Here is a 53,992-nt window from a genome sequence, read left to right as displayed (position 1 = left end):
TGCCGTCGGCTGCTCCCGTGCGCGGCGCTAGCTGTAGCCGGAGCGGGGCACAGCCTGGCGTACGTTCAGCTGAAAGTGCCGCCGTACCACTGGTATTACGGCCCCGGAATCGTCGCGGCGACGCTGTTCGTCTGTGCGGTCGTGGCTCGCTCCGCCCACCGAATCGAGCGCGTAGCCGGGACAGCTGTCGTCGTGGCTTTGGTCGGTGCCAGTGTGGTCGGCTATGCCGGGGCCGGTCTGCCGCGGGATTTCGCCCCGTTCACGTCCAACTACACCACGAGCGCGCAGTACGCCGAGATCGGCCGCGAAGTGGGCAGGCTGGCGGCCGGGAGAACGGTCGGCACTGCCGACGAGATCGGCGTGCTGGCTTACACCTGCGACTGCGCGATCGTCGATGTGTTTTCCGACCGCGGCCGCATGCCCGGGGCGATCGCCGAACTGGAGGCGCGGGCCGGGCATCTGTCGCGTGGGCTGCTCCGGGTGAACTTCGCCTTCTTCGACTACACCGCACGGCCGCGAAAGCTGGACCTCGCGTTGGAGCGGGTTTGGGGTCCGCCACCGCCGGATTACCTTGCGCACTGGACGATTTCCGCACCGCTCTACGGGCGCGCGGAGTTGTACCTGGTCAAGGTGCAGTAACCACGGCCATGGCTCCCGCACCGGAAGCGCGAAGCCGGAGACACCTCCCGTTCACCTGCCCTGCTTAAGGTCGGCCGCATGTTGCGGGACGTGCGGGAGTACATCGATCGGCTCGGGATCGACGGGCATTCGGTCGCCGAGGACCACGACGACGATCCGGTGTTGATCGACGCGTTCGGCAAGGCCGTCGACACCTGGCGGGAGAACTATCCGTACGACGAGCGGATGCCGCGCGAGGAGTACGACGAGACCAAGTATCTGCTCCAGGTCGAACTGCTCAAGCTGCAGAATTCGATCAGCGAGACCGGCAGCCGGCACGTCATTCTCTTCGAAGGGCGCGACGCCGCGGGCAAGGGCGGCACCATCAAGCGGTTCATGGAGCACCTCAACCCGCGGCACGCTCGTACGGTCGCGCTCGCCAAGCCCAGTGACCGGGAAGCGCACCAGTGGTATTTCCAGCGCTACGTCCAGCATTTGCCGACCGCCGGCGAGATGGTGTTGTTCGACCGGTCCTGGTACAACCGGGCCGGGGTCGAGCAGGTGATGGGGTTTTGCTCGCCCGACCAGTACGAGCAGTTCATGCACCAGGTGCCGCTGTTCGAGGAAATGCTCGTGGAGAGCGGGATCACGGTCACGAAGTTCTGGTTTTCGGTGACTCAGGCCGAACAGCGCACCCGGTTCATCATCCGGCAGGTCGACCCGGTGCGGCAGTGGAAACTGTCCCCGATGGACCTGCAGTCGCTCGACAAATGGGACGACTACACCGCGGCCAAGGAGGCGATGTTCCTCCGCGCGGACAACGATCACGCGCCGTGGATCACGATCAAGAGCAACGACAAGAAACGCGCCCGGATCAACGCGATGCGGTACTTCCTATCCCGGTTCGACTACGAGGGCAAGGACGAAAAGATCGTCGGGGAACCGGATCCGCTGATCGTGAAGCGCGGGCGGGACGCGGTGGGCGACTGAATCTCGTCAGTCCAGCACGTCGGGTTCTTCCTCCACGATCAGGTCCTCCAGCAGGCGGAAGTTGTTGCGCGCCATGTTCGCGCTGCCGAATTGCCGGGCGGCGAGCGTGGCTTCTTCGGCGGTCATCACGCGAGGCGTACCGGCGGCTTCGGCGAGGAGTTGCATCTGGCAGGCGCGTTCCATCGTGATGAACCACCACGCCGCCTCGCCGACGCTGCGGCCGACGGTCAGCAATCCGTGGTGGCGAAGGATTGCCGCGCGTTTCGAGCCGAGCCGGGCGGCGATGCGCACGCCCTCGTCGCGTTCCAGGACCAAGCCTTTGTACTCGTCGAAAAGCACGTGGTTTTCGTAGAAGGCACAGGATTCCTGGATAATCGGGTCCAGCAAACGATTCAACGCTGACCACGCGCGGCCGTGGATCGTGTGCGCGTGTGCGACGGCGACGACGTCCTCGCGGGCTTCGTGGATGGTCGAGTGGATGGCGAAGGCGGCCTTGTTCGTGCGCCGCGTTCCCTCGACCACTTTTCCGTTCTCGTCAAGGAGAAGCAGGTCGCTGACCTTGATCCGGGAGAAGTGCACCGCGTACGGGTTGACCCAGAACCGGTTCGGGAACTCGGGGTCGCGCGCGGTGAGGTGCCCGGCGATGCCCTCGTCGAAGCCGTACCGGGCGAACATCCGGAAGGCGACGGCGAGCTGGCGTTTGCGGTGCGCGCGTTCGGCGGCAACGGAATCCAGGCGTTCGGGCAGGGTGTCGAGGTCGAGTTCGGCTACCGGGGCGTCGGTCATCAGCATCTCCCAACGTTGCCTGTCTGGCAACTAGCGTGCCTCGGAGGCACAACGGGAGTCAAGCGATCACGACGAGGACTTCCGCGTCCGGCGCGCCGCGCAGGGTGTGGTCGGTGCTGCCGGGGAACTGCGCGGAGTCGCCCGCGGCCAGGAGGTGGGTTTCGCCGGCCAGGGTCAGTTCGAGCTGACCGCTGACGACGTGCAGCCACTCTTCGCCGCGGTGCTGGGTCGGACGAGGTGGGACGGACTTGCCCCGCAGCGTCACGAGCGTCGCCTCAAGCGCGGACGACGGCGGGGACAGGTGGGTCATGGAAGCGCCGCGAGTGCCGTACGTGACGGCGTCCTCGCGCTTGACGATCGGCGAGCGGCGTTCCTCGGCAGCGACGAGATCGGCGACGCTGACGTCCAGCGCCCGCGCGAGAACCACCAGCGTGCCGAGGCTCGGCACCCGCTGGCCGCTCTCGACCCTGGACAGGTAGCCCGGCGTGAGGTCCGCGGCGGCGGCGACCTTGTCCAAGGTCAGGCCGCGTTCGAGGCGAAGCTCGCGCAATCGTCGCGTGATCCGCTGCTCGGCTTCTTCCGCCTCCTGGCTCATCCCCCCACTGTAAGCGGCTCAGCCCTCGAGGAACTCCAGCCGGTTGCCGACCGCATCGAAGGTGTGGAACCGCCGCCTGCCGGGGATTTCCGCGGGGTCGGCCCACGTCACGGACCGACCGGAGGCTTCGATCGCGGCGGCGACCGCATCCACGTCGACCACGAACGCCGGGTGCGCCTTGAGCGCCGGACGGAAATCCGCCTCGACGCCGACGTGCAGTTCGCCGTCCGGCCCGCCGACGCCGGGCACCTGGAACCAGCAGCCGCCGCGTGCCGCCAGCAGCGGCGGTTTCGGCAGTTCCGGCCAGCCGAGCACACCGGTGTAGAACGCGCGTTCGTCGTCCTCCGCGCCCGCTGGGCAGGCGACCTGCACGTGATGGATCATGCCTCGAAACCTACGCCAGCTCAGCGGGTTTCGGCTCCGGGAAAGCGTAGAACCGCACGGCCAGATCACGCGCCTCGTCGGACGGACCGGGTTTGCGCGCGGCGTAGCGGTGCACCAGTTCCAGGTACTCCGCCTCGAACTCCTTCAAGTCCTTGTGGCTCAGCCGGATGCCGGCGCGGCTCCCGGCGGTCCAGCCGTCGAAGGTGTCGCGGCGTTCGGCGGCCCAGGCCATCAGGCGCACCTCGCGGTCGTACTTCGCGTCCAGGTAGGCGGCCAGCTTCGGCCGGTCCTCCTCGGGGAAGTCCTCCGGCCTGGCTTCGTTCGTGCTCTGCGGGACAGAGTGCCAGCGGCCGTCGCGGGCGCGGCGTGTGTATCCGGCGTGGGTGAGGGTCAGCAGCGCGGCCGGAACGTCGATCGACGGGATCTGCGTGCGCAGTTCGGCCGACGTGGCGGGCAGCAACCGGAGCAACCGCTGGTAGTTCGGGTTCGTGTGCACAGCGATGTCGCGCATGGTCAACGGCCGCGGTCGCGCGTTCCCGGCGAGCAGAGCACGCGCACGCAGCATCAGGAACACCGCGATCGGCACCTCCGCGAGCAACGCGGTGCCGAGGCTGGCCCACTGGTCGGGGCCGCCCCAGTCGAGGACGACGTCGAACCACGCGTCGCAGCACAGCAGCGCGGCGGTCGCGGCCAGCATCGGCACCGAGGCGCGGCTGCGGCGCATCCCGAGCAGCACGGAGGCGGCGAAACACAACAGCAGAACGATGTCGAAGCCGACCCAGGCGACCCGCCACTGGCTCGTGTCGAAGTGCTCGGGCAGGGTCAGCCCGAGGTAGACGGTCCACGGCACCAGGAACACCGCGATACCGGCGAGGATGGCGAGAAGCACGCGTCGGAACACTCGATCGACGCTAGCCGCGCCGGCGCCGGGGAACATCGGGGAAGTTCCCGGAGATCGACCCCGAGAAAGCGTCTACTGTGGACGGTCGGCGGCGAGGGCCTGCCAGTGGTCGGCCTCGGCGGTCGCGCCGCGGGCGCGCAGCATCCGGGTCAGGCTCAGCATGCCCTGGACGTCGCCGGTTTCCGCGGCGACCCGGAAGCAGCGTTCGGCCTGCGCCAGGTCGCTGCGGGCCTCGGCGAGATGCCCCAGATTGGTGAGCGCGGGGATGCTGCCGTGCTCGGCGGCCTTGCGGTACCAGGCCGCGGCCTCGCCGTCGTCGCGCCGATTGCGGGCGAGGACGCCGAGGTTGGTCATCGCCGCCGCGTCGCCCGCCTCGGCGGCTTCGAGGTACCAGGTCTCCGCTTCTTCGAGGTCGCCCCGGCGGTGCAGCAGCAGCCCCAGCCGCACCTTCGCCTCGACGTGTCCGCCCTTCGCGCCGCGACGGAACCATCGCTCGGCGTCGCCCTCCCGGTTGGCCCGTTCCGCTTCCCGGCCCAGCAAGCAGGTCGCGGAGAGTTCGCCCGCGTCCGCCGCGGCTCGCCACCAGTGCGCCATTTCCTCGGGTGCGCCGAGTTCTCGCAGGACAGCGCCGAGGTCCAGCATCGCGGTCGCGTCGCCGTCCTCGGCGGCCGCGCGGCACCAGCCCTCGGCGTCGGAGTACCGGCCGTCTTGGACCAGCAGGTGGCCCAGCAGCCCGGCCGCCTCGGTCGCGCCGGCCTGGAACGCGGCGGCGTACCAGTGTTCGGCGTCGCCGAGACGACCCTGGTTTTCGCAGGTACGGGCGTATCCGACCATCCCGTGCGGTTCGCCGGCCTGCGCGGCTTCGTGGTACCAGCGGGCGGCTTCTTCGTCGGCGCCGCGTTCGGCGAGCAGATGGGCCAGCGCGGTCATGGCGATCCGGTCGCCGCCGTTCGCGGCCCGCCGGTACCACTCCTCGGCCTCCGCCGCATCGCCGCGTTCGCGCAGGTCAGCAGCGACCCGCGTCATCGCCACGACGTTGCCGCCCTCCGCCGCCTTCCGGCGCAGGTAGTCATCGACTCGGGTGTTCCACTTCCGCAGCCGCCCGGGCATCTCGCACCCGCTCCTTTCCGGCTCCCCACTCAAGTCAATCGTTTCGCGACGCGCCCGCGTGACACCTTCGCGAGCGTTATCCACCCCCGCTGATCTGGGCTTTTTCGTTGACCGGCAACAACTGGCCCGACGTGGTCCTTGCCACGGCTCGAGCGCTGCCGAGAGTGTCTGCGCGATTACCGGCCCGGCGACAGGCATACTCCGGCTCCCCGAAGTCCCCGCCCGAGAGGATCCCGCGCACCATGGCCCGGCCGTTCCCCACCAAGCGCACCGTGCTGCTCGCGGTCGTGCTGCTCATCGCTGTCGTCGGGTTTTGGTACGGCCAGCGAGAAGTCGGCAACACCCAGTCCGAGGCGGCGCCCGCGTCCGCCGCGGACGCGACGAAGCAGCTGTCCGAGCTGAAGATCGGCGCGCGCGGCACCATGACCGGCTATTCGCGCGACAAGTTCAAGCACTGGGACAGCCAGGGCGACAACTGCGACACCCGCGAGGCCGTCCTCAAGCGCGCGGGCAAGGACGTCAAGGCGGGCAGCGACTGCAAGCCGACGTCGGGCACCTGGCTCAGCGTGTACGACGGGCAGACCTGGACCAAGGCGACCCAGCTCGACATCGACCACATGGTCCCGCTCGGCCAGGCCTGGGTGAGCGGCGCGCGCGACTGGACGCAGGAGAAGCGCGAGCAGTTCGCGAACGACCTCACCCGGCCGCAGCTGTTCGCGGTGACGGCGAGCGTGAACCGGCAGAAGAGCGACAAGGCTCCGGACGAGTGGAAGCCGCCGCTGGTGTCGTTCTGGTGCACCTACGCGACCGACTGGGTCACGGTGAAGCACTACTACGGGCTGACGATCACCGACATGGAGAAGAACGCGCTGCAGGACATGCTGAAGCGCTGCCCAGCGTGACAAGCTGGGCCTCATGGCGACCTTCGCACTGATCCACGGGGGCGGCGGCAGCGGCTGGGACTGGCACCTGGTCGCCGCGCGGCTCGAGGCGTCCGGCCACGAGGTCGTGGCACCGGACCTGCCCATCGAGAACCCGCGGGCGACGCTGACCGAGTTCACCGACACCGTCGTCTCGGCGATCGGCGACGCGCAGGACGTCGTCGTGGTCGGCCATTCCTACGGCGGGTTCACCGCGCCGCTCGTGGCGGAACGAGTCGGCGCGCGGCTTCTCGTGTTCGTCGCCGGGATGGTGCCCGCGCCGGGCGAAGCTCCGGGGGAGTGGTGGGGCAACGTCGGCTTCGAGTCGGCCGAGGGGTTGAGCGTCAGCGAGCAGTTCATGGCGGACGTCCCGGCCGAGCTGGCGGAGGAAAACGAGCGGCGCGGACGGGATCAGAACAGCGCCGAGTACAGCGTTCCGTGGCCGGGCGAGCGGCTGCCGGACGTGCCGACGAAGGTCTTGCTCTTCCGCGACGACCGGTTCTTCGCCGCGGATCTGCTGCGCCGGGTCGCGCGCGAGCGGCTGGGAGTGGACGCGGACGAGATGGCCGGCTCCCATCTCGCGCTGCTGAGCCGTCCGGACGAACTGGCGGACCGCCTAATGGCGTATTACGCGACGGTGGCTGGCTAACCAGGCGCTGTCCCAGTTGCGACATGTCGCAACGGCGACACCGCGAGCTAGTGACGTGAACCCCGGCTCGCCCCGAATCTTGTGCGATGACGTGGAGATCACGAGCCATCACTCTCGGCTGCACGGGCGCACTGGTCGCGGCACTCGGCCACGCGGCGCCCGCGGCGGCCGAGCCCGCGAGCGGTTCACCGGCGCCTGGTCCCGGTGAACGGCACACTGTCACCTTGCTCACCGGTGACGTCGTGCAAGTCGAAAGCGTCCAAGGCGGCAGGCAGATCGCGACGGTCCGGCCGGGCAAGGGGCGGGAGAACATCCGCTTCACGCAGTCCGAAGTGGACGGAAAACTGCAGGTCATCCCGGCCGACGCGGTGTCGCTCGTCGCGGACAAGCGCCTCGACAAAGCCCTGTTCAACGTCACCGACCTGATCGCGCAGGGGTACGCCGACGAGTCGAGCCCGACGGTGCCGATGATCGCGCACTACGCCAAGGGCGTCTCGATCGCTGCCGCGCCGGCGCTCGCCGCCACCACGCAGGGCGCCGAACTGCCCAGCGTGAACGGCCGTGCGGTGCGGGAAGACAAGAAGCGCGCCGGGGAGTTCTGGAAGTCCTTCACCGGTCCGCACGCGGCTTCCGTTGCGGTGGAACGGATTACGCTGGACCGCAAGGTGCACGCGTCGCTCGACCGCAGTGTCCCGCAGATCGGGGCGCCGGAGGCGTGGGCGGCCGGATTCGACGGATCCGGCGTCGCGGTCGCCGTGCTCGACACCGGCTACGACCCCAACCACCCGGACCTCGCGGGCAAGGTCGCGAAGTCGGCCAACTTCTCGACCAGCCCGGACGTCGTCGACCGGTTCGGCCACGGCACGCACGTCGCGGCGACCATCGCGGGCACCGGCGCGGCCGCGGGCGGCACGCGCAAGGGCGCGGCACCCGGCGCGAAGCTGTACGTCGGCAAGGTGCTCGGCGACGACGGCACGGCCTCGTCTTCCGAAGTCCTGCAAGGGATGGAGTGGGCCGCGAACTCCGGCGCCAAGGTGATCAACATGAGCCTCGGCGGCGGCGCGACCGACGGCACGGACGACCTCAGCGTCGGCCTCAACGAACTCACCGCCCGCACTGGCGCGCTGTTCGTGGTCGCCGCGGGCAACGACGGCCAGGAAGGCGCGTCGACCATCGGCACGCCGGGCACCGCGGATTCCGCGCTGACCGTCGGCGCGGTGGACCGCAAGGACGAGCTGGCCCCGTTCTCCAGCATGGGCCCGCGGCAGGGCGACCAAGCCGTGAAGCCGGACATCACCGCGCCCGGCGTGGGAATTGTCGCGGCGCGCGCGGCCGGCACTTCGCTCGGCGAGGTGGTGGATCAGTACTACACCGCTGCGTCCGGCACGTCGATGGCGACTCCGCATGTCGCTGGCGCGGCGGCGATTCTGGCGCAGCGGTATCCACAATGGACCGCTCAGCAGCTCAAGGACGGCTTGGCCAGCACGTCGAAGCCTTCTGCGGGACTGAACGCGTTCCAGCAGGGCGGCGGGCGAGTGGACGTCGCGGCCGCGGCGGTGCGTCCCGGAGTCTTCGCGACCGGCACGCTGAACCTCGGCCCGGTAACCAACGACAGCGGTCCGGTGCGCAAGGAAATCACTTACACCAACACGACTTCCGCGCCGGTCACTCTCACGCCGAAGCTCGACCTGCGCCGCGGTGACGGTGCCACTCCTGGCGACGCGGTGAAGCTCGACAAGTCCACTGTGGAGGTTCCGGCCAACGGGACCGCGACAGTCGCGATCACTGTCGACTCGGCCGCGCTGGTGCCTGGCAACTACACCGGCAGCGTTCTCGTCGGCGCCGTGCACACGACGGTCGGCCTGGTGAAGGAACCGCCGAAGCACAAGGTGAGCATCACCGGCATCGGGCGCGACGGCAAGGCGTACCCGATGGATCTGCAGCTCTTCGGCGACGACATGCGGTACGACATCGTCCGGACCATCCAAAGCGACCATCCGTTCGTCACCGAACTCCCGGAGGGCACCTACTACGCCCGCGGGATGTTCCACACCGGACTGGCTCCGGACGAGGAACTCGCGATCGTGCTCAAGCCCGAGTTCACCATCACCAAGGACCTGAACCTGGTGCTGGACGCGCGGAACGCGGTGCCGGTCGAGATCAAGACGCCGCGGCCGTCGACGCTGGAAAACATCATCAGCAGCTACGCGCACCGCGAATTCGGCTCCCGCAAGATCTCGAACTACGTCATGGAATTCCCCGGCGTCCGGCACATCTACGTGACGCCGACGCAGAAGGTGAAGAACGGAACGTTCGAATTCGGCTCCCGGTGGCAGCTCACCGCGCCGATGCTGACCGCGACCACGTTGCCGTGGCTCGGCATCAAGACCGAACTGTTCTACTACGCCTCGTCCCCGACTATTTCCGGGATGAAATGGCTCGACGTCGTCCCGGTCGACGCGAACAAACCGGAGCAATACGCCAAGGCGCGCGGGAAAATCGCGGTGGTGACTCCCGCGAAGGACGGCACCAACCCGGAAGAGGCGGCGAAGCTGGCCGCCGCCGCGGGCGCCGCGATGGTGATGGTCGTCAGCCTGCCCGACGAGCACACGTACGCGCACTGGCAGCCGCGCGGCAAGCGGTTGCCGATTCCCGCCGTGCGGGTCACGAACGAACAGGGCATGAAGCTGGCTGACCGGGCGAAATTCGGTTTCACGAGCATGCTCCTGCACGGCACGCCGGTGAGCCCGTACCTGTACGACATCATGCAGGTGACGCACGACCAGATTCCGGACAAGATCGTCTACCAGGTCAGCGAGCGCAACACCGCGACGGTCACCGCGAATTACCACGCGACCGGCAAGGACGAGTGGCTTTCCGAGCAGCGGTTCGGCTGGCGGCCGTGGGAAAAGACCGCGATCAACCAGTATCAGCGGTACGCGCACACCGGAACCGCCCGCGAGGAAATCGTTTCGACCGACGAGACGATCTGGCAGCACCGGGTGAACAACAAGCTCAGCTGGGACACTTTCCAGCCGCTAGGGGTCGGCATGCTCGAACAGCCGCATACGCTCAACCCCAGACAGCGAGCGACGGAAAACTGGTACGCGCCGGTGGTCCGCCCGGCGATCCCGCGCGGAGCCGGACTGGAAACCTCGCGCACCGGCGACACTTTCGCCTTCCGCATCCCGGAGTTCGCCGATCCGGAAACCTCGCACTACGCGTTCTCCGAAGCGGAATTGGGCGATGAGCAACCGGACCAGGTGAGCGCGAAGCTTTACCAGGACGGAAAACTCGTCAAGGAAGGCCCGGCGGCGTGGGGCAAGTTCCCCGCTTCGGCGGACCCGGCGAAGTACCGGCTCGACCTGGCGCTGACCAAGTCCACTCCGGACTGGGCCTACGGCACGCACACCGAAACGTCGTGGACCTTCGGGTCGAAGCGGCCCGCCGAAGGCAAAACGGACCTGCTTCCGTTGCTGCAGGTGGATTACGGCGTGCAGACCGATCTGGCGCAGCAGACCCGCGCCGGGCGTTCGCTGCCGGTCGAGTTCACCGTCCGCAACCAGGACGGCATGGCCGCGCCGAAGAATCCGCGGCTGACCGTCGAAGTGTCCTATGACGACGGTCGCACGTGGACGAACGTCAAGCGGATGGACAGCCTCGGCGGCGGCCGCTTCCGCGCCGTGGTCGACCATCCGCGGCTGGACCGCACCAACGGATTCGTCGCGCTGCGCGTTCACGGATCCGACGGAGACGGGAACGCGGTGCAGCAGACGGTGATCCGGGCCTACGGGCTCTCCTGAGAAAGAGGCAGCCGGATAACCCCCACGCGGTTATCCGGCTGCCGCAGGCTCGTCGAGCCAGCCCTGCCTGCTGACCTCCCACGCCAGCTGCATCCGGGTCTGCACGTTCATCCGGGTCATCAGGTCGTGGATCCGCCGCTGCACGGTCCGCTGGCTCACCGCGAGCCGCGTCGCGATCGCCTTGTCGGTCACCCCGGCGACCAGCAGCGACAGCAGGTGCAGTTCGTCGCGGTCCGGACCGGCGCCGCCGGGAGCGTCCTGCGGAGTCCCGTCCGCGCGCAGCGGCCACGCGCGTTCCCAATAGCTTTCGAACAACGCGATCAGCGCGGCCAGCAGACTGCTCTCGCGGATCAACGCGGCGGTCGGTTCGCCGGAGCCGTCGAGATTCTGCACCAGCGGGCACAACGCGATGGTGCCGTCGGCGATCGCCAGCCGCACCGGAACCACGGTGGACGACCGCGCCTCCTCGCCGTGCCGGATCCCGTGCGCGACGTTCTCGATCATGCCGGGCTCTTCCAGCATCGCCCGCTCGTAAACGACCCGGTACCGCACGCCGCGAGCCAGCGCGTCGTATTCGTCGGCGTTCTCGCCCGACGCCATCGCGATGTGCCCGGCCCGGCAGAACCACAGCAACTCGTGCCGGGCGCCGACCTGGATGTTCGTCAGCTGCTGCCGGATCGCCGCGCTGCCGGTGATCACCTCGACCAGCTGGGTCGCGTCCCGCCGTCGCGCACCGCCGCGGTACTCCTCGGCCATCCGGCTCACCGCGGTGCGCGCCCACTCCAGGGATTCCTGCCCGCGCATCAGCAACGGCCCGAACGCGACGTCCGGCGGCGACGGCGCGTACCGTGGCTCGTCCCCGGCGACGAGGCTGACCAGCCCCTTGGCGTGCAGCGAACGCAGGATCGCCGACACCTGCGCCGCGCTCAGCCCCAACTGCTCGGCCACCTGCCGCGGTCCGGCGTCGAACATCCCCACGAGGAGCCGGTAGACCCGCTCTTCCTCCCCAGTCACCCCGATTGCGTCCAGCATCCGGCGAGCGTAAGGCACCGGCAACGGGAGCGAACGAGACAAAACCGGACAGCGCCCGCCGGGGACCAGTCCCGGCGAACCGGACTACAACCGAGCCTGCCGTCCCCGACCAGGAGGCTCGACGATGACCGACGACCCCCGCCCCGCGACGTCCCCCAGCCCGGGTGACCAGGCCTTCCCGGGAAGATCGCGCAAGCCGCTCGCCCGGCGGCCGGCGCTGTGGATCGGACTCGCGTCCGCGGCGTGCTTCATCACCGGGATCGTGTTCTTCCTGCTGCCGGTGACTGCCCTTTATTACCTCGACGACGCCGGGAACCCGGCCGACGTCCGGGCGATCTACGGCACGCGAAGCGACCAGATGCTGGGGCTTCCGGCGAATATGTTCGGCCAGGGCGATCCGCCGACGGACACCACGAGCGTCCGGATCGGCTGCGGCACGGCGCTCAGCTCGCCGGAGAGCTGGCTGATCGCCGAGGCGCACGGCGCGGAAGGCTGTGCGGCCGCCGAACGGCCGCGCATGATCGTGGGCTGGCTGGGAGTCGGGTTGGGGGTGCTCGGCGCGGCCGGGCTCGTGGTGGGCGGGCGCCGTCAGCTGAGGCCGAACGCCGCCCAGACGCACTTGCCGCCCTCGGCCGGGTCGTAACCCCAGCGCCGGGACAGCGCGCGCACCAGCTGCAGCCCCCGGCTGCGCGCCGCGGACGGGGCGACCGGTTCCTTCAGCTGCGGAATGGAGGCAGAGGTGTCGAAGACCCGCACCATCAGTTCGCCGTGGTCGAGCCGCAGTTCCAGCCGGTCCGGCCGGTCGCCGTGCTCGAAGGCGTTGGTGACCAGCTCGGAGGTCGCCAGCAGCACGTCGTCGCGCAGCTGGGCGGGAACGTCGAGCTGCGCGAGCGCGGCGCGAACCTGTGCCCGCGCGATGGCGGGCGCGGTGACGTCGTCCGGAAGCTCCAGAAGCACGGTGGCGGCAGTCGCCCCGGTGCTCCTGGTCGGCATCCTCGACGTCGTCATGGCTTCTGCACCTCCCGGCCGCTGTGCTCGCATGTGGTGTTTACCCAACCCGGCCGAAAGCGAATCAGGTGCCCTCGGTGATGTCAGTCTCGGCCAGTCCGGTACGGAGCTTTTTCAGCGTCGCCGCGAGCAGCCGCGACACCTGCATCTGGGAAACCCCGACGCGGCGCGCGATGTCCGACTGGCTCATCCCGGACCCGAACCGCAACGCCACGATCTTGCGCTCGCGCTCGGGCAGACTGTCCAGCATCGGCCGCAGCGCCTCGCGCAGTTCGGCTTGGCCGAGGTTCGCGTCCGGCGCGCCGAAGCGCGTGTGCGCGGAGTTCTCCAGCAGGTTGTCCAGCGAGGCCCCGTAACGCCCTTGACCGGCCCGCAGACCCTCGTAGACGTCCTCGATCGGCACGCCGAGATGCCGCGCGATCTCACTGGGCTTCGGCGCGCGCGAAAGCCGCACGGTCAATTCCTCGCGGGCTGCCGAGATCGTCGCGTTGAGTTCCTTGAGCCGTCTCGGCACCCGGACCGACCAGCTGTTGTCCCGGAAGTGGTGGCGCAGTTCGCCGGAGATCGTCGGCACCGCGAAGGCGAGGAAATCGGTGCCCTGCGCCGGGTCGTAGCGGTCCACCGCGTGGATCAGGCCGACGGTCGCGATCTGCACGAGGTCGTCCATCGCCTCGTCGCGGTTGCGGAACTTCCGGGCGAGATTGCGCGCCAGTTCGAGATGCTCGCGCACCAGCTGGTCCCGGATCTCCTCGCGGCGCGGCGCGTGCTCGGGCAGCTGCGTCAGCTCGTGGAACAGTGCTGCCACGTCGGTGGGCTTGTCGCCGCCGGCGGGGTTCGTCACGAGCTGGCCGCCTCACTCTCCCGGACCAGTTGCACCCGGGAGAGGTACCGGCCGTCGGCCGGGGTCACGGTGCGCCGCGCGGAGGTCGCGAGCGCGGTCAGCAGCTGCCAGGACAGACCGGTCTCGTCGCCGTGCTCGGCCCGGTCGGAGACCACCGACACAGTGACCTCGATCCGGCCCTCGAGCCAGGAGAACACGCAGGTCAGCTTGCCGTCGGCGGCCGAGGGCAACAGCATCGAACAGGCCTCGTCCACGGCCATCCGCAGGTCCTCGACCGCGTCCAGGTCGAAGTCCTGGCGCATCGCGATGTCGGCGACGATGGTGCGCAGGGTGGGCACCACGTGCGGGATAGCCGCCGTCCGCACCTCGATGAGCTGTGCGTCCTCGCGCTCGAGCGGGGCGTTCTCCTCCACGTGCTGTCCTCTCTCCGGCGTGCCACGCCAGTCTTTCGTGCCCGATCTGCCACATGCCCGGGGGGTGAGCAAACCAAACCCGCGTTTGACCGCCGCGACCGGCGGGCATGTAGCCGTCGAGTGTGCTGATCCCGGGAAAGGTGGGGACGACATGGCTGACGTGAGCCGACTGCCCAACGTGGTGGCCGAGGAGTGGGAGTGGCAGCTTCAAGGCTCGTGCCGCGGAGCGGACAGCAGCCTGTTCTTCCATACCGACAATGAGCGCGGTTCCGCGCGCGAGCGCCGCGAGTCCCGTGCCAAGGCGATCTGCCACACCTGCCCGGTGCTGGCCCAGTGCCGCAAGCACGCGATGACCGTCGAAGAGCCGTACGGGATCTGGGGCGGGCTCGGCGAGATCGAGCGCCGCGAGCTCTTCATGCGCGAACGGCGAGCGAAGCGCAAGACGGTGTCCGCCTGAGCTGACCGACCCCCGCGACCCGCGCGCCCACCTGCGGCGCGCGGGGTGCTGTGCGTCCGCCGTCGCCCGCGCGCCAAGGGTGTTGCCATGTGCCGACGCGGACTCAGTCACCCACTGGGTTAGGGTTGGGTCTCCAGATGCTTGGGACCGTGACACGGTTGCCTCTTGAGACAACAGGCGCGTACCGGCGCAGGAGCAGCGCCTGACGAGGAGAAACTGCATGCCCGCAGCCGACCAGAACGCCACTCCGCCCGGATTCGGCATCACGCTGGACACCGCGGCCGCCGAGCCGAGGGTCGTGGTCACGGGTGAGCTCGATCTGCTCACCAGCCCGCAGCTGCAGGAAGCTCTTGCCGGATTGATCGCGGACAAGAATTCCCGTCGCGTGGTGGCCGACCTCACCGGGGTGACCTTCTTCGACTCATCGGCGCTGAACGTCGTCCTGCACGCCCAGCGGCAGGCCGGGGAGCAGGACGTCGAACTCGAGGTCGTGCCGAGCCCGGCGGTCAGCCGGGTGATCGAGCTCACCGGCGTGGCCGAACACCTGAGCGTGTCGGAGGAACCTCCGGCCTGATCTCCCGATACGGTCGCGCGGACTGCGAAATGGTCCGCGACCTGGGGGATAACCATCATGATGGGGCGCACGCACGCCCTGACCGGCTGGTGCGCGGGGCTCGCCCTCGCGCCCGCGGTCGGCGTCGGCTCGGTGCACCAGGCGGTGGTCTTCGCGGCCACCACGGCCGGCTTCGCGTTGCTGCCGGACCTGGACCATCCCAGCGCCAGCGCGACCCGGTTGTTCGGCTGGCTGACCGGCGCGCTGTCGTGGCTGCTGCGCCGAGTGTCTGCAGCTGTATACGCCCTGACGAAGGGCCCTCGCGACGAAAAGGTGACCGGCACGCACCGGCACCTGTCGCACACCCTCTTGTTCGCTGTCGCCCTCGGCGCGGCTACCTCCGCCGGCTGTACCGCCGGCGGGGCTTGGGCCGTGCTGGGCGTGTTGCTGTTCGGCTTGCTGCTCGCGGTCGCGGCACTGGGCGATTGGCTGCTGCTTCCCTACGGCGGTGCGGTGGCCTGGTGGTACTTCACCGCGCCGGACGACCGGGTGGCTCAGCTGGCGGACATCTCCGGCTGGCTCGGCGTGGCCGTCGCGGCCGGCTGTTTCGTGCACTGTCTCGGCGATTCGCTCACCGAGTCGGGCTGCCCGTTCCTGTTCCCGCTGCCGATTGCGGGGGAGACCTGGTACGAACTCCGCCCGCCGAAACCGCTGCGGCTGCACACCGGGAAGAAGGTGGAGACGCGGCTGGTGTTCCCGGTGTTCGCGCTGGTGGGGATCTTGCTGGTGCCGGGGGTGTGGGACTGGACGGTGGCCACGGTGGAGCACCTGTTCACGCCATCGGCTTCGCAGACCGCGAATCAGTAAGACTCACCGGACGGCGCGCTGATACCGATCCCCGAGCGCACGCACGGCCTCGACGAGTTCGGGCGGTTCCGTCACCGTGAAGTCGACCCCGAGCGAACCGAGATGAACCGCAAGAGTCTCGACGCTGTCCGCGCCCGTATCCAGTACGCAGCGGTTGTCGTCAAGCGGCGTGACAGCGCCGATCGCGGGATTGATCCGCTCGGCCAGCGTTTCCGCGGACACCTGCGCCACGACGCGCGCCCGGTACCGCCACGCGGCTGAGGACACGCCCCGGCGGACTTGGTCGACGGCCTCTTCGGGGAGGTCGCGGGGCGGGAACCGGGGGCCGGCCGGGGTGCGCGGGCTAATCCGGTCCACGCGGAAGGTCCGCCAGTCGTCCCGCGCGGTGTCGAACGCGACGAGGTACCACCGGCGTCCCCAGTTGACCAGCCGGTACGGCTCCACGTCTCGCCTGCTCTCGGTGCCGTCGTGGCCGAGGTAGTCGAAGCGCACGCGTTCGTGGTCGCGGCAGGCGGCGGTGAGGGTGCTGAGGACGCCCGCGTCCACCCGCGGGCCGAGGTCGTCCCGGGGCACCGCGACGGCGTAGCGCTGGATGGCGTCGACGCGCCGCCGAAGCCGGGCGGGCAGGACTTTCTCCAGCTTGGCCAGCGCGCGCAGCGAAGTCTCCTCGACGCCGGTGATCGTGCCTCCGGCAGCGGTGCGCAGCCCGATCGCCACCGCGACCGCCTCCTCGTCGTCGAGCAGCAGCGGCGGCAGCGCGGCCCCGGCCCCGAGCCGGTAGCCACCCACCGAACCGCGGCTGCCGTGCACCGGATAACCGAGGGTGCGCAGGCGTTCCACGTCGTTGCGGATGGTGCGGGGGCTGACCGACAGCCGTTCGGCCAGTTCGCCTCCGGTCCATTCGCGGGGCGTCTGGAGCAGCGAGAGCAAGCGCAGCAACCGCGCCGAGGTTTCCAGCATTTTTTCAGTATCCCTCGCGAATAGGAACGTAGCTTGCCTAATCGGCTCCTACGGTGGGGACAAGTCGGAAAACGGAACCGCACGGAGGAACCACGCATGTATCTCGTCATCGGAGCCACCGCCCACTTCGGACGTCAGGCAGTGGAAGAACTGGTCGCCGCGGGTGCGCCGGTGCGGGCGCTGACCCGCGCCCCGGAGCGGGCGGGACTCCCGGAAGGGGTCGGCGTGGTCCGCGCAGATCTGACCAAGCCCGAGACTCTGCCGCCGGCGCTGGCCGGGGTGGAAGCCGCGTTCCTGGTCCTCCAGTACGGAATGGACGTCGCTCCGCTGCTCGCGGCCGCGGTCAAGGCCGGGGTGCGGCGGCTGGTGCTGCTGTCCTCCGGAGCGGTCGTTCCCGGCGCCGAACACCAGCCTGACGTGATCGCCCAGTACCACCGTGACGTGGAGCGGGCCGTCGAGGAGACCGGCATCGAGTGGACGTTCCTGCGGCTGTTGTTCCCCGCCATCAACTCGCTGACCTTCGCGATGCAGCTTCCGCACGGCGACGTCATCCGCGTGCCGTATGCCGAAGCGGCGTTCAGCGCCGTGCACGAACGGGACGTCGCGGAGGTCGCCGCGCGGATCCTGACCGGCGGCGGGCACGCCGGGCAGGCTTACGAGCTGACCGGCCCGGACTCGCTGACCCAGGCGGACCAGGTTCGCGTCCTCAGCGAGACGCTGGGGCGTCCGCTCGTCGTCGAAGACCTCGACCCGGAACCCGTCCGGGAGCAGATGAGCCAGTTCATGGACCCGGAATTCCTGGCCGCCCTGTTCGACCTCATGGCGCAGACGGCCGGCAAACCCGCACCGGTCAACGACATCGTCGAGCAGATCACCGGGCACCCGGCCCGCACCTACGCCCAGTGGACCGCGGATCACCGAGCCGATTTCAGCAACTGACCGACAACCGGAAGGACCGCACCATGACGCTCGGGCGGCGAACGCTGGGACGCGCTCTGCTGGCTCGTCAGTGGCTGCTGGAACGGGCCGACGCGACCGTCGAGGAGGCGGTCGCGCGGCTGGTCGGCATGCAAGCGCAGGCGCCGTACGCGCCTTACTTCGGGCTCTGGAGCCGGATCCGGGCGTTCCGCACCGCCGACCTGGCGGACGCGCTGACCGAACGCCGGCTGGTGCGGGTGGCCCTGATGCGCAGCACCGTTCACCTGGTCACCGTGGCGGACTACCGCGTCTTGCGTCCGTGGTCGCAAGACGCGCTCGACCGCGAACTCGGCACCGCGTTCAAGGCGCCGCTGGCAGGGGTGGACCGCGCGGCAGTGGCGGAGTCGGGCCGGGCGCTGCTTCGCGCCCAGCCGCTTACCCCCAAGGAACTCCGGGCGGCATTGCACGAGCAGTGGCCTGACCGCGAGCCGCACGCGCTCGCCACCGTCGTGCGCAACCTCGTGCCGCTGGTGCAGGTGCCGCCGCGGGCGGTCTGGGGCATCGGCGGCGCCACCCGGTACGCGGCGGCGGCCGACTGGACCGGAACCGAACCGGCCTCCGCCGCCGATGCCGAACAGATCGTGCTGCGCTACCTCGCCGCCTTCGGCCCGGCCTCGGCCGCCGACGTGCAGACCTGGGCAGGCCGAACCCGGCTGCGTCCGGTCCTGGAAAGCTTGCGGCCGCGGCTGGCGGTCTTCCGGGACGAAGGCGGGACGGAGCTGTTCGACCTGCCGGACGCACCCCGCCCCGCCGCCGACGCTCCGGCGCCGGTCCGCTTCCTGCCGGAGTACGACAACCTGCTGGCCTCGCACGCCGACCGCACCCGGGTGATCTCCACCGAAGACCGCAAACGCGTCATGACCGGCAACGGAATGCGCGCCACTTTCCTGGTGGACGGTCAGGTCGCCGGGGCGTGGAAGCTGCGGCAGGACAAGACGTCGGCGACGCTGGAGATCGAGCCGTTCCGGCCGCTGACCGCCGCCGAACGCGCCGAGGTCGAGACCGAAGGTTCGCTTCTGCTGAAGTTCGCGGCTCCTGGCGCGGACCACGACATCCGCGGGATTACTCCTCGAACCTAGGCGCGCCCGAGTAGTCGCGGGAGTGCACGATCCGGCCGTCGCGCACCGTCAGCACCATCGCGTACGTCGACACATACGGCTTGCCCTCGTACTCGCCGTGCAGGTCGTATTCCGCCACCAGCACCTCCGGATCGCTGGTCTCGTACACCACGACCCGGTCCGCCTTGGTGATCCGGCGGCGCTCTCCTGCTTGGTGAAAGCGTTTGCGCAACTCCTCCCGGTCGCGCGTCACCTTCGGCACTCCGGCCGGCGCGAACGGGATTTCGATCACGACGTCGTCGGAGTACAGGTCGGCGAGGTCGTCCCAGCGGTTGTCGACAGCCGCGTCGAGGAAACGCTGGAAGACCTCCTTCGTCCCGTGCAACGCGGTCGCCGCGCCGTGGTTCGGGTAGTCGCGGTACCTGGTGACCTCGCCGTCCCGCACGGTCAGCAGCCCGGCGGACGACGGGAGCCGGTAGCTGTGCCCGGTGTGCGGGTTGCGGCCCTCGGCGACGAGCTCGACGGCGAACCCGTCCGCCGTCTCCGTGGTCGTGACCTTGACTTTCTCCAGGCCGATCCGGGCCGCGACGGCGCTGCCCGCGCCGAGCGTGGCCAGCACTGCGTCCCGGCCGGCCGAGCGGTGGCCGGTGAACGGGATTTCGTAGACGGCGTCCTCGGCGAGAACGTCGGCGAGCGGCGCGGCGTCGAAGGCGCTCAGCGCGTTCGCGACGATCTCGGCCACTTCGGACACGGTGCGGGGCATCGGAAACCTCACTCGGGAAGACGGGGGATAATCGGAACGGGGCACCCGCTTACGACGATACGGAGTCGATACTCCGGTTGTCAACGAGGGTCTGGAGATCTGAGACACGGTCGGCAGCGGCGCAGATCGTTCCAAGGAAGAATCGGACGACCGCACCACTTTGAGAGCAGAGGAGACAGCCGGTGGAGAAGCCTGCGCTCCGCGCGGACGCGCGCCGGAACCGCGCCCGTGTGCTGGCTGCCGCCGAAGCAGCGTTCGCCGTCGACGGGCTTTCGGTGCCCCTCGACGACATCGCGCGACTGGCTGGCGTCGGCGCGGGCACTGTCTACCGGCATTTCCCCAGCAAGGAAGCGCTGTTCCAGGCCGTCGTCGTGGAACGGCTGGAGCAGTACGGCGTCGAGGCGCAGGAGTTGATCGACTCCGACGCGCCCGGCGAAGCGTTCTACGACTACTTCACGCGCGTCATCGAGCAGGCGTCGCGTAACCGTGCGATCTGCGAAGCGCTCGGTGAGACCAGCGGTTCCGCGTACAAGGCCGAAGCAGCGGAGCGGTTTCGCGTGAACCTCACTGCGCTTCTGGAACGCGCGCAAGCCGCGGGCGCTGTACGCACGGACATCGACGGCGAAGACCTGCGCGCGCTCATCGTCGGCGCGCTCGCGGTGGAGCGGTTTACGCCGGACAGCCGACACCTGGTGCGCGTACTGCTGGACGGTCTGCGCAAGGTCTAGCGGCGACCGGTGCGCAGGTGGATGCGTTCGCCGGACTTGCTGAAGAGGCTGAGGATTTCGACGTCGCCCTTGCCAGCGGTGCCGAACCAGTGCGGGATGTGGCAGTCGAATTCGGCTGCCTCGCCGGGTCCCATGATGAAATCGTGATCGCTCAGGCGCACGCGTAGGCGTCCGCGCAGAACGTAGAGCCATTCGTGCCCGTCGTGGGTGCGCAGGTGGGGTTCTTCGTCGTGCGCCGGGATGAGCTGCTTGTACGCGCGGATTTCCCCCTGGTGCCGGGACAACGCGATCAGCACGCGCCCGTCCTTCTTCGCGGGTTGCTGCGGCACGCGCGGGTCGACGATCCGCGGCGCGGTAACGATCTCGTCGAACGGGACGCTCAGTGCCGCGGTGATCGGCAACAGCAGTTCGAGACTCGGTTTGCGCTGCCCGGATTCCAGTCGGGACAACGTGCTGGTCGAGATGCCGGTGGCCCGCGCGAGGTCGGCGAGGCTGACGCCTTGTTTGTCCCGAGCCTGTCGCAGCCGTGGCGCGATCTGCTCGAGCACGCTGTCGACGGTGGGCTGGTCGCTCATGCGGCGCAGTCAACCAATGCGTCCCGGAAACGGCAACGTTTCTTGCCGCTTCCGATCCTAGTCGCGGAAGTTTGTCCCCATGGATCCGACAACCTGTGCCACCGCCGACGGTGTGCGCGCCGACGCGAGCAGCGGCCGACTTCCGCTAGGCGTGTACCTGCTCGCCTTCAGCCTGTTCGCGATGGGCAGCGCCGAGTTTCTCCTGGCGGGCGTGCTGCCCGCGGTAGCCGACGACCTCCAGGTTTCGCTGTCCTCCGCCGGATTTCTCATCACCGCGTTCGCACTGGGGGTCGTCCTCGGCGGGCCGCCGTTCGCCGTGCTCAGCCTGCGCTGGCCCCGTCGCGCCGCGCTGATCGCGACCCAAGGGGTGTTCGCAGTGAGCGTCGCCGCCGGATTGCTGGGCGACTACCAGGTTTTGCTGGTGAGCCGGGTCGTCTCGGGCGTCGCGTACGCGGGCTTCTTCGCCGTCGCGTCGGTGACCGCGATCAGCCTCGTCACCCCGGACCGCAACGCCCGCGCCTCCGGTGTCGTGGTCAGCGGCCTGAGCGTGGCCATGGTCGCGGGCGGACCGGCAGGCACCCTGCTCAGCCACTTCACCCAGTGGCGCGGCGGATTCTGGGCTGTCGTGGCACTGACGCTCGCCGGAGCCGTCGCCTGCTCGCTCGGGATCCCCGCGGCGACCCGGTCGGCGGCGCGACCGAGTGTGGCGCGGGAGCTGGCCACGATCCGCAAACCGCGGCTCTGGGGCATTTTCGGGATCACGATCCTGACGACGGCGGCGTACATGATCACGTTCAACTACCTCTCCGCCATGCTCGCCGAGATCACCGGCGTCCCCACGGTCTGGATTCCCGCGATCCTCGCGCTTTTCGGCATCGGCGCTTTCGTCGGCCTGTCCATCGGCGGACGCATCTCCGATCGGCGACCCCACGCCGCGCTCCTCGCCGGAGCCGTCGCGATCGTGCTGCTTTCGGTCGTCCTGATCTTCGCGATCCATCACACGTGGGCGGTGCTTCCTACTGTTTTCCTGCTCGGGATAGCGGCTTTCGTGCTGAATCCCGCGATCTACGGCCGGGTCTTCGCGATCGCCGCCGACGCCCCGACACTCGCTGGGGCGACCACGGTTTCGGCTTTCCAGCTGGGGATCAGTGCTACTCCGGTTCTGGCGGCCGCCGCGCTGACCCAAGGCACTGCCCTCACGTGGGTCAGCCTCATCGGAGCCGTGCTAGCCGCGCTTGCTGTCCCGCTAATCGTTCTTGACCGCACTCTCGGCGATCGGCAGATCGCGCATCTTGCGAAGCGGCGAAGCAATGAGAATCGCTGACGCGGCAAGGATTCCGATGCCACATACGTACAGCGTGACCCGGGTTGTGGTGAGTTCCGCGATCAAGCCGCCGAGCAGACTGCCGAGCGGGGCGATGCCGAAAACGACCGTCTGCGACACCGACGAGACCCGGCCCAGCAGCTCGTGCGGGGTGACCGCCTGCCGGAAGCTCGTCTCGAACACGCCGAGCACGATGATCCCGAAACTTGACCCGAAACCGCCCGCCACCCACCAGGCGAGGCCCCAGCCTTGGGTCGCGAAAGCGTTGCACAGGAACGAAACGCTGTACACCGCGGCACCGAAATACAACGCCCGCGCGGCACCGAAGCGAGCGCCGAGCCGTCGCGCGACTCCGCTCGCGAGCAGGGCGCCGAACAGCGAGATCGTGCCGAGCAAGCCGATCATGAACGGTGCGACGTGCAGGTCGCGGACCATGAACACCATCGATACCGCCATGAACATCGACTGGAACAGGCTCGACGCGGCACCGTGCAGGGCGATCGCCCGCAGGAGCGGATTGCGCAGAACTGTCCGCAGCCCTTCGCCGATTTCGCGGCGAAGGTTCCGCTCAGCGGGCTCGGGCCGCACGTCCGGCGTGCGAATCCGGCGCAGCCACGCGGCGGACCACAGGTAAGTCACCGCGTCGACCGCCATCGCACCCGCGCCGCCGATGAACTGCACGATCATCCCGCCGAGCCCCGGCCCGGCGATCGCGGCGACGGACAGGTTCGTCTGCAGCCGGGCGTTCGCGGCGGGCAGGTCGCCGCGCTCGACGAGGTTCGGCAGGTAGGTCTGGTGCGCGACGTTGAAGAAAACCGTGAACCCGCCGGCCAGCAGCACGACGACGTACAGATGGCCCAGCGTCAGCGACCCGAACACCGCGGCGAGCGGCACCGAGCCGATGAGCACCGCGCGGGCGAGGTCGGCGGTGATCAGCACCGGCCGGTTGCGCATCCGGTCGCACCACGCGCCCGCCTGCAGTCCGAGCAGCAGGTACGGGAGCGTGCTCAGCGTCCGCAGCAGCGAAACCTGGGCCACGGACGCGGCGAGCGTGGTGGTCGCCAGCAGCGGGATCACGAGGAAGTCGATGCGGTTGCCGACCTGGCTGAGGCCGTCGGCGAGCCAGAGCCGCCGGAAGTCCGGCGAGCGAAGAATCCCCCTCATAAGGCCAGTGTGACATAAGTTGAGTCGGTATATATCAAGTTGCACACTGCGTAACGGCACCTATGATCAACGCGACGAACCCTCGTAGCCGAGTGACCGTGCGGCGAGGAGGTGCCGGATGTCGGACACCGCTCCCACCTGGGGTTATGTCGTCGTGACCGGTCTCGCCGGGCTGGCAGGCGGGCTGCTGGTCGCCGCGCTGCTGGTCGCCGGTCGCACTCCGCGTCCGGCCGGAGAGTCGTCGCCGCCCACCCCGCCGCCCGTGCAGCAGGTGACGGTCACGGTGACCGGCCTCCCTCTGCCGCCGATCACCGTGACCCACCGCCCGCCGGCACCCCCGGCCCCGCCACCGCGCACGACCACGGCGACGGTCTCGGTCACCCCGACCCCGTCGAGCCCGTCGGCACCCCCGCCGACCACGCTGGGCCCGACCAGCGGGTTCGTCCGCGACGAACGCTGACCTCAGCCGACGTCGCGCCGCCGCCAGCCGGTCAGCCCCACGGCGAGCACCACCGCCGACACCGCCAGCAACACCACCAGCGGCACCGCGGTGAACACCGCGCCGGGCACCTTCGGCGGATGCTGGAACGGCGAGACGTCCAGCAGCACCTGCGGCGCGTTGACGACCGGCCCGAACATGCTGATCAGCAACGCCAGCGCCGCCACACCCCACGCGGCGGTCGCCAGTTTCGGCAGCAGTCCGAAGATCAGCGCGGCCACCGCGACGATCACCCACGCCGCGGGCACCTGCACCGCGACGGCCGCGACCATGTTCCCGACCGAGCGGCCGACGTCACCGCCGCGCAGCCCGTTCGACAGCCCGAGCAGCAGGCCGCCGACGAGTACGAGCAACGCGCTGCCGAGGAACGCGAACACGAGGTGGCTCGCGGCCCAGCGCAGCCGTCCGACCCGCGTGGCCAGCAGTGGTTCGAGCCGGATCGAGGTCTCCTCGGTGCGCATCCGCAGCGTCGCCTGCACGCCGTAGAGCGAGGCGAGCATCGCGAACAGGCTCACCATCGTGGCGAGGAAAGCGTCGACCAGTCCGTGCGATCCGCCGAGCCGTTCGAAGATCTGCCTGCTCTGCTCGGTGCCGCCGACCAGTCCGGAAATGCCCTGCGCGATCGTCCCGAACAACGCGCCGCCGACCGCGAGCCCGATCAGCCAGCCGAACAACGGACCCCGCTGCAGCCGCCAGGCCAGCGAAAACGGCGACCGCAACGACGGCGCGGCCTCGCTCGGCCCGAGCCGAGGCGGAAGCAGACCGACGCCGACGTCACGACGCGGCAGCAGCGCGTAAGCCACGACAAACAGCACGAGCGTGGTCGCGACCGGCAAAATCAGGACCCACCAACGTTCTTCGGCGAACGGCCGGATCTGCTGCGCCCAGCCGAGCGGCGACAGCCATGACAGCCAATGCGCGTCGGTGGTCGAATCACCCGCGCCACGCAACAGAAACGCGACGCCGAGCACGGCGGTACCGATCCCGTTCGCGGTGCGCGAGTACTCGCCGAGTTGCGCGGCGACCGCGGCGACGCCGGTGAAAACCAGCCCAGCAAGCGCAGTGCTCGCGCCGAGCGCGACGGAACCTGCCGCGGGAACCTTCGCCGCCAGCGTGATCGCTTGCAGCACCCCGATCAGCAGGCTCGCCCCGCCGGTCACCGCGAGCGCGGCGGTGAGCGGCGCGTACCGACCGACCACAGTGGACGCGAGCAGTTCGGCGCGGCCGGTGTCCTCCTCCGCGCGGGTGTGCCGGGTCAGCGTGAAGACCGCCATCAGGGCGGTCAGCAGCGCCAGGAACCCGCCCATCCGCCAGGCGATGAACCCGCCCGCCGTGCCGAGGTTGAACGCCGGGCCGTAGAGCAGCGCGAACGACGGGTTCGCGGCGGCCGACGCGACGAGTCCGGCCCGGCTCGCGGCGGTCGGATAGAACTGGTCGTAGCTGCTGATCGTGGCCACCGGGATGAGGCTGAGCAGGACGATCCAGATCGGCAGGATGATCCGGTCGCGGCGCAGGGCGAGCCGGATCAACGGCCCGGTGCCGTTGAGCGCGCCGCTCATTTCTCGGCCTCGAGTTCGTCCGCGTAGTGGCGAAGGAAGAGTTCTTCGAGGGTCGGCGGCCGGCTCTCCAGGCTGCGGACGCCGACCTCGGTCATCTGGCGCAGTGCGTCCTCGAGCGAGCGCGTCTCGACGTCGAAGCGGACGCGGTTGCCTTCGACCTTCAAGTCATGCACGTCGGAAAGCCGGGCCAGGCCGTTCGGCGGTCCGCACAGCTCCGCGGTGATCGACGTGCGGGTGAGATGGCGCAGTTCGGCGAGCGTGCCGGACTCGACCGTGCGCCCGTTGCGGATGATGCTCACCTTGTCGCACAAGGCTTCCACCTCGGCGAGGATGTGGCTGGACAGCAAAACGGTACGGCCCTGCGCGCGTTCTTCCTGGATGACCTCCTGGAAAGTGGCCTCCATCAACGGGTCGAGGCCCGAGGTCGGCTCGTCGAGCAGCAACAAGTCCACAGTGGACGCGAGCGCGGCGACGATGGCGACCTTCTGCCGGTTGCCCTTCGAGTACGTGCGGCCCTTCTTGCGCGGGTCGAGGTCAAAGCGCTCGACGAGTTCCTCGCGGCGCTTCTGGTCGAGCCCGCCGCGCAGCCTGCCGAGGAGGTCGATGACCTCGCCGCCGGACAGGTTGGGCCAGAGGTTGACGTCGCCGGGCACGTAGGCGAGCCGGTGGTGCAGGCTCGCCGCGTCGCGCCACGGGTCGCCGCCGAGCAGCCGGACCTCGCCGGCGTCGGCGCGCAGCAGTCCGAGCAGTACCCGGATCGTGGTGGACTTCCCGGCGCCGTTCGGGCCGAGGAATCCGTGTACTTCCCCCGCGGGAACCTGAAGATCAAGGCCGTCGAGGGCCAACACCGCGCCGAATGCCTTGTGCAGGCCGGAGATCGCAATGGCGTTTCCCATGGTTCGGAAGCTACACTCTTTTCATGAAGTTGTGAAGTTAAGAAAACGTCTGGACCGAGTGATCGTCCAGGCGCGCGTGGGAGAGGATGGACGGATGACGACGCCTGAGACGAAGAGAGACGAGGACGCCGTCCGCCGATACGTCGAAAGCCTGGGGCTGGTGATGTCCCAGATCGGCATGCAGCGCATGTCAGCGCGGGTTTTCGCGGCGCTGATGACGACCGACTCGGGGCAGCTGACGGCTGCCGAACTGGCGGAGCAGCTGTCGGTGAGCCCGGCCGCGATCTCCGGCGCGGTGCGGTATCTGGACCAGGTCGGCCTGGTGCGGAAGGTGCGCGAACCCGGCGAGCGCCGCGACCACTACCAGCTTTACGACGACCTCTGGTACGCGACTTTCCTCAAGCGCGACCGCTTCCTGATCATGTGGCGCGACGCGGCCACCGAAGGCATCGACGCGCTCGGTCCGGACACTCCCGCCGGCAAACGGCTGGCCGAGATGCGGGACTTCCTGGCGTTCATGCTGGTCGAGGTCAACAACCTGTACGACCGGTGGCACGAGCTGCGGAAGAACCGCGACTAGCCGAGCTTCTCCAGGGTCGCGGCGAGCCGCTGGGCGAGGTCTGGCCGCGGCGGGCGTTCCTCGAAGGACGCGAGGAATGCCTCCTGGAAACAAGCCCCGAGCAGCAGCCGGGCCGCGGCCTCGACGTCGAGATCAGCGCGCAGTCTGCCCAGCCTGACCTCGGCGGCGAGATAGCCGGCGACGTGCTGGATCGGCAGGTCGGGACCGTTTTCGAGGCTGTCCCGGTGGGCGCGGAGCAGGTCGCGCGAGGAGAAGATCGAGATGGAGATCGGGAAGCTCGCGCAGTAGAAGGCCAGTGCCGTGGTGGTCAACTCGGCGAGATTGTCGCTGAGATCGGCCTTCTCCGGATGCTCGGTGAGCCTCGCCGCCGTGGCGACCAGGTCGGGCAACTCCTCTTTCAGCACCGCGAGGAAGAGCGCCGTCTTGTCGCGGAAGTGCTTGTACAGCAAGGCTTCCGAGTAGCCAGAGGCCTGCGCGATCGCCTTGGTCGTGGCGTGCGCGTACCCCTGCTCCCGCATGACCGTCGCTGCCGCGGCGACGATCTCCTCGCGGCTTCCCATGCGTGCTCCCTGAGGGTCTTCTCAGTGTGGTGGGTGTTCACTTACCCTAGCCGGTAAGTGTTTACTCACCCCCTCCTTGGAGGCCTCTCATGAAGATCACCGTCCTGGGCGCGAGCGGCCGAATCGGCGGCGTGGCGGTGCGGGAAGCGCTAGCCCGCGGATGGCACGTCACCGCCGTAGTCCGCGACCCCGCGCGGTTGACCGTCCCCGCCCACCCCCGATTGGACGTCGCGGTTCACTCCCTGACCGACCCCAGCCTGGCCGACGCGGTAACCGGCCGTGACGCTGTTCTCCTGGCCCTAGGCCCCGCAGACCTCAAGCCGACAACCGTCAACTCCGACGGCACCCGCTCCGTGGTCACCGCCCTGCACGGTTCCCAGACGAGGTTCGTGGTGGTGAGCGCATCCGGCCTACCCGGGGACGGCGACAGCCTGTTCTCGAAGCTGCTGGTGAAGCCGCTGCTGGGTGCGGTGTTGCGCAACGGATACGCCGACCTGCAACGAATGGAGTCGATCCTGCACGGTGCCCCAGACGTGCGATGGACGATCGTGCGCCCGACGAGGCTGACGAACAAACCCGCCCGGGAGCAGGTGCGCAGCGAAGTGGGCCGGGATGTGCGGAGGCGGTTCCAGATCCCGCGAGCGAACGTGGCGCGCTTCTTGCTGGACGCGGCTGAGGATGACGCTCTGGTGGGGAAGACGGTGTCGATCGCGCAGTGACGGGACTGTCTGCAGTTGCCGACACCTGTGGCGGGCTCGCTCGCAGATGTTGGCGGGTGTGGTGGCTTTGCCCTCGGCCCTGCCACTTGCGGCGAGGTTGTCCGCGGATGCTGACGTGTGGCGGCCCGCCACCTGCAACGGGATTGCCTGCAGACTCTGCCGCCCGCAGTGGGATCGCTCGCGGATGCCGACCTATGTGGCGAGGCCGCGAACCCTGCCACTCGCAGCGGGATTGCCTGCGCACCCTGCCGGTCGTAGCGGAATCGCTCGCAGATGCTGCCGTGCATGGCGGGTTTGTCCTCGGCCCTGCTGCCCGCGAAGGGTCGTCCACCGCCCCTGCCGCCCCCAGCGGAAGTCCTCGCCGCCCCGTGTCCGTTGGTTCTGTCTGCAGTTGCAGACACGCTGCTGGCGGAGGGTTTCCCCAAACTATCCCCAGGGTTGTCCACAACTCACATCCCCTGTGGACAACTCCCCTCGCGCACCCGGATCTGTCGTAGCCCCTCGTTACTGTCGGAGGCATGGCAGTTCTTCGGCTGTTCCTCCTCTTCCTGATGGCACCCGTGCTTGTCGCACAGGCGGTGCGGGTGCGTCGGGCGACTCCGCGGCTTCCCGGGGCCACGGGTCCGATCGAGGGCGCTCTCGGCACCGGGCGTCCGTTGCGGCTCACCGTCATCGGCGAATCGACGGTGGACGGCGTCGGCGCGCTCACCCACGCCGACGCGCTCACCGGCCAGCTCGCGGTGGGGCTCGCCGGCGCGTACCCGGACCGGGAGGTGCGGTGGCACGCGCTGGGCATCACCGGCGCGTCGGCGCGGGTGGTGCTCGACGAGCTGGTTCCGCGCGTGCGGGAGGCGGACGTCGTGGTGGTCGTCCTCGGCGTGAACGACACCCTGGAGCTGCACTCGGCCGCGCGGTACCGGCGGGATCTGCTGGCGATCATCGTCGAGGTGCGGCGAAGGGTCGGCGACGTCCCGGTCGTTCTCGCGGGCGTGCCCCCGCTGGCGAGTTTCCCGTCCTTGCCCTGGCCGCTCCGGGACTTGCTGGGCGCACGGTCGGTCGCGCTCGACCAGGCGGCGCGAGGGCTGACCCGGCTTCCCGGGGTCACGCACATCCCGTTGGCGCCGGGATTGCTCCGTCCAGGAATGTTCGCTGCTGACCGTTTCCACCCTGGCCCGATCGGTTACCGCGCCTGGGCCGCCGCGCTCTCGGAGGGGTTACCGATCGTCACTGACGGTTGGCATCCGGGGGAGGTGGGGCGGCCATCCTGACCGGCAGGTTCACAAAAATCCCAAAAACTTTGGCGCTCCGTGTATCTAGGCGCACCCTGGATGCGTCCTATGGGGCGAACCAAGGAAAGGGAGGGCCACATGCCTGCGGATCAGAAGGACGAGCGGCAGCCGGGAACCACCGTTCCGCCCGTCAAGACGAGCCCCGCGCCGGGGGCGAACCGGGGAGTGCAGCCGGACGGCAACCACGAGCCGCTCGACGACACCGGCACTGCCAAGTAGCCAAACGGGCGGCGCCCGGGAGCCGAGGGGGCTGCCGGACGTCGTCGGCCGGAGGGGTTCGGGGAGGAATCCCCTCTGGCGGAGCCCGAAAGGGGGAGCGGGCTCCCCTGGGGGCGGGAAGCACCGGTCGGTGCAGGCGAACAGCTCACGCCGACCGGTGCGCACCCGCACGAACGCACGCGCCCGGCGACCTGCTCGGCACAAGGGGGGCGAGCAGGTCGCCGGCGAGTGCGAAGCGACTGACGCACGTGACGACAGGGACTGGCCACACCGCCGGTCCGGTTCAGCTCGGCCCGGGTCTGGGGGACCCGGCCCCGGCCGGACGGGTTCGGAGGGGACCCGACCAGCCGCCGAGCCCACCGGACCAGCGGCAACGACCAGCTCTGAGCGAACCGGCTCGCGAGCTGGCGCGGTTAGACGGGTTCGGGGAGGGCCTGTCCGGCTAGCGGGTTGCGCGAGTTGGTTCGGGCGGGACCGGCGGATTGGCGAGGCCGGACAGGTCCGGATGGATTGCCCGGTTGGCGGGTTCGCGGTCCGGCGGGACCGGCGGATTGGCGCGGCGGGACGGTCCGGGAGGACTTCTCCGGCTGGCTGGCTCCACGGGCTGGAGTGGGACTGACGGATTGGCTTGCCTGTCCGGCTGAGCGGACTTCGGGGAGGGGTTCGCGAGGTCGGCGGGCGTGCGAGCTGGTCCGGCTGGGGGTCGGCTCGCGGTTCGGTCCGGTCAGACGGGTTCGGGGAGGAATCCGCCTGACCGGACCGAACCGGTGAGCTGGCCTGAATCGGCTGGGCGGATCCGGGGGAGGGATCCGCTCGATCGACAGGCAAGACGGACCGGACGGATCCAGGGGAGGGATCGCGTCCGGACTGACGAAACAGCTTCCGGGCTGGGGCGGACGGGCGGATTCAGGGGAGGGATCCGTCCGTCCGAACCGGTCCGGCGGGGCGCGATGGGTCGTTGGGGGACTCGTCGGGTCCGGTGGAGCTGTCGGGACACGGCCGTGCTGGAGGGGGAGCCCGGCCGGTCGTGTCCCGGCACCCCGCCGAAATGGGTACCGCTTGACCTGCGCAAACCCACAACCGAACAGCACCAAAACCGCACCACCAGCCGCCCGATCGGCTTCGTGAAAAAAACTCACCCGGAAAAAGTCAGAGATTGATGTATCCCAGAGCCAGCTGTTTGCTCCTCAACCAAGAGCCCACCCACGGGGCACACACCGTGCCCCTCGACACCATCCGCACCACCGAAAGAGCGCGCACCATTCACGATCGATCCGGTACCCGACCGGAGAGGCGACCCGCGACGGGCCCGGACGTGCCGACACGACCGGAGGCTTGCTCGCCCAGGTCGGCCCACCTCCGGAGTGAGGCAGCTACGGTGACCGACGTGCACACCACCGAGGTAGACCCGCCCTGGGAAGGCTTGACCGGCGCCGACTTGCACGCCGCGTGCATGGAAGCGGCGCGGGGCGGCGATCGGCGCGCCATGGCGAAACTCGTCGACGAGCTGACGCCGCTCGTGTGGCACGTCGCGCGCGCCAACGGGCTCGACCGGCAAGTGGCCGAGGACGTGGTCCAGACCGTGTGGCTCGCTCTGTTCAGCCAGCTCGCGAAGCTGCGCGACCCCCGTGCACTCGCTGCTTGGCTGATCACCACGACTCGCCGGGAGGCGACCCGTCCTTACGGCAGGCGCGCCCAGCCGGTGCCGCTGTCGGACGAGGTCGCCGCGACGCTGGAAAGCGATCATCCCGCGCCTGAGGAGGAAGCCGTCCGCGCCGACCGGGACCGCCGGGTCTGGCGCGCCTTTCTCCGGCTGCCCGCACGCTGCCAGGAGCTGCTGCGGCTGACCGTTCTCGCCGGCCGCGCCGAGTACCGGGCGGTGGCCGAGGCTATGCAGATGCCGCGCGGCAGCGTCGGGCCCACCAGGGGCCGCTGCCTCGACTCGATGCGCGATCTGCTCGCAGGAGAAGGGGGTGCCCGGTGAGCGACAACATCGGCAGGCCGGGACACGGCCACGCGGTTCCGGACGACGAGGCCATCCTGGCCGACATCGGCCGGTTCCTCGACGAACTCGACCCGCCGCCGGACGATCTGGTGCAGCGGGTCCAGTTCGCGCTCGAGCTCGAGAACCTCGACGTCGAGGTCGCGCGCTGGGAACGGCTTGACGAACTGGCCGGCGTGCGCAGCACGGCGACCGGCACCATCACGTTCACCGTCAGCGACCTGACCGTGATGATCAACCTGACCAAAATCGGGAAGGTGCACCGGATCGACGGCTGGCTCGCGCCCGCCGGCGAGTACGACGTGGAGGTCCGGGTCGCCGATCACGGCACGTTCGCGACGGCGACCGACGAGGGCGGCCGGTTCGTGCTCGAACGCGTCCCCTGCGGAACCACGCAAATCCTCGTGCACCTCGGCGCGGGCCCGCACCGCCGCACCGTCGTCACGCCGACCGTCGTGCTCTGAGAAACCCGGACGGGCGTTATGGAGAGTGGCGGAGGTGTGCTCCCATAGAGTCCGTGTCCGCGCCCGTCCATGATCGAACGATCGCGGCGGCGTCCGATCTGTACGCGCGCGGCCGGGCCGCCGCGTCCGACCAGCGGCCCGGCATCGCGGTGCGGTTGTTCCGCAGCGCGCTCACGCGGCTGGCGCGCGTCGCCGATCCGCTGCCTGAACACCGGGAACTGCAGGTCCGCGTCCTGGTGAGCCTCGGCGCGGCCGAAGCCGAGGTCGCCTCCACCGACGCCGGTCTCGTGCACCTCGAAACCGCGCGGCAGCTTCGCGACCAGCTCCCGGAGAGCAAGGTCGCCCGCCAGCTCGGTTTGCTGGTCACCGGCCAACGCGCGGTGGTGCTGATGCGCGGTGGCCGGTTCAGCGAATCGCTTTCGGTGTACGACGCCGTCATCCCCGGAATCGAGGCCGAGTTCGACGACAGCCGCCGGACGCTGGTCGTCATGCTCTTGAACCGCGCGCTCGTGCAGATGGCGCTCAACCATCCGAACGCCGCGCAAGCCGACCTGGAGCGCGCGCTCGGCTTCGCCCGCGAAAACGGGCACACCCTGCTCGAAGGCAAGATCCGGCAAAACCTCGGCGACCACGCGCAGCTCATCGGCGACGTCCCGCAAGCCCTGTCCAGCTACGAACAAGCCGCGCGGATCCTCGTCACCGAATCGCCCGGTTCGATCCCGCTGATCCGGCTCGACCAGGCCCGCGCGCTGCTCACCGCGGGTCTCGCCGACGAGGCGGGCAGGCACCTCGACGAGGCGCTGCCGGAGTTGCGCGCCAACGGATCCGGCCAGCACATCGCGGAAGCCGAGGTCGCACGGGCCGCGGCCGCGTTGCTGGAGGGCGATTTCGCGTTGGCGCGAAAGTCCGCGTCGGACGCGCGGCGCCGATTTCTCCGTCGCGGCAATCGAACGTGGGCCGAGATCGCCGGTCTGGCGCGGTTCCGGGCGGAAGCGCAGCAGGTCCTGTCAGACCGCGAAGGGCGCTCTACCTCGCGGTTGCCCGCCGAACTCGTCTCGATCGCCGAACGGCTGGCCGCGCTCGGACTGCGGGACGAAGCGGCGGTCGCGCGGCTCTTCGCGGTGCGATTGCTGATCCGCCGCAAGGAAATCGCCGAAGCCTCGCTCGTCCTCACGCACGTGCCCGCCCCGCGTGCGACGTCGCCGGTCGACCACCGGATGCTGTTCCGGTTGTGCCGCGCGGAACTGGCTGTGGCCGAGGACCGGCCGCGCGCCGCGCTCGCGCAGGCCCGCGCCGGACTGCGCGAACTCGGCACGATCCGCGACCGGATGGGCGGGCTCGACCTGTTGTGCGGCACGGCCGTGCACGGCGAGGAACTCGGCAGGCTGGCGATGCGGCTCGTGCTGCGGCGCGCGCGGCGGAACGCGGCCGGCGCACGCCGGATGTTCGCCTGGCTCGAACGCACCCGGGCGCAGGTTTACCGGTACGAGCCGCTGCCGGTGATCGAGGATCCCGTGCTGGCCAAGCACATCAACGAGATGCGGCACGTCCAGCGCACCATCCAGCGCACCCGGCTGGAAGGCGAGTCGGTGAAGGCGCTGGAGCAGCGGTACGCCGAACTGCAGCGCGAGGCGACCAGGCTCGGCTGGTACACGAGCCAGTGGGGCCGTCCGCGGCCGGTCGCGACGCCGGACGAGGTCGTCGCCGCGCTGGGCGATCGCGTGCTGGTGAGTTTGGTGCCCTACAACAATCAGCTGTACTCGGTGGTCGTCGACCGCGGGACGTTCCGGCTGCTCAAACTGGGTCCGCTGGACGACATCGTGGAGACCGCGACCCAGCTGCACGCCGACCTCGACGCGCTCGCGCCGGACCATCTGCCGCCGATGCTGGCCGAGACGGTGTCCGCGTCCGCGCGCCGCCGGGCGGAGAAGCTCGACGCGCTGATTTCCGCTTCGCTGGTCAAAACTCTCGACGACCGCGAGCTGGTGATCGTCCCGATCGGCCAGCTGTACGCGATGCCGTGGGGCGCGTTGCCGTCGCTGCGCGGGCACCCGGTGTCGATCGCACCGTCGGCGACCGCGTGGATCACCGCGAAGCGTCCGGCTGCGGACGGTCCGGTGCTGCTCGCGGGCGGTCCTGGCGTGCCGGGCGCGGTCGGCGAGGTGAGCAAGCTGCGCTCGGTGTACCCGGACGCGCGGCTGGTCGAGGGCGACGCCGCGACGAGTGCCACAGTTCTGACCGCGCTGGACGGAACTGGGTTGGCGCACCTGGTCGCGCACGGCGCGCACGAGCCGGCGAACGCGCTGTTCTCCCGCGTCGAACTGGTCGACGGCCCGCTGTTCGCGCACGAGACGACGCGGCTGGTCAACCCGCCGGAGCGCGTGGTGCTGGCCGCGTGCGAGCTGGCGATGAGCCACATCCGGCCAGGCGAGGAAGCACTGGGCTTCGCCGGAACGCTGCTGGCGAGCGGGTCGAAGACGGTCATCGGCGCGGTGGCGCGCGTCGGCGACCGAGCGGCGGCGGACACGATGGCGGACCTGCACCGGCGGCTCGCCGAGGGGACGTCACCCGCGCTGGCACTGGCCGAAGCGATCGCGGTGGACCCGATGCGGCGGCCGTTCGTGTGCCTCGGAGCGGGCTGACTCGTGAGCGGCTACGCCGGTTCTAACCGGCATCGCCGCTCACGAGACGGGCTCAGCCCAGGAAGTCGGCCAGTGGAACCGGCGTCAGGCCGTCCTTCTTGGCCTGGGCGATGAAGGCTTCGTAGTCTTCCTTGAACGTCTTGCGGAAGTGCATCAGCACGATGTCGCCCGGGCGGAGCTTGTCGCCGGACTGGAACTGGACGACGCCGTCGTTGACCGAGGCGGTCCACAGGACGCTCGCGCGCATGCCGCACATCGCGGCGGCCTTCAGCGTGTTCTGGTCGAAGTTGCCGAACGGCGGGCGGAACAGCGTCGGGCGCACGCCGAGCGACTTCTGGAAGTCGTCCGCGTCGTCGCAGATTTCCTTTTTCTGGAACTCGAGCGGTTTGCCCTTGAGGTTCGGGTGGTTGACCGTGTGGTCGCCGAGCACCGCGCCGGTCGAGTCGAGGATGGCCTTGAAGTACGCCTCGTGGCCCTTCACGTACCGGTTGTTCAGGAACAGCACCGGATGTCCGCCGGACTGCTGGATCAGGCCCTGCGCCGACGGGTCCTTCACCGCGCCGTCGTCCATGGTGATGAAGACGTACGGTTTGTCGGTCTGGATGCGGCGGATCACCGGGACCTTGCCGTCCTGGACCGCCGGAGCCTTCTGCTGCACGGTGCCGAACGGGTACGGCCCTGGCGGCGGACCCGGTTTCTGGGCACCCGGCGCGGGGTTCGCCTGTTCCGGGGGTTGACTCGAGTCCGGGCCGGAGCACGCGGACAGCACCAGCACACCGGCCAATGCCGCCGCCAGCCAGCGTTTCGCCATGCCGCTTCCTTTCCCTCGGGGTCACCCGAGGGGGATGACGTCTGTGCTCCGGCATTCGTTGATCGTTGTGGTGCAACGCACCCGGTCAGGCAGCCTGATTGCCCGCTTTGGCCAGCTGTGTGGCCAAAAATCCGATCACACCGCGCAACGCGGCGAGGGCTGCCGGCCCCGTTCCGGGGATGCGTTCGGCGAACGAACCCGACCACCTGAGGTCCGTGCCGCCGTCGGCGTTCGGCGTGAACATCACCTCCGCACGATAGTCGCGGACCGGGCTGAAACCGTCGAATGTGTAGACGTGCCGCCGATCCGGCACGTATTCGAGAGTCTTCTCGCGGAGCAGAACCGGCCACAATCCGACTTCCCGGACAGCATCGACACCGCCGTCGTCGCCGCGGGTCGCCCACCGGGACTGCCACACGAGCGGCCGCGCCCAGGTCGACCACTGAGTCCCGTCGCTTTCCAGCCGGAACAGCACCGGCGGAGCGGCGGCGCTCACGCGGTTCACCTCGAACGAATACCTGCGACCCGGCATGAAAGCTCCTTGAAGACGTTGTTGACCGTGCGACAAATCAATCCCGGACGGCCCCGGTAGGTCAAGATGGTGCGGTGAGCCGCCCCGACTTCGCCGCGCCGCACTGGCTGACGCAACTTCTGCGTTCCAAACCGGTTCCCATTCCGTGGAACATGGTCGCCCGTGCGGTGGTCGCGCTGGCCACTCCGCTGGCGGTCGCGTACGCCGCGGGCGACATCGCGGTGGGCGCGCTGATCTCCACCGGCGCGCTCCCGACCGTGCTGTCCGAGGCGGCCGGGGCCTACCGCTACCGCGCGCGCCGGCTGGGCGGGGCGACGTTCGCGGCTGGGATCGGGTACCTCGTCGGCCTGCTGACCGGCGGCATGCCCGCCTGGTCGATCCCGGCGATCGTCGTCGTAGCGGCGATTTCCGCGCTCATCAGCGCCGCGGGCAGCAACGCTTCGGTGGCCGGGCTGCAGATGTTCGTCTTCTGCGTCCTCGGCACCGCGCAGCACGCGACCGGCGTACGCACCGAAGTGCTCTTCGGCTTCTTCTGCGCGGGCGCCGGCTGGGGGCTGCTGGTCGCGCTCGGCACCTGGACGCTCCGCGCGACGAGCCCCGAACGCACCGCCGTCGCGCAGGTTTACATCGAACTCGCGGCGATGCTGTCGGCGGAGGACGAACCGACCTCGCGGGTCGCGCGCCACCAGCTGACGACTGCGATGAGCACGGCGTACGACCGGTTGCTGGTCGCGCGCTCGTGGCTGTCCGGTCGAGACGCGACGTATCGCCGGCTGCTGAACCGGCTGTCCGCGACGACACCCGCGGTCGAGGCGTCGGTGGCGATGGTCAACGCCGGACAGCGCCCGCCGGACGAGGTGATCGACTACCTGACCCGCGTCGCCGCGTCGGTGCTGGCGAGCCAGCCGCTGCCGCCCGCGCCGGAGCTGCCGGACGAGAACGCCGACGCGGTGGTCAGCGCGCTATACGCCGGGCTGGCGCGGATCGGGAAGCTCGACGACCGCAAACGCCGCAAGAAAGTCTCGCTGCTGCGCCGCTTGCGCGAGTGGGCGAGCGGCCTCTCCGGACCGCTGACCTGGCTCGCGACGCTGCGGCTCACGCTGTGCGTCGCGGTGGCCGAAGTGGTGGCGCTGATGGTGCCGTTCGAGCGGTCGTACTGGATCACGCTCACCGTCGGCGTGGTGCTGAAACCGGACTTCGGCTCGGTGTTCGGCCGCGCGGTGCTGCGCGGGATGGGCACGGTCGCCGGGGTCGGGATCGGCGCGGTCGTGCTCGCGTTCGGCGCGCGCGGCTGGGTGCTGGTGGTGCTGATCGCGGTGTTCGCCGGCGGGGCCGCGGTCGGGAAGGTGCGCAACTACGGGATGCTCGGCACGTTCGTGACGCCGCTGATCATCCTGCAGATGGACCTCGCGAACACGGGCAGCTGGACCGTCGTGCTGGCGCGGCTGGTCGACACCGTGATCGGCTGCGTGATCGTGCTCGTCGTCGGCTACCTGCTGTGGCCGGGTTCGCGGCGGCCGACCGTCGGCGGGCGGCTGGCGGACAGTTTCGACACGGTCGCCAAGTACGTCCGCACCGCGATGGTGCTGAACTCGACCAGCGAATCGCGGCTCGCCCGGTCGCGGGCCCGGCGCGGGGCGTACCGCGCGCTCGCGGACCTGCGGACGGCGTTTCAGCAGGTGATCGTGGAGCCGTCGCCGGCGGGACGGCAGGCGGTGGCGTGGTGGCCGGTGATCGCGGGGTTGGAGCGGGTGACCGACGCGGTAACCGAGGTCGGCGTGACCATCGGCGAGGGCGCGCCCGCACCGTCGCCAGCGGACATCGAACTGCTCACGGACGCGCTGGCGGAGCTGTCTTCCGCGGTCCGCGAGCAGCGGGACCCGGATTCGGTGCCGATGCCGGACAACCCGCGCCTCGCCGGAGTGGTGGACCAGCTCGGCTCGACGTTCGACGCGGTCCGCGGGCCGGACCTGGTGGAACGGTCCCCGCTGCGGCTGGTGCGCCGGTTCCTGCCGTACCACCGGCGCACCTGAGCTGCGCACCTGCGAGAGCGCCCCGATGCCGCATTGGGTGCGTGGGATGCACCGAATGCCGCATTGGGTGCTCCGCCCTTGCCCCCACCGCCTCCCTCAACGGAGGCGCTGCGCGCCGCAGGGCTAATTCGTGCACCGAATGCCGCATTGGGGCGCAACCGGGCCCAACCTGGAGGCGGAGGCGTTACTGCTGTCCGCCGGGCTGGCCGCCCTCGGGCTTGGGGCCGTCTTCCGGCTTCTCGCCGCCTTCGTCGTGCTTGCCAGTGACCTTGCCGAGCAGGTCCTTGGCCTTGTCGATGCCGCCGTCGATCTGCGAGTCGTGGCCGCTGACCTTGGACTTCGCGAATTCAGCCGCCTTCTCGAGACCCTGCTCGAGCTTGCCGCTGTTCTCGCGCAGCGCCTCGGTCGCCTTGTTCTTGAGCTCGTCGAAGTTGATGCCCATCGAATGCCTCCCCGGGGTTGGGATTGAGAGGCTTCAATCGTCACACACCAGGCGTTCCAGGCAAGTCAAGACACTTCGCCGAGTGCGACGGCTCCGTCCAGTCCGGTGATCCGGCCGCCGCGTTCGCCGAGTGCGACGAGTCCTTCGCGGGCGTCGGCGGCGGTGAGGTCGATGCGGACGCCGGACTGCGCCGCGTCGCGGGCCGCTTCCAACGCCAGTGCGCCCTCGTGACCTGCGTTGATGGTCGCGGCGAGGCCGCCGGTGGAGGCGAGCGAACCGCGGGCCGCGCCGAGGCGGCCGAGTGCGTCGTCGACGATCGGGAGCAGGGCGTCGCGGTTGCCTTCGGTCATCGCGCGCACCAGGTCCGGCGACGATCCGGCGACGCGGGTCCCGTCGCGGAACGAACCGGCGGCCAGCGACATCGCGAGCGGGCCGCCCTGTGCACCGACCGAGGCGAGGATCGCGGCGAACAGGTGCGGCAGGTGCGAGATCCGGGCGACCGTCTCGTCGTGCGAATCGGCGGGCAGCGGCACGGCGTGCGCGCCGACGTCCAGGACAAGCCGGGTGACCTCGGCCCACGCCGTCAGGTCGGTTTCCTCTTCGACGCCCACGACCCAGGCCGCGTCGCGGAAGAGCATGGTGTCGCCGGCGAGCCAGCCGGAGCGCGACGTGCCCGCCATCGGGTGTCCGCCGACGTAGCGCGTGTACGGCGCGCGCCTGCGGACCGCGTCGAGCATCGGGCCCTTCACGCTGACCACGTCGGTGAGAATGCAGTGCGACGCGTGCTGGGCGACCTGTCGCAGCAGGTTCTCCACCGCGGGCAGCGGCACGGCGATGACCACGATCGCGTCCGCGGCCGCGGCCCGCTGTAGTGCGGCTTCGGCGTCTGTGGTGACGTCGTAGCCGCCGCGGCTCGCCGCGTCAGCGTCCACTTCGGACACTGTGGTTCCCCAGACGGTCCTGCCGCTCGCCGCGGCGGCTCGCAGCAGGGAACCGCCGATGAGCCCGAGCCCGATCACGCATACGTCTCGCACGGGGCCATCCTGCCAGTGCGCGCAAGCGGCTACAGGACGGCCGCCAGCCGGGTGCCCTGGTCGATCGCCCGTTTGGCGTCCAGTTCCCGTGCCTCGTCCGCCCCGCCGACGAGGTGCACCGGCACGTCGCCGAGCGCACCGGCGAGTTCCCGCACGGATTCCTGGCCAGCGCAAACCACCACGGTGTCGACCTCGAGCAGCCGCGGTTTCCCGTCGACCGTGACGTGCAGACCGGCGTCGTCGATCCGGTCGTAGGAAACCCCGCTGATCTTTTCCACGCCCTTGGCGCGCAGTGCGGCGCGGTGCACCCAGCCGGACGTCTTGCCGAGCCCGGCCCCGATCGGCGACTTCTTGCGCTGCAGCAGGTAGACCTGCCGCGGCGACGGTTCCGGCTTCGGCTTGGCCAGTCCGCCGGGCGCGAGCGCGGGGTCGGTGACGCCCCATTCGGCCATCCAGGCGTCGCGATCCAACGCGGGCGACGAACTGTGCGTGAGGAATTCGCTGACGTCCACGCCGATACCGCCCGCGCCGATCACCGCGACCCGCTCGCCGACGGGTTTGCCGTGCCGCACGACGTCGACGTAGGAAAGCACCTTCGGATGGTCGATCCCGGGCAGCACCGGAACCCGCGGCGTGACACCGGTGGCCAGCACGACCTCGTCGAAGCCGGTCAGATCCGCGGCGGTCGCCCGGGTGCCGAGGTGCACCTTCACACCGGTGACCTCGAGGCGTCGCGTGTAGTAGCGGATGGTCTCGGCGAATTCCTCCTTGCCCGGAATCCGTTGTGCGATCCCGAACTGGCCGCCGATTTCGTCGTCGGCCTCGAACAGTTCGACGTCGTGGCCGCGTTCGCCGAGCGCGGTCGCGGTTGCGAGCCCGGCCGGCCCGGCACCGACGACGGCGATCCGCTTGGCGCGCCGGGTCGGGAGCAGGTTCAGGGTTGTTTCGTGCCCGGCCCGGGGATTCACCATGCAGGACACCGGTTTCCGGCTGAACGCGTGGTCGAGGCAGGCCTGGTTGCAGGCGATGCACGCGTTGATCTCGTCCGTGCGGCCGGTTTCGGCCTTGCGGATCCAGTCCGGGTCGGCGAGCAGCGGACGGGCCATCGAGACCAGATCCGCGTCCCCGTCGGCGAGGGCTTGTTCCGCGACGTGCGGCAGGTTGATCCGGTTCGAGGTCACCACCGGGACCGAAACGTGCGGCTTCAGCTTGCCGGTGACCCAGGTGAACGCGCCGCGCGGCACGGACGTGACGATCGTCGGCACCCGCGCCTCGTGCCAGCCGATGCCGGTGTTGATGATCGTGGCCCCGGCCGCCTCGACGTCGCGGGCGAGCGCGACGACGTCGTCCCAGCTCTGTCCGCCTTCGACGAGGTCGAGCATGGAAAGCCGGTAGATGATGATGAAGTCCGGCCCGACTTTTTCCCTGGTGCGCCGGACGATCTCGACCGCGAACCGGCGGCGCTTCTCCGCGGTGCCGCCCCAGGCGTCGGTGCGCCGGTTGGTGCGTTCGGCGAGGAACTGGTTGATCAGGTAGCCCTCGGAGCCCATGATCTCCACGCCGTCGTACCCGGCGTCGCGGGCCAGCGCGGCGCAATCGGCGAACGCGCGAATCGTGCGGTGCACGCCGTACGCGGTGAGCGCGCGTGGACGGAACGGGTTGATCGGCGCCTTGCGGCTTGACGCGGAAACGCTCAGCGGGTGGTAGGCGTAGCGGCCGGCGTGCAGGATCTGCAGCGCGATCTTGCCGCCCTCCGCGTGCACCGCGCTGGTCAGCAACTGGTGCTGTTTCGCCTCGGCGGGCGTGGAAAGCTTCGAGGCCAACGGCAACAGCCACCCGGTGCGGTTCGGCGCGAACCCGCCGGTGACGATCAGGCCGACACCGCCGCGCGCGCGTTCGGCGTAGTACTCGGCCAGCTGCGGGAAGCGGGACGCGCGGTCCTCCAGACCGGTGTGCATCGAGCCCATCAGGACGCGGTTGCGCAGCGTCGTGAAGCCGAGATCGAGCGGGGACAGCAGGTTCGGGTACTCGGTCATGTCAGTCCTTCTCGTCGGCCCGCAACGCGGTCAGGATTTCTTCCAGCCACTCGACCTGGCCCTCTTCGACCCGGATTCCGCCGCGCAGCACGAGGTATTGGTGCAGCGAACGGCCGCGGAGCCGGTCCGGGGCGGGGAAGTCGCGCTTCTCGATCTGCCGGTACAGGTCGAGCCGCTCAGCGTGCGCGTCGCGGTGCCGGACGATCTCTTCGGCGATGGCATTCGCGTCGCCGAACGACGCCCCGCGCAACTTCACCGCCAACTCCTGCGGCCCGGCTTGCGGTGCCGGTTCGGCAAGCCAGCGCCGCAGTTCCATCCGGCCCGCTTCGGCGACGGTGTAGACCTTCTTGTCCGGCCGCCCGTCCTGGACCACTATGTCGACCGCGACCTGACCGGCCTCCTCCATCCGCTTCAGCACGCGGTAAATCTGCTGGTGGGAGGCGCTCCAGAACAGCCCGATGGACTTCTCGAACCGGCGCGCCAGCTCGTAACCCGAGCCGGAGCGTTCCGACAGCGAGACGAGGATCGCGTGCTCCAGTGCCATGCCGGACAGTGTCATATGCAACTAGGTGCATTGCAACTGAGTGCAATCCAGGTCACCCTGAGGCTTGCCTAGGTTCAGGCCCGCAGGCCGGCTTCGATGGCGTGCAGCATCCGAGCGAGGTCGTCGGCGCCAGCGGGGCTGATGCTGAGCCAGCCGTCGGTGACCGCGGCGGTGAACCGGCCTTGTTCGGTGTCGATCCAGTAGGGCGGGTGTTCGTTGCGGACGCGTTCGGTGCCGCGGCGGATCGCGACGTACAACCGTCCTACGTGGATTCGGGGAGCCTGCATCCACTCGACGGCGCGCCGTGCGTCGCGGGCACTGTTGGTGCGGGTCGGCGGCGGATTTCCGGCGAGCACGGCGCTGTAGTCGGCTTCCGAGCAGGACAGCGAATGGAGGTTCGACGCGGGCGGAGTGCCCGGCAGCGCGGAGACCAGTTCCCGGGCAGCGGATTCCGCGGTGCTGGGGAACAAGGTGATCGTGTCGTGGTCGGCGACCGCGAGGATCGCGTCCCGTCCGGCGGCCGCGGCCTGAAGGGTCACGTCGCGGCCGTTGATGCGCGCCCAGCAGTAACGGTCGACGGAGGGTCGTTGCAGGAGCCCGATGACGTCGGCGAAGTCGCGGACCGGCCAGCCGGTGGCGGCGAGTTCGGCGTCCGCTTTCGCGTCCTGCTGGACCTGCTCGTCCGGCGGGTACCACTTCTCGCCGCCGATCAGCGTCGGATGCGGGTCGGAACGGTCGATCCGGCGGACCAGATTCTGGTAACTGTCACGGGAAAACCGCAGGGGGCTCCGGAGCAACGTCAGGCTCCGATGGTGGGCGGGGTCGGGCGCATTCCGTCGGGGTAGCCGCCGAACAACTCGTCGACGTCGTCGTCGAGGTAGGTGACTTTCCGCTGGTGCTCCTCGTCTTCGGTGCCCTTGCCTTTACCAGCGCCAGCGCCCATGCCGCCCACTCCCGGCGATCCCTTGGCTCCCGTTCCGCCGACGATGCCGGGACGCGCCGCGCTCTGGCCGCTCGCTGGGGTCCCGGTACCGGTTCCCGCCCCTGCGCCAAGCTGCGGTCCGCTGCGCGACCCGACGTTGCCTCCGTTGCCGGTCCGTCCGCCGACGCTGCTCTCCCCGCTGCCGCCGGGAGCGCCGAATCCGCCAGTCGGGAGACCGAACCCGCCGCCGGTCGAATCCGTGCCGCTGGTGGCCGGTCCGAATGTCGGCAGCCGTCCGGAGCCGAACCCAGGCGCGTCGCTGACCGGTGCCTTAGGCGTGTACCCGGCCGTGGTGGTGGAATCCGGTGCTGAGGCGTGCTCCGCAGGGGAGCTTCCGCTGTCCGGAAGGTGAGCGGAGCCGGTTGCTGGTGGCGGCACGGAGCTGCTGACCGGGCTGGACCCGAGGATGCTGCCGCTGGGGCTGGACGGGTGTCCGCCGCTGGGGCTGGGCGGGTACCCGCCGCTGGGGCTGGGTGCGTACCCGCCGCTGGGGTCAGGCGTGTGTCCGCCGCCGTGGAAGCCCCCGCTGTACCCGCCGCTGCTTCCGGTTCCGCCAGTCGGGCCGGACGTCCCGCCGACGCTCGGCGCGGAACCGACCGCGATCCCGGCCGGAGCGGCATTCAAAACCGGATAATCCTTGGCCGAAGAATTGCGATTCCCGTTCGTTGTGGCGACGTAAGTCCCGTAGGCTTCTTTATTGTTTTTGTCGGCGTCATCCCACCTTGCCGCGGATTTTTCCGAATCACTCGCGCCGAACGGACTGTAGCTGGCCAAATCGTTGGTATCGGGACGATTGGCGTCCATCGGAGTGAGCTTGTTGAGCGTGCTGTGAAAGCCGCCATTCTGCGCGGTGAGGGATTGAGCGCTGCGGCCGAGGTCCTCCGACGCCTGCTGAGAGGTTTCCAGCAGCGGGGTGAGCCCAGCCTTGGCCTTGCCCGCTGCGTCGCCCTCCCAGGAAGCGTCCATCTTGCCTTGCAGCCGGGCAATCCGCGTCACGAGCTCCTCGTGGGCGGATTTAAGCGCTTCGGCCGCCTGCTGGCCAGAATCGAGGGAGGCGGTGTTGCCGCCGTAGCGGTGCATCCGGGCGTAGACATCCGCGCCGGTGTAGCCGTCCGGCATCAATGGCCTCCCTTCTGGAGGTATTGGATCACGTATCCGGCTACCTTTTTACCGACTTCGCAGCTGTCGGCGAAAGGCTTCTTGAGACTGTCGAGGTTGACGTTGATGACGTAGGTGAGGTCATTGCGCAGTCCGACGGTCATCGTGCAGAGCCCTGCCGGAGAATTGCTAGCCGGGTCGTAGATGACACCCGGGTAGCCCGCCACAGTGAAGGGCTCGAACTTGGTTAATGCACCAGCCTTCTGCTGGCCGTAGATGCCGCTAAGGCCACTGTGGCTCGGATCCTTGGTTACCACGGTTCCGCCTACAGAGGAAGGTCCATCGTCCGTAGCGAAGCGCCAGCCACAAGTCGGTCCGGTCGCGCCGTCGGGTTGAGGGGCTGTGTTCTTAAACGGAGCGCCCAGGCTCGTGACCTGGTCCGCGTTCATCGCGGCGCAGGGGTCCTTTTCCAGCGGCGTCGCGTCGAGTGGTGCGGGCACTGATGGCGCACCGAACTGGGGTCCCGCAGAACTGGAAGGGGGAGGCGCCGTGGGAGTTGCGTTGCCAGGCTCGCCGGAACAACCGCTGAGCAGGACTGCGGCGAGCGCGAACGTGAACGTGGCGGCGTAGCGGCTATTCATCGCGAGGGGTTGACGCCTTTCAGGTGATCCGTTGCCTGGTGCTCTTGCTTTTGGTAAGTATCCAGGGCCTGTTGAAACGCGTCCTTCTGACGCTGGAGTTCGGCCACCACGCTGTTGAGATAGTTGTTGTACGACCGACCTGCCGCGTTGGCGTCTTGCACATAAGCGATGCTGGCGACTTCATCACCCATTGGCACGAAAGAAGTCAAGGCTCGAGCCTGCTGGCGAGGGTCGAGTTGAATCCAGTCGAGGATGTCGTCGATCTCGGTGACGATCTCCTTGAGCAGCTCCGGAGTCAGCCGATACCCGCCACCACCGGTGGACATGCCCTCATTGGCCTTCGCCTGTGCATCGGCGGCTTCCTTCGCCACCTGCTCCGGCGTTTTGTCCCGGACGTACTTGTACCCCGGCACCAACGGACCCTGCATGTTCGCGGGCAGGTGTCTGACGCGCTCGACGCCGTCATCAGTCACGAAAGCCTCCCCAGCTTCCTCACCGAACAATACGGACAGTATCACGGTTGTCTGCAGACGGTGACAGAATCACCGGTCTTGATGATCACGAATCGGTGGTGCCGGGACCAGTGCGAGATTGCCGCGAGCGAGAGACCCGCATGACCGCAGCACAAGTCAGGCCGCCCGCGGGGACAGGGCAAATCGGGTCGATCCAAGCCAGGGAAAGGATCAAGATGGAGGAGTGCACCCGGTCCTAGAACTGCTCACCACCCGAATCGCCGAAGGCAGCGTGCCCGGGCAGCGAACAGACGGCCGCCGGCTTGCGCTTGCCGTCGAAGGGGGCAGCAGTCGCGGCACGTACTCCAGCGGGATGGTGCTCGCGCTCGACGAACTTGGGGCTACCACCGCGTTCGACGACGTCTACGGTGCCTCCGCCGGTGCGCTCAACGCGGCGTGGCTATTGTGCGGCCGCTCCCGGACTGGCGTGCGGACGTGGTGGAATCCGGCCGTCATGCGGCGGATCATCAATCCGCTGCACACCTTGCGCGGCCGGGCGGTGATCGATCTCGAGTATCTCGTGCACCAGGTCTACTCGGTGCTCGAACCGATGGATTTCCCGGCGATACTGGCGAATCCGGTCGAATTCCATCCGCTCGCCACCGACGCCGACACTGGCGAGTCGACTGATCTGCATCCGTTCATCGAGGACGTCGACGGGATCAAGACAGCGCTCGCGGCGTCGTCGTGCATGCCGGTGTTGGCCGGGCCGCCGATTGCGATGGGTGGGCGGCGGTTCGTGGACGCGGGGATCGCCGAGCCGTTGCCGTTTCGTACCGCGCTCGCGCAGGGGGCGACGGACGTGCTGGTGTTGCGGACCCGGCGCGAGGACGAGCATCCGGTGCCTCCGCCGCGGGTACAGGATGTGGTGGTGCCCCGGTTCCTCCGGAGGCACGCGCCGGGCACCATCGATGCTTGGCGGACGCAGTATCACCGGGATCTGGAGGACGAGCGCCAGTTGCGGGAAGACCCGCGGCTGGTGAGTGTGCGGCCGCCCGCTGGTGCGCCGGATGTTGTGGTGCTGGAACGTGATCCGGCCGTCTTGCGGCGTGCGGTGGAGTTGGGGCGGGACGCGGTTTACGCGGCGTTGGAAGGCTTGCGCAGGGCCTCGTGACTACGGGAGCGGACCGTCAGTCGTTGGGCGGCAAGGGAAACGGCGAGGTAGAGCAAGATTGAAGCGCTGCCGAGACCGCGGGTGGAATTGACTGCGTCGACGGCGAAGTCTAGTCCTAAGTGGATGCCGAAGGAAATCAACCACAGGGCGGCGGTCAGCCAATTGCCTTGCCGCCACAGGGTTCCGTCGGAGCGCCAGATTCGCATGGTGTATCCGCGGGCTACGCCGAAGCCGCCAGCTGCCACGAAACTGGTGGCTAGCAACAGGATCGCCGTTGAGGTCGGGGTGGTTGTCGCGATGGCGAACCCGAGTGAGGCGGCACCCAGCGCGCTGATGACGAGCAGGACTACCGGCGGGCGGTCGGCGCGGCGGGCTTGCAGTTGTCGCCAGATCAGCCAGGTCAGGACGACCAGGCCGATCAGGATGTTGTCGAAGGTGTTCGGCACGGGGACCACAGTGCCGGGCCGGGGCCGTCCCGCGCCTCCACCCGGGGGTGGAGGCCGGGTGGGAAAACCCTGTCAGGCCTGCGGTTTGCGGGCCACGCCGCCGATCACGCGCGACTCCGACGGCGCCTTCGCGAACACCGTGTCGGCGTCCGGATGCCACGCCGGCGCGTACACCAGGCCCGGTTCGAGCAGCGGCCAGCCGCCGAAGAAACGCTCGAACTCCGCCTTCGTGCGCAGGATGCCCGGGTTCGTCGTCGACTCGTAGTACTTGATGATGTCGACCAGCGCCTGGCGTTCGTTGTCGTCCACCGGGTTTTCGTTGGTCATCTGGGAAAGAACGAGCAACGAGCCCGGCGCGAGCTGCTTGCGGTAGAACTCGAGGATGCCGTCCGGGTCCTGCTCGTCCTTGATGAAGTGCAGCACCGCGTTCACGATCAGCGCCACCGGCTGCCGGACGTCGATCACGTGCGAATCGGCGACCCGGTCCCACAATTCGGCGGGCTGCAGGAGGTCGGCGGCCATCGCCTGGTGCCGGTCCTCGTCCGCGGTGTCGGCGAGCAGCACCTGCGAATGCGCGAGCGCTACCGGCTCGTTGTCCAGGTACAGCACGGAAGTGTCGTGCTCGGGGCGTTCGTCGTCGGCCACCTCGTGCACGTTGCCCGCGGTGGGCAGGCCGGAGCCGATGTCGACGAACTGCCGGATGCCCTCGCGCACGCACTGGCGCACCGCGCGGCCGAGGAACTGCCTGCTGGTGCGGCAGTACTCGCCCATCAGCGGCAGCCGTTCGCGCACCTTCTCGGCGAACATCCGGTCGATCGCGTAGTTGGTGGTGCCGCCGATGAAGTAGTCGTAGACACGGGCCGCCGACGGCCGGTCCAGACTGGCTTCCACCGCGCGCAGTGCTTCGTCCTGTGTGCTCATCGCCGTCCTCACGCTCGCCCTGGCGCTCATGCTAACCATGGCGCCCGGGTCAGCTCGGCCGGTAGGACTCCCGGTAGGCGTTGACCGACGCCGTCAGCTGGTCCATCGCGGCGCGCATCCGGCCCAGTTCGGCGTTGTCCAGGTTCATCGCCGCTCCGACGTGCGGCGGGATCCGTTCCGCCTTGGCGCGCAAGGCGGATCCCTGCCCGGTCAGCCGGATGCGGACCGAGCGCTCGTCGTCGGACTGGCGTTCGCGCTTGATCAGCCCGGCCTTCTCCAGCCGCTTGAGCAGCGGAGACAGCGTGCCGGAGTCGAGGTTCAGCGCGGAGCCGAGTTCCTTGACCTGCTGCTCGTCCTGCTGCCACAGCGCGAGCATCACCAGGTACTGCGGATACGTGAGGTCGAGCGGTTCCAGCAGCGCGCGGTAGAGCGCGGTGACCGCCCGGGAGGCCGAGTACAGGCCGAAGCACAGCTGGTCGTCAAGCAGCAGCGAGCCGGTTTCCCCGGCGTCTGGGCTGGTCATCGGTCGCCTCCCGCGAGTTTCTCCTGCCAGCTCTCCATCCTCTCTCGGCTGGCCCGCGAGGGCAACTCAAGTGCTCTAGATCTCATTGAGCAACATTGAGTTGTGCACAACTAAGTTGAGAGCTATATTTGTGCGGTCCGACCGATCCGCTACCGGAGGAAGCCATGACCGCGAACCCGCAGAACCTCGTCCTCGAACCGGCCGCCCAGGCGTTCGCCGAGGCCACCGACCAGCCTCCGTACCTGTTCCAGCTCCCGCCCGCCGAGGGCCGCAAGGCGGTCGACGGCGTCCAGGACGGCGACGTCGAACTCGCCCCGGCCGACATCGAGACGCTGACCGTCCCGGGCGGACCGAACGGCGACGTCGAGGTCCGGATCGTCAAGCCGCGGGGCGTCACCGGGGACTTGCCGGTGCTCGTCTACATCCACGGGGCTGGCTGGGTCTTCGGCGATTTCCACACCCACGAGCGGCTCGTCCGCGAACTCGCCGCCGGAACCGGCGCGGCTGTCGTTTTCCCGGAATACAGCCGTTCGCCCGAGGTCCGCTACCCCGTCGCGATCGAAGAGAACTACGCCGCCGTGAAGTGGGTTGTCCAGCATGGTGCGGAGAAGGGGCTCGACACCACGCGAATCGCGATCGCGGGTGACTCCGTCGGCGGAAACATGACCGCGGCGCTGACGCTGATGGCGAAAGAGCGCGGTGACGTGAAATTCCTGCAGCAGGTGCTGTTCTACCCGGTCACTGACGCTTCGTTCGACACCGAGTCGTACACCAAGTTCGCCGATGGCTACTTCCTCAGCCGCGAAGGCATGAAGTGGTTCTGGGACCAGTACACGACCGACGAAGCGCAGCGTGCCGAGATCACCGCTTCGCCGCTTCGCGCAACTGTGGAGCAGTTGACCGGACTGCCGCCGGCGCTCGTGATCACTGGCGAGGCGGACGTCCTTCGCGACGAAGGCGAGGCGTACGCCGCGAAGCTGCGTCAGGCGGGCGTGCCGGTGACGGCGGTTCGGTACCAGGGCGTGATCCACGACTTCGTGATGGTGAACGCGCTTCGTGAAACGCACGCGGCGGAAGCGGCGATCACTCAAGCGATCACGGTGCTGCGCGGCGCATTCGGCAACTAATCAGGGACGAACGGGCAATCCTGAGGTTTCGCTGAGTTTGTCGGGGCCATTCCGGCGTGATCGCCGTCACGTGATCACAACGAGGGTGGCCCCTCAAACGTATCTAGAGCAGCGGGTCCCGCCTTTCGGGCGCGCGATCGGTCCTGGAGGTTTCCCGTGCACCTGAGCGCAATCAGGTTGGATTCGCCCGTCATGCTCGCGGTGATCGGCGTGCTCGCGCTCCTCGCGGTCGTCTCGGTCCCGTGGTTTTGGGACAAATGGCGCAAGCGCAAGCAGATCGGCCGCAGTGCGACGGTGGTTGTCGCGCTGTGCCTCGTCATCGTCACCCTTGGCTTGACCGGCAACATGATCGGCGGATTCTTCCCGACGCTCGGCTCGCTGCTCGGGACCGGCGCGTTCGCCGCCGAGGGCATCGACGTCGAGGGCGGCGACAACGGCGTCGACCTCGGCCGGGCGCGCGACCTCGGGGTGGCGCACGCGCGGGTCGGCAAGGGGACCATCGCGCACGTGACGGTGACCGGGCGGCGCACCGGCCTGACCCGCGACGTGACGGTTTACCTTCCGCCGCAATACTTCCAGCATCCGTACAAGGCGATGCGGTTCCCGGCGATCATCTGGATCCCGAACTACCCGTCCGGCCCCGAGGTCACCACCGCCCCGATCGGGTACCACCTGCCCGAACAGCTTGACGCGGCGATTTCGAAGCATCTCCTGCCGCCGGTGATCGTGCTGATCCCGGACCCGACCGGAACGCCGAAAATCGGCCACGACACCGAATGCGTCGACGAGGTCAACGGAAGTCCCAACGACACCTATTTGTCCGCGGACGTCCGGGAATGGGGAATCCAGCGACTCGGCCTCAATCCGGACCGCCGGGCGTGGACGATCGCGGGCTGGTCGTCCGGCGGCTATTGCGCGCTGAACCTCGTGACGCGGCATCCGCAGTGGTATGCGCAGGCGGCGAGCGTGAGCGGCTACGAAAAGGCGCAAGTGGACGGCGAAACCGAGAACCTTTTCCGCGGCCGCAAGGACATCGAGGACGCGAACAATGTCAAGATCACCCTCCGGCAGCATCCGGCCCCGCTGGAACTGCTCGCGATCTCCGGCGAGAAGGAACAGAACGAAAGCCGGGCGGTCGACCAGATGCGCGCCGCCGCGCAGCCGCCGGTTCAGTTCACGACGTGGCGGATCCCGGACGCGGGGCACAACATGAACACGTTCAAGGCGCAGCTGCCGGACGTGCTGACGTGGATCGGGCAGCGGATCCCCGGCCCGTCGGCTCCGGGGCAGCGGGCCGACGTGACCGGCGGGGTGAAGCCGTGGCCGTTGCCGAGCACGGGCGCGCGGGGCGCGCTGACCGCGGTGGAGCAGTGACGCTCAGCGGATCCCGGGAAGGTGCTTGACCACTTCGGTGACCTGGGTTTCGGCGTCGTCGTAGCTGACCGTGCGGGGATTCTCGGTGAGGACGACGACGATGTAGCGGTTGTCCTTGACCAGGCCTGAGGTGTGCAGGATGCGCCCGGGGTTGCAGCAGGACCAGCCTTGTTTGACCGCCCAGCGCACGTCGCCGAGAGCGTCCGGGATGCCGAAGTACTGACGGAAGCCGTCGGCTCCGTTTTCGGTGGCCTCGCCGAGGGCCTGGAGAATCGTCGTGCGGTGCTCAGCCGGTGCCCGGTCCATCAGGTAGCGGTAGACACGCGTGATGTCGGCGGCGGTGATTTCGGTGTCGCCCCAGCGTCCCGGTGCCTTGGGCGGCCTCGTTTCAGCGAGGCCCATTTCGGTCACCGCTTCGTGGACGATCCTCGTCTCGCCGCCCGCGACCCACAGCTGGCTGGCGGTGTCGTCGTCGCTGCGGGAGAGCATTTCCCGCACGGTTCCCGGACTGCTGCCGCGGTCGAGTGCGTCGAGGGCGATGAGCAGCTTCACGAGGGACGCGGAGGTGTAGTGCCGGTGCGCGTCGAGGGAGACCGGGGTCGTCCCTGTGGTGCGGTCGTAGACGACCACGCTGACGTGCCCTTGCGGGACGAGCGCGGGGAGTTCGGTGTTGAGATCCGCGCCTTGCTGGGGCGCGGAGCTGCCGGTGCTCCGCTTCGGGCCGGGGGTGCCCGAGTCGGAGGCAGGCGAGATGACGCCCGGCCCGTCCGTCGGTCCGGCGGCCGTGATCACCTGCCGGTACGGCTCGGCCTCGGTGGCCAGAAACGCGATGACCGCACCGAGAACGAGACCGAGCAAAAGGAACGTGTTCGCCCTGCGCATGCCCCGAGTTCCCCGATCGAGTGATCAGGGTTCGCCGAATGGGGCGGCTTTGTGGGATGGCTCTCGGTACCGGCCAGTACGCGTGACGCTCGGGCGTGCTGCGGGCAAGCAGCGGTGGATCAGACCACGACGAGGCGTTCCACCAGCAGGCCGATGCGCTGTTCGGCAAACTCCCGCGGCTGCCGTCCCGCTCGGGTCAGCGTCGCGATCCCGTGCAGGGACGCCCAGAACAACTCGGTGAACAGACCCGGTGCGACGCCGTCCCCGGCGACCTCGCCGAGGGTTTCCAGCAGGGCGGCGAAGGCGTCTTTCAGCTGCTCCGGGGTGTCGTCCTGCGCGAACGCGAGGCCGCCGTCGAGCTGGAAGATGGCGTCGTAGACCGCCGGGTGGTGCTCGGCGAAGTCGAGGTACGCGCGGGCGAGGGCGGTGACCCGGGCGCGCGGATCGGTCACGCCGAGGGTTGCCGCCCGCACCGCAGCCGCCAGTTCGGCGGCTCCTTCGAGCGCGACCGCGCCGATGATCTCGCGCTTGCCGCGGAAGTGGCTGTAGAGAACGGGCTGGCTGTACTCGATGCGCTCGGCGAGCCTGCGGGTGGTGACCGCGTCCCAGCCCTGCTGCTCGGCGAGCTCACGGGCCGTCGCGACGATGAGGCGCTCGCGTTCCGCCTGTTCGCGCTGTTTGCGTGTGTGGACCGACATGAGCTGAGTCTAGCACTGCTAGACAACCGAGCGGCAGTAGTACTAGCATCGCCTCATCAGCTAGCAACGCTAGATTTTGGGAAGGTCATCATGCTCAACGCACTCGCGGTCTGCACCATCGTGGTCGTCGGCGTGATGGTGGGGGTCGAGTTTTCCGTCGCCTTCGTCATCAACGCGATCCTCAACGGGCTCCCGGACGACAGCAATCAGCAAGGCCGCTCCCACGGCGGCCGGATGCTCGGCGCCCTCATGCCGTTCTGGTACATCGGTTCGCTCGTCCTGAGCGCGATCTGGGCGATCGCCGCGTGGGGCCGGCCGGGCACCAGCCTTGTCGTGATCGGGGCCGGACTGCTGGTGGTGAGCGTGCTGATGTCGATCCTGCTGCTCGTCCCGATCAACAACCGCGGCAAGACGTGGACGGCGGAGAACCGGCCCGCGGACTGGAAAGAGCAGATGAGCCGGTGGGACCGCTACCACTATGCGCGAGTCGCGATCATCATCGCCGCCTTCGCCCTGCTGGTCGCCGCGCTCGTCTGAGCCGGTGCCCCACGGGGTCACCGCGTGGCTCAGCAGCCTCACCAGCCCCGATCTTGCCCGGCGGCGCGTCCGGGACGGCCGGATTCGGGTTTCGGCCCGGTTTCGGCGGGGGTATTCCTTCAGGGTTGACCCACCGTCATCTCGGTACGGGAAGGACTGGAGTCATGGTTCGTGCGCATCGAGCCCGCGTTCGGGTGGAAGGGCTGCAGCCCGCCCAGGTGCTGGCCGTTCTGCTCGGAGTCCTGTTTCTCGCCTACGGCATCATCGGGCTCGTGAAGTCCGGGTTCGGGGATTTCACCGGACACGGTGTCACTTTGTGGCGGTTTTCCGCCAATCCGCTGAACAACGTCGTCCACGTCGTGACCGGCGTGATCGGCCTGCTGCTCGCTTTGGGTTCCGGCCGCGCGCGGACGTTCGGCTGGCTGCTCTTCATCGGCTACGGCGCGCTGTTCGTCTGGGGTCTGATGCTGACCGGGATGATCTCGGTCAATCCGGTGTCCGGCCTCGGCAACCCGCTGAACCTCGGCGACGCGGACAACTGGCTGCACCTCGGCATCGCCGTCCTGGGCCTGCTGACCGCGGTTCTTCCGGCACGGCACGGGGTTCTGCTTCCGGAGGACGAGGAACCCGTCGACGTCGACCCGGCTGTCCAGCCTCGTCGACACGAGCCCGGCGGGCATGGCTTGGCCCACTAGTCAGTCCACAGTGGAGTAACCGGGATCGTTTGCCGGGCATTTCCGGCAGCGATCCCGGCTTATTCCGTGGGGTCTTCCAGCGCCCGATCCACCAACCGCCGTGC

The 53,992-nt window shown here is 69.1% G+C and carries 59 protein-coding genes (2 of these 59 only partly in view); 27 read left to right on the top strand and 32 right to left on the bottom strand.

Annotated features, from left to right (window positions below; all coding sequences use genetic code 11):
• Both EIZ44_RS30230 and ppk2 read left to right on the top strand, forming a co-directional pair.
• On the top strand, positions 1–639 hold the final stretch of the coding sequence (locus tag EIZ44_RS30230; RefSeq protein WP_240691454.1) for a hypothetical protein. It extends 810 nt beyond the left edge of the window; only the last 639 of its 1,449 coding nucleotides appear in the window; its start codon lies beyond the left edge, outside the window; it ends in the stop codon at positions 637–639.
• 78 nt (positions 640–717) lie between these two features.
• A complete protein-coding gene (gene ppk2, locus EIZ44_RS30225) occupies positions 718–1,608 on the top strand; it encodes a polyphosphate kinase 2 (RefSeq protein ID WP_134732654.1) in 891 nt (296 codons plus the stop codon).
• 6 nt (positions 1,609–1,614) lie between these two features.
• Here the strand turns inward: ppk2 and EIZ44_RS30220 are convergent, their stop codons facing one another.
• From EIZ44_RS30220 to EIZ44_RS30200, 5 genes are all read right to left on the bottom strand, one after another.
• Positions 1,615–2,394: a class II aldolase/adducin family protein gene (locus EIZ44_RS30220; RefSeq protein ID WP_134732653.1), complete on the bottom strand. Its 780-nt coding sequence runs from the start codon at positions 2,392–2,394 to the stop codon at positions 1,615–1,617.
• A gap of 58 nt (positions 2,395–2,452) precedes the next feature.
• Entirely contained in the window at positions 2,453–2,989 is a 537-nt protein-coding gene (locus EIZ44_RS30215; protein WP_051728593.1) for a helix-turn-helix domain-containing protein, read from the bottom strand.
• An 18-nt stretch (positions 2,990–3,007) separates the two neighbouring features.
• Positions 3,008–3,373 (bottom strand): VOC family protein, encoded by a 366-nt coding sequence (locus EIZ44_RS30210; RefSeq protein WP_134732652.1) that lies wholly within the window; start codon positions 3,371–3,373, stop codon positions 3,008–3,010.
• A gap of 10 nt (positions 3,374–3,383) precedes the next feature.
• A complete protein-coding gene (locus EIZ44_RS30205; RefSeq protein WP_238603573.1) occupies positions 3,384–4,274 on the bottom strand; it encodes a hypothetical protein in 891 nt (296 codons plus the stop codon).
• Between the two features lie 72 nt (positions 4,275–4,346).
• Positions 4,347–5,384, bottom strand: a complete 1,038-nt coding sequence (locus EIZ44_RS30200) for a tetratricopeptide repeat protein (RefSeq protein ID WP_037807259.1) — start codon at positions 5,382–5,384, stop codon at positions 4,347–4,349.
• 242 nt (positions 5,385–5,626) lie between these two features.
• Between EIZ44_RS30200 and EIZ44_RS30195 the strand changes: the two genes are divergently transcribed.
• From EIZ44_RS30195 to EIZ44_RS30185, 3 genes are all read left to right on the top strand, one after another.
• Positions 5,627–6,286 carry an HNH endonuclease family protein gene (locus EIZ44_RS30195; protein WP_134663874.1) on the top strand — a complete coding sequence of 220 codons (660 nt, stop codon included), beginning with the start codon at positions 5,627–5,629 and terminating at the stop codon, positions 6,284–6,286.
• Between the two features lie 13 nt (positions 6,287–6,299).
• Complete coding sequence (locus tag EIZ44_RS30190; RefSeq protein ID WP_134732651.1) at positions 6,300–6,953, top strand: alpha/beta fold hydrolase; 654 nt, start codon at positions 6,300–6,302, stop codon at positions 6,951–6,953.
• 86 nt (positions 6,954–7,039) lie between these two features.
• A complete protein-coding gene (locus EIZ44_RS30185) occupies positions 7,040–10,756 on the top strand; it encodes a S8 family peptidase (RefSeq protein WP_134732650.1) in 3,717 nt (1,238 codons plus the stop codon).
• A gap of 30 nt (positions 10,757–10,786) precedes the next feature.
• Here EIZ44_RS30185 and EIZ44_RS30180 read toward each other — a convergent pair whose 3' ends face one another.
• The gene (locus EIZ44_RS30180; protein ID WP_037807267.1) at positions 10,787–11,788 is read right to left on the bottom strand and encodes a helix-turn-helix transcriptional regulator; all 1,002 of its coding nucleotides are present in this window, start codon (positions 11,786–11,788) and stop codon (positions 10,787–10,789) included.
• A gap of 124 nt (positions 11,789–11,912) precedes the next feature.
• Here EIZ44_RS30180 and EIZ44_RS30175 point away from each other — a divergent pair, with 124 nt between their 5' ends.
• Positions 11,913–12,431: a hypothetical protein gene (locus tag EIZ44_RS30175; protein ID WP_134732649.1), complete on the top strand. Its 519-nt coding sequence runs from the start codon at positions 11,913–11,915 to the stop codon at positions 12,429–12,431.
• On the opposite strand, the gene EIZ44_RS30170 is transcribed toward EIZ44_RS30175, so the two are convergent.
• The 3 genes from EIZ44_RS30170 to EIZ44_RS30160 form a co-directional block, all read right to left on the bottom strand.
• Positions 12,377–12,796: an ATP-binding protein gene (locus EIZ44_RS30170; protein WP_167754323.1), complete on the bottom strand. Its 420-nt coding sequence runs from the start codon at positions 12,794–12,796 to the stop codon at positions 12,377–12,379. The genes EIZ44_RS30175 and EIZ44_RS30170 overlap by 55 nt on opposite strands.
• Before the next feature lie 64 nt (positions 12,797–12,860).
• A complete protein-coding gene (locus tag EIZ44_RS30165) occupies positions 12,861–13,637 on the bottom strand; it encodes a SigB/SigF/SigG family RNA polymerase sigma factor (protein ID WP_037807274.1) in 777 nt (258 codons plus the stop codon).
• Positions 13,634–14,050, bottom strand: coding sequence for an ATP-binding protein (locus EIZ44_RS30160; protein ID WP_037807276.1), 417 nt, complete (start codon positions 14,048–14,050; stop codon positions 13,634–13,636). Before EIZ44_RS30160 ends, EIZ44_RS30165 begins: the two co-directional genes overlap by 4 nt.
• Before the next feature lie 151 nt (positions 14,051–14,201).
• Between EIZ44_RS30160 and EIZ44_RS30155 the strand changes: the two genes are divergently transcribed.
• From EIZ44_RS30155 to EIZ44_RS30145, 3 genes are all read left to right on the top strand, one after another.
• Positions 14,202–14,507, top strand: coding sequence for a WhiB family transcriptional regulator (locus tag EIZ44_RS30155; RefSeq protein ID WP_009086013.1), 306 nt, complete (start codon positions 14,202–14,204; stop codon positions 14,505–14,507).
• Positions 14,508–14,727: 220 nt separating this feature from the next.
• Positions 14,728–15,081 (top strand): STAS domain-containing protein, encoded by a 354-nt coding sequence (locus tag EIZ44_RS30150; protein ID WP_009086015.1) that lies wholly within the window; start codon positions 14,728–14,730, stop codon positions 15,079–15,081.
• 60 nt (positions 15,082–15,141) lie between these two features.
• The gene (locus EIZ44_RS30145) at positions 15,142–15,927 is read left to right on the top strand and encodes a metal-dependent hydrolase (protein WP_134732667.1); all 786 of its coding nucleotides are present in this window, start codon (positions 15,142–15,144) and stop codon (positions 15,925–15,927) included.
• 3 nt (positions 15,928–15,930) lie between these two features.
• On the opposite strand, the gene EIZ44_RS30140 is transcribed toward EIZ44_RS30145, so the two are convergent.
• The gene (locus EIZ44_RS30140) at positions 15,931–16,887 is read right to left on the bottom strand and encodes a helix-turn-helix transcriptional regulator (RefSeq protein ID WP_134732647.1); all 957 of its coding nucleotides are present in this window, start codon (positions 16,885–16,887) and stop codon (positions 15,931–15,933) included.
• Positions 16,888–16,983: 96 nt separating this feature from the next.
• Here EIZ44_RS30140 and EIZ44_RS30135 point away from each other — a divergent pair, with 96 nt between their 5' ends.
• Both EIZ44_RS30135 and EIZ44_RS30130 read left to right on the top strand, forming a co-directional pair.
• Complete coding sequence (locus EIZ44_RS30135; protein WP_134732646.1) at positions 16,984–17,826, top strand: NAD(P)H-binding protein; 843 nt, start codon at positions 16,984–16,986, stop codon at positions 17,824–17,826.
• A 23-nt stretch (positions 17,827–17,849) separates the two neighbouring features.
• A complete protein-coding gene (locus tag EIZ44_RS30130; protein WP_167754322.1) occupies positions 17,850–18,944 on the top strand; it encodes a winged helix DNA-binding domain-containing protein in 1,095 nt (364 codons plus the stop codon).
• Here EIZ44_RS30130 and EIZ44_RS30125 read toward each other — a convergent pair.
• Complete coding sequence (locus tag EIZ44_RS30125; RefSeq protein ID WP_134732644.1) at positions 18,928–19,686, bottom strand: nuclear transport factor 2 family protein; 759 nt, start codon at positions 19,684–19,686, stop codon at positions 18,928–18,930. The two genes, EIZ44_RS30130 and EIZ44_RS30125, sit on opposite strands and share 17 nt — an antisense overlap.
• A gap of 182 nt (positions 19,687–19,868) precedes the next feature.
• Here EIZ44_RS30125 and EIZ44_RS30120 point away from each other — a divergent pair, with 182 nt between their 5' ends.
• Complete coding sequence (locus EIZ44_RS30120; protein ID WP_037807285.1) at positions 19,869–20,414, top strand: TetR/AcrR family transcriptional regulator; 546 nt, start codon at positions 19,869–19,871, stop codon at positions 20,412–20,414.
• On the opposite strand, the gene EIZ44_RS30115 is transcribed toward EIZ44_RS30120, so the two are convergent.
• A complete protein-coding gene (locus tag EIZ44_RS30115) occupies positions 20,411–20,989 on the bottom strand; it encodes a helix-turn-helix domain-containing protein (RefSeq protein ID WP_134732643.1) in 579 nt (192 codons plus the stop codon). The two genes, EIZ44_RS30120 and EIZ44_RS30115, sit on opposite strands and share 4 nt — an antisense overlap.
• A gap of 79 nt (positions 20,990–21,068) precedes the next feature.
• On the opposite strand from EIZ44_RS30115, the gene EIZ44_RS30110 reads away from it, so the two are divergent.
• Complete coding sequence (locus tag EIZ44_RS30110; RefSeq protein ID WP_134663858.1) at positions 21,069–22,313, top strand: MFS transporter; 1,245 nt, start codon at positions 21,069–21,071, stop codon at positions 22,311–22,313.
• On the opposite strand, the gene EIZ44_RS30105 is transcribed toward EIZ44_RS30110, so the two are convergent.
• Entirely contained in the window at positions 22,236–23,477 is a 1,242-nt protein-coding gene (locus EIZ44_RS30105; protein ID WP_134732642.1) for an MFS transporter, read from the bottom strand. The two genes, EIZ44_RS30110 and EIZ44_RS30105, sit on opposite strands and share 78 nt — an antisense overlap.
• A 118-nt stretch (positions 23,478–23,595) precedes the next feature.
• Between EIZ44_RS30105 and EIZ44_RS30100 the strand changes: the two genes are divergently transcribed.
• A complete protein-coding gene (locus tag EIZ44_RS30100) occupies positions 23,596–23,937 on the top strand; it encodes a hypothetical protein (protein WP_037807288.1) in 342 nt (113 codons plus the stop codon).
• Positions 23,938–23,939: 2 nt separating this feature from the next.
• Here the strand turns inward: EIZ44_RS30100 and EIZ44_RS30095 are convergent, their stop codons facing one another.
• Together EIZ44_RS30095 and EIZ44_RS30090 are read right to left on the bottom strand one after the other, a co-directional pair.
• Complete coding sequence (locus EIZ44_RS30095; protein WP_134732641.1) at positions 23,940–25,535, bottom strand: ABC transporter permease; 1,596 nt, start codon at positions 25,533–25,535, stop codon at positions 23,940–23,942.
• Positions 25,532–26,431, bottom strand: a complete 900-nt coding sequence (locus EIZ44_RS30090; protein ID WP_134732640.1) for an ABC transporter ATP-binding protein — start codon at positions 26,429–26,431, stop codon at positions 25,532–25,534. The genes EIZ44_RS30095 and EIZ44_RS30090 overlap by 4 nt, the downstream gene beginning before the upstream one ends.
• Positions 26,432–26,525: 94 nt before the next feature.
• Here EIZ44_RS30090 and EIZ44_RS30085 point away from each other — a divergent pair, with 94 nt between their 5' ends.
• Positions 26,526–27,011: a GbsR/MarR family transcriptional regulator gene (locus EIZ44_RS30085; protein WP_037807294.1), complete on the top strand. Its 486-nt coding sequence runs from the start codon at positions 26,526–26,528 to the stop codon at positions 27,009–27,011.
• Here the strand turns inward: EIZ44_RS30085 and EIZ44_RS30080 are convergent.
• Positions 27,008–27,571 (bottom strand): TetR/AcrR family transcriptional regulator, encoded by a 564-nt coding sequence (locus tag EIZ44_RS30080; RefSeq protein ID WP_134732639.1) that lies wholly within the window; start codon positions 27,569–27,571, stop codon positions 27,008–27,010. The two genes, EIZ44_RS30085 and EIZ44_RS30080, sit on opposite strands and share 4 nt — an antisense overlap.
• Positions 27,572–27,660: 89 nt before the next feature.
• Here EIZ44_RS30080 and EIZ44_RS30075 point away from each other — a divergent pair, with 89 nt between their 5' ends.
• The 6 genes from EIZ44_RS30075 to EIZ44_RS30055 all read left to right on the top strand — a co-directional run bounded on the left by EIZ44_RS30075 (position 27,661) and on the right by EIZ44_RS30055 (position 34,906).
• Positions 27,661–28,290 carry an NAD(P)-dependent oxidoreductase gene (locus EIZ44_RS30075; protein ID WP_134732638.1) on the top strand — a complete coding sequence of 210 codons (630 nt, stop codon included), beginning with the start codon at positions 27,661–27,663 and terminating at the stop codon, positions 28,288–28,290.
• Between the two features lie 518 nt (positions 28,291–28,808).
• Positions 28,809–29,558 (top strand): SGNH/GDSL hydrolase family protein, encoded by a 750-nt coding sequence (locus tag EIZ44_RS30070; protein WP_134732637.1) that lies wholly within the window; start codon positions 28,809–28,811, stop codon positions 29,556–29,558.
• A gap of 99 nt (positions 29,559–29,657) precedes the next feature.
• Positions 29,658–29,798: a hypothetical protein gene (locus tag EIZ44_RS44900; RefSeq protein WP_158242475.1), complete on the top strand. Its 141-nt coding sequence runs from the start codon at positions 29,658–29,660 to the stop codon at positions 29,796–29,798.
• A gap of 1,378 nt (positions 29,799–31,176) precedes the next feature.
• Positions 31,177–31,782 (top strand): RNA polymerase sigma factor, encoded by a 606-nt coding sequence (locus tag EIZ44_RS30065; protein WP_009071544.1) that lies wholly within the window; start codon positions 31,177–31,179, stop codon positions 31,780–31,782.
• The gene (locus EIZ44_RS30060; protein ID WP_037807307.1) at positions 31,779–32,264 is read left to right on the top strand and encodes a hypothetical protein; all 486 of its coding nucleotides are present in this window, start codon (positions 31,779–31,781) and stop codon (positions 32,262–32,264) included. The genes EIZ44_RS30065 and EIZ44_RS30060 overlap by 4 nt, the downstream gene beginning before the upstream one ends.
• 53 nt (positions 32,265–32,317) lie before the next feature.
• A complete protein-coding gene (locus tag EIZ44_RS30055) occupies positions 32,318–34,906 on the top strand; it encodes a CHAT domain-containing protein (RefSeq protein ID WP_205673358.1) in 2,589 nt (862 codons plus the stop codon).
• Positions 34,907–34,958: 52 nt separating this feature from the next.
• Here EIZ44_RS30055 and EIZ44_RS30050 read toward each other — a convergent pair whose 3' ends face one another.
• Both EIZ44_RS30050 and EIZ44_RS30045 read right to left on the bottom strand, forming a co-directional pair.
• Positions 34,959–35,717 carry a polysaccharide deacetylase family protein gene (locus tag EIZ44_RS30050; RefSeq protein WP_051728597.1) on the bottom strand — a complete coding sequence of 253 codons (759 nt, stop codon included), beginning with the start codon at positions 35,715–35,717 and terminating at the stop codon, positions 34,959–34,961.
• Positions 35,718–35,802: 85 nt separating this feature from the next.
• Positions 35,803–36,249, bottom strand: a complete 447-nt coding sequence (locus EIZ44_RS30045) for an SRPBCC family protein (RefSeq protein WP_134663844.1) — start codon at positions 36,247–36,249, stop codon at positions 35,803–35,805.
• Positions 36,250–36,323: 74 nt separating this feature from the next.
• Between EIZ44_RS30045 and EIZ44_RS30040 the strand changes: the two genes are divergently transcribed.
• Positions 36,324–38,282: an FUSC family protein gene (locus EIZ44_RS30040; RefSeq protein ID WP_134732636.1), complete on the top strand. Its 1,959-nt coding sequence runs from the start codon at positions 36,324–36,326 to the stop codon at positions 38,280–38,282.
• A 184-nt stretch (positions 38,283–38,466) separates the two neighbouring features.
• Here EIZ44_RS30040 and EIZ44_RS30035 read toward each other — a convergent pair whose 3' ends face one another.
• The 8 genes from EIZ44_RS30035 to EIZ44_RS30000 form a co-directional block, all read right to left on the bottom strand.
• Complete coding sequence (locus EIZ44_RS30035) at positions 38,467–38,724, bottom strand: antitoxin (protein WP_037807317.1); 258 nt, start codon at positions 38,722–38,724, stop codon at positions 38,467–38,469.
• A 65-nt stretch (positions 38,725–38,789) separates the two neighbouring features.
• Positions 38,790–39,758, bottom strand: coding sequence for a prephenate dehydrogenase (locus EIZ44_RS30030; RefSeq protein ID WP_078870234.1), 969 nt, complete (start codon positions 39,756–39,758; stop codon positions 38,790–38,792).
• Between the two features lie 29 nt (positions 39,759–39,787).
• Positions 39,788–41,794 (bottom strand): NADPH-dependent 2,4-dienoyl-CoA reductase, encoded by a 2,007-nt coding sequence (locus EIZ44_RS30025; protein ID WP_134732635.1) that lies wholly within the window; start codon positions 41,792–41,794, stop codon positions 39,788–39,790.
• 1 nt (position 41,795) lies between these two features.
• Positions 41,796–42,338, bottom strand: a complete 543-nt coding sequence (locus EIZ44_RS30020) for a PadR family transcriptional regulator (RefSeq protein WP_043837983.1) — start codon at positions 42,336–42,338, stop codon at positions 41,796–41,798.
• 74 nt (positions 42,339–42,412) lie between these two features.
• Positions 42,413–43,135, bottom strand: coding sequence for an ESX secretion-associated protein EspG (locus EIZ44_RS30015; protein WP_167754321.1), 723 nt, complete (start codon positions 43,133–43,135; stop codon positions 42,413–42,415).
• A gap of 2 nt (positions 43,136–43,137) precedes the next feature.
• Entirely contained in the window at positions 43,138–44,439 is a 1,302-nt protein-coding gene (locus tag EIZ44_RS44895) for a WXG100 family type VII secretion target (protein ID WP_167754320.1), read from the bottom strand.
• Complete coding sequence (locus tag EIZ44_RS30005; RefSeq protein ID WP_134732632.1) at positions 44,439–45,059, bottom strand: DUF3558 domain-containing protein; 621 nt, start codon at positions 45,057–45,059, stop codon at positions 44,439–44,441. The genes EIZ44_RS44895 and EIZ44_RS30005 overlap by 1 nt, the downstream gene beginning before the upstream one ends.
• Entirely contained in the window at positions 45,056–45,532 is a 477-nt protein-coding gene (locus tag EIZ44_RS30000) for a PE domain-containing protein (RefSeq protein ID WP_134732631.1), read from the bottom strand. Before EIZ44_RS30000 ends, EIZ44_RS30005 begins: the two co-directional genes overlap by 4 nt.
• 223 nt (positions 45,533–45,755) lie before the next feature.
• On the opposite strand from EIZ44_RS30000, the gene EIZ44_RS29995 reads away from it, so the two are divergent.
• Positions 45,756–46,685 carry a patatin-like phospholipase family protein gene (locus EIZ44_RS29995; RefSeq protein WP_134732630.1) on the top strand — a complete coding sequence of 310 codons (930 nt, stop codon included), beginning with the start codon at positions 45,756–45,758 and terminating at the stop codon, positions 46,683–46,685.
• On the opposite strand, the gene EIZ44_RS29990 is transcribed toward EIZ44_RS29995, so the two are convergent.
• The 3 genes from EIZ44_RS29990 to EIZ44_RS29980 all read right to left on the bottom strand — a co-directional run bounded on the left by EIZ44_RS29990 (position 46,649) and on the right by EIZ44_RS29980 (position 48,575).
• Complete coding sequence (locus EIZ44_RS29990) at positions 46,649–47,131, bottom strand: hypothetical protein (RefSeq protein WP_134732629.1); 483 nt, start codon at positions 47,129–47,131, stop codon at positions 46,649–46,651. The two genes, EIZ44_RS29995 and EIZ44_RS29990, sit on opposite strands and share 37 nt — an antisense overlap.
• Positions 47,132–47,203: 72 nt before the next feature.
• Complete coding sequence (locus EIZ44_RS29985) at positions 47,204–48,052, bottom strand: SAM-dependent methyltransferase (protein WP_037807331.1); 849 nt, start codon at positions 48,050–48,052, stop codon at positions 47,204–47,206.
• Positions 48,053–48,101: 49 nt separating this feature from the next.
• Positions 48,102–48,575, bottom strand: a complete 474-nt coding sequence (locus tag EIZ44_RS29980) for a MarR family winged helix-turn-helix transcriptional regulator (RefSeq protein ID WP_037807333.1) — start codon at positions 48,573–48,575, stop codon at positions 48,102–48,104.
• 164 nt (positions 48,576–48,739) lie between these two features.
• On the opposite strand from EIZ44_RS29980, the gene EIZ44_RS29975 reads away from it, so the two are divergent.
• Entirely contained in the window at positions 48,740–49,702 is a 963-nt protein-coding gene (locus EIZ44_RS29975) for an alpha/beta hydrolase (RefSeq protein WP_134732628.1), read from the top strand.
• Between the two features lie 156 nt (positions 49,703–49,858).
• On the top strand, positions 49,859–51,076 hold the full coding sequence (locus tag EIZ44_RS29970; RefSeq protein WP_134732627.1) for an alpha/beta hydrolase: 1,218 nt from the start codon (positions 49,859–49,861) through the stop codon (positions 51,074–51,076).
• A 3-nt stretch (positions 51,077–51,079) separates the two neighbouring features.
• Here the strand turns inward: EIZ44_RS29970 and EIZ44_RS29965 are convergent, their stop codons facing one another.
• A complete protein-coding gene (locus tag EIZ44_RS29965) occupies positions 51,080–51,958 on the bottom strand; it encodes a serine hydrolase (protein ID WP_134732626.1) in 879 nt (292 codons plus the stop codon).
• A gap of 119 nt (positions 51,959–52,077) precedes the next feature.
• A complete protein-coding gene (locus EIZ44_RS29960) occupies positions 52,078–52,656 on the bottom strand; it encodes a TetR/AcrR family transcriptional regulator (RefSeq protein ID WP_037807340.1) in 579 nt (192 codons plus the stop codon).
• 90 nt (positions 52,657–52,746) lie between these two features.
• Between EIZ44_RS29960 and EIZ44_RS29955 the strand changes: the two genes are divergently transcribed.
• Complete coding sequence (locus tag EIZ44_RS29955) at positions 52,747–53,193, top strand: anthrone oxygenase family protein (RefSeq protein ID WP_134732625.1); 447 nt, start codon at positions 52,747–52,749, stop codon at positions 53,191–53,193.
• A gap of 164 nt (positions 53,194–53,357) precedes the next feature.
• Positions 53,358–53,888 carry a DUF4383 domain-containing protein gene (locus EIZ44_RS29950; protein WP_134663819.1) on the top strand — a complete coding sequence of 177 codons (531 nt, stop codon included), beginning with the start codon at positions 53,358–53,360 and terminating at the stop codon, positions 53,886–53,888.
• A gap of 59 nt (positions 53,889–53,947) precedes the next feature.
• Here EIZ44_RS29950 and pcaB read toward each other — a convergent pair whose 3' ends face one another.
• On the bottom strand, positions 53,948–53,992 hold the 3' portion of the coding sequence (gene pcaB, locus EIZ44_RS29945) for a 3-carboxy-cis,cis-muconate cycloisomerase (RefSeq protein WP_134732624.1). Its footprint extends 1,311 nt past the window's final position; 45 of the gene's 1,356 nt are visible here — the last part of the coding sequence; its start codon lies off the right edge, out of view; its stop codon occupies positions 53,948–53,950.

The sequence above is a fragment of the Amycolatopsis nivea genome (genome assembly GCF_004522235.1).
GTDB lineage: Bacteria > Actinomycetota > Actinomycetes > Mycobacteriales > Pseudonocardiaceae > Amycolatopsis > Amycolatopsis nivea.
Note: the sequence above shows the minus strand (reverse complement) of the source record. Positions and strands in the feature narration are given on the sequence as shown.

Excerpts from the sequence above, each read along its gene's own strand:
- EIZ44_RS30210 (WP_134732652.1), bottom strand. The coding sequence starts at position 3,373 with ATGATCCATCACGTGCAGGTCGCCTGCCCAGCGGGCGCGGAGGACGAC.
- EIZ44_RS30110 (WP_134663858.1), top strand. The coding sequence starts at position 21,069 with ATGGATCCGACAACCTGTGCCACCGCCGACGGTGTGCGCGCCGACGCG.
- EIZ44_RS30085 (WP_037807294.1), top strand. The coding sequence starts at position 26,526 with ATGACGACGCCTGAGACGAAGAGAGACGAGGACGCCGTCCGCCGATAC.
- EIZ44_RS30025 (WP_134732635.1), bottom strand. The coding sequence starts at position 41,794 with ATGACCGAGTACCCGAACCTGCTGTCCCCGCTCGATCTCGGCTTCACG.
- EIZ44_RS30045 (WP_134663844.1), bottom strand. The coding sequence starts at position 36,249 with ATGCCGGGTCGCAGGTATTCGTTCGAGGTGAACCGCGTGAGCGCCGCC.
- EIZ44_RS30005 (WP_134732632.1), bottom strand. The coding sequence starts at position 45,059 with ATGAATAGCCGCTACGCCGCCACGTTCACGTTCGCGCTCGCCGCAGTC.
- EIZ44_RS29965 (WP_134732626.1), bottom strand. The coding sequence starts at position 51,958 with ATGCGCAGGGCGAACACGTTCCTTTTGCTCGGTCTCGTTCTCGGTGCG.
- EIZ44_RS30175 (WP_134732649.1), top strand. The coding sequence starts at position 11,913 with ATGACCGACGACCCCCGCCCCGCGACGTCCCCCAGCCCGGGTGACCAG.
- EIZ44_RS30220 (WP_134732653.1), bottom strand. The coding sequence starts at position 2,394 with ATGACCGACGCCCCGGTAGCCGAACTCGACCTCGACACCCTGCCCGAA.
- EIZ44_RS30080 (WP_134732639.1), bottom strand. The coding sequence starts at position 27,571 with ATGGGAAGCCGCGAGGAGATCGTCGCCGCGGCAGCGACGGTCATGCGG.
- EIZ44_RS30190 (WP_134732651.1), top strand. The coding sequence starts at position 6,300 with ATGGCGACCTTCGCACTGATCCACGGGGGCGGCGGCAGCGGCTGGGAC.
- ppk2 (WP_134732654.1), top strand. The coding sequence starts at position 718 with ATGTTGCGGGACGTGCGGGAGTACATCGATCGGCTCGGGATCGACGGG.
- EIZ44_RS30170 (WP_167754323.1), bottom strand. The coding sequence starts at position 12,796 with ATGACGACGTCGAGGATGCCGACCAGGAGCACCGGGGCGACTGCCGCC.
- EIZ44_RS30070 (WP_134732637.1), top strand. The coding sequence starts at position 28,809 with ATGGCAGTTCTTCGGCTGTTCCTCCTCTTCCTGATGGCACCCGTGCTT.
- EIZ44_RS30185 (WP_134732650.1), top strand. The coding sequence starts at position 7,040 with ATGACGTGGAGATCACGAGCCATCACTCTCGGCTGCACGGGCGCACTG.
- EIZ44_RS30100 (WP_037807288.1), top strand. The coding sequence starts at position 23,596 with ATGTCGGACACCGCTCCCACCTGGGGTTATGTCGTCGTGACCGGTCTC.
- EIZ44_RS44895 (WP_167754320.1), bottom strand. The coding sequence starts at position 44,439 with ATGCCGGACGGCTACACCGGCGCGGATGTCTACGCCCGGATGCACCGC.
- EIZ44_RS30035 (WP_037807317.1), bottom strand. The coding sequence starts at position 38,724 with ATGGGCATCAACTTCGACGAGCTCAAGAACAAGGCGACCGAGGCGCTG.
- EIZ44_RS29960 (WP_037807340.1), bottom strand. The coding sequence starts at position 52,656 with ATGTCGGTCCACACACGCAAACAGCGCGAACAGGCGGAACGCGAGCGC.
- EIZ44_RS29985 (WP_037807331.1), bottom strand. The coding sequence starts at position 48,052 with ATGAGCACACAGGACGAAGCACTGCGCGCGGTGGAAGCCAGTCTGGAC.
- EIZ44_RS29980 (WP_037807333.1), bottom strand. The coding sequence starts at position 48,575 with ATGACCAGCCCAGACGCCGGGGAAACCGGCTCGCTGCTGCTTGACGAC.
- EIZ44_RS30020 (WP_043837983.1), bottom strand. The coding sequence starts at position 42,338 with ATGGCACTGGAGCACGCGATCCTCGTCTCGCTGTCGGAACGCTCCGGC.
- EIZ44_RS44900 (WP_158242475.1), top strand. The coding sequence starts at position 29,658 with ATGCCTGCGGATCAGAAGGACGAGCGGCAGCCGGGAACCACCGTTCCG.
- EIZ44_RS29975 (WP_134732628.1), top strand. The coding sequence starts at position 48,740 with ATGACCGCGAACCCGCAGAACCTCGTCCTCGAACCGGCCGCCCAGGCG.
- EIZ44_RS29955 (WP_134732625.1), top strand. The coding sequence starts at position 52,747 with ATGCTCAACGCACTCGCGGTCTGCACCATCGTGGTCGTCGGCGTGATG.
- EIZ44_RS30090 (WP_134732640.1), bottom strand. The coding sequence starts at position 26,431 with ATGGGAAACGCCATTGCGATCTCCGGCCTGCACAAGGCATTCGGCGCG.
- EIZ44_RS30075 (WP_134732638.1), top strand. The coding sequence starts at position 27,661 with ATGAAGATCACCGTCCTGGGCGCGAGCGGCCGAATCGGCGGCGTGGCG.
- EIZ44_RS29950 (WP_134663819.1), top strand. The coding sequence starts at position 53,358 with ATGGTTCGTGCGCATCGAGCCCGCGTTCGGGTGGAAGGGCTGCAGCCC.
- EIZ44_RS30095 (WP_134732641.1), bottom strand. The coding sequence starts at position 25,535 with ATGAGCGGCGCGCTCAACGGCACCGGGCCGTTGATCCGGCTCGCCCTG.
- EIZ44_RS30150 (WP_009086015.1), top strand. The coding sequence starts at position 14,728 with ATGCCCGCAGCCGACCAGAACGCCACTCCGCCCGGATTCGGCATCACG.
- EIZ44_RS30130 (WP_167754322.1), top strand. The coding sequence starts at position 17,850 with ATGACGCTCGGGCGGCGAACGCTGGGACGCGCTCTGCTGGCTCGTCAG.
- EIZ44_RS30155 (WP_009086013.1), top strand. The coding sequence starts at position 14,202 with ATGGCTGACGTGAGCCGACTGCCCAACGTGGTGGCCGAGGAGTGGGAG.
- EIZ44_RS30145 (WP_134732667.1), top strand. The coding sequence starts at position 15,142 with ATGGGGCGCACGCACGCCCTGACCGGCTGGTGCGCGGGGCTCGCCCTC.
- EIZ44_RS30180 (WP_037807267.1), bottom strand. The coding sequence starts at position 11,788 with ATGCTGGACGCAATCGGGGTGACTGGGGAGGAAGAGCGGGTCTACCGG.
- EIZ44_RS30135 (WP_134732646.1), top strand. The coding sequence starts at position 16,984 with ATGTATCTCGTCATCGGAGCCACCGCCCACTTCGGACGTCAGGCAGTG.
- EIZ44_RS30115 (WP_134732643.1), bottom strand. The coding sequence starts at position 20,989 with ATGAGCGACCAGCCCACCGTCGACAGCGTGCTCGAGCAGATCGCGCCA.
- EIZ44_RS30105 (WP_134732642.1), bottom strand. The coding sequence starts at position 23,477 with ATGAGGGGGATTCTTCGCTCGCCGGACTTCCGGCGGCTCTGGCTCGCC.
- EIZ44_RS30050 (WP_051728597.1), bottom strand. The coding sequence starts at position 35,717 with ATGGCGAAACGCTGGCTGGCGGCGGCATTGGCCGGTGTGCTGGTGCTG.
- EIZ44_RS30200 (WP_037807259.1), bottom strand. The coding sequence starts at position 5,384 with ATGCCCGGGCGGCTGCGGAAGTGGAACACCCGAGTCGATGACTACCTG.
- EIZ44_RS30125 (WP_134732644.1), bottom strand. The coding sequence starts at position 19,686 with ATGCCCCGCACCGTGTCCGAAGTGGCCGAGATCGTCGCGAACGCGCTG.
- EIZ44_RS30195 (WP_134663874.1), top strand. The coding sequence starts at position 5,627 with ATGGCCCGGCCGTTCCCCACCAAGCGCACCGTGCTGCTCGCGGTCGTG.
- EIZ44_RS30140 (WP_134732647.1), bottom strand. The coding sequence starts at position 16,887 with ATGCTGGAAACCTCGGCGCGGTTGCTGCGCTTGCTCTCGCTGCTCCAG.
- EIZ44_RS30215 (WP_051728593.1), bottom strand. The coding sequence starts at position 2,989 with ATGAGCCAGGAGGCGGAAGAAGCCGAGCAGCGGATCACGCGACGATTG.